This window comes from Nocardia vinacea NBRC 16497 (assembly GCF_000308835.1).
Taxonomy (GTDB): Bacteria; Actinomycetota; Actinomycetes; order Mycobacteriales; family Mycobacteriaceae; genus Nocardia; species Nocardia vinacea.
In genome coordinates, this window is the sequence record NZ_BAGN01000056.1 from 1 (window position 1) to 43895 (window position 43895).

The following is a 43895-nucleotide window of genomic DNA, read 5'->3' on the forward strand; positions in this document are numbered from 1 at the left end:
TCCCGTCGATCCACAGACCCAGCGCGAGGTATCGCCGCCGTCGGTGGTGAACGACGGCGGGAACCTGACCGCGAATCTGTCCTCGTGGGCCGCCTCCTGGAATGACCAGGAGTTCAACCAGGGAGCGCCGAAGCCGCCGGAGAAGCAGGGGGCCCAAGTCGCGGGGGCGCAGCAGGTGCAGAAGGTGTGGGACTGGGTCGGCCAGCAGTGGTTCGAACGGCCGAAATCCGATGCGGCCCAAGGCCCGCCTGCCACGGGCACCTACGACCCGGGGACTCGCAAATACACCCTGCAGTGGACGAGCTTGATCGTTGGCGGTCCGTTCAACGGTTTCACGGGCGTCTGGCACCTCGAAGGCGTCTTCGAACCCGACGCCGCGGCACCGGGAGCACCGCCCACACCAAACGCGCCGTCGACACCGGTTTCGCCGACCGCGCCCGCAGCATTGGTCTCGCCCGCCCCGCCGGGTTCAGCGGAATCGACTTCGCCTGTGGCGCCGACACATTAGATACGAACAGGAGCACGGTCCGATGACTTCTCGCAGCACGACCCGGCCTGCGGTCGCCACTGCCATCCGGGCGGTCGCCGCACTGACCGTAATCGGTAGCGCTGTCGCGGTGACCGCATTGACGGTGCGCGATGACGATGAGGTCGCCACGGTGGTGGTCCAGCAGGAACAGCCCGCCGCGGGCCGATCTGCGGCCACCCCTGCGCCGGCATCGGCGGTGCCGCCGACATCCGCCGCACCTGCTGCCGCGCCGGCAGCCGCCGGTGCCCCCGCGGTGGCGGTTCCACTCGGCGCGGCAGGCGTTCCCGCCGCGGTCGCGATCGGTCCCGCGGGCAATGCCCCGGCATCCGGCCCCGCGGCCACGGTCCCGCTCGGTGACACTCCCGGAGCCGGACCGGCAACGTCGATCCCACTGGGCGCGGGCAGTCCGTTCGCGGCCCCCGCCGTCAATACCCAACCCGCCTGCCCGCTCGGCTGGCCCGCGCCGAAACAACAGGGCGGCCTCGCCTCGCTCATCGGCCTCGCCCCCTTGGCCGGCCCGTTTTCCTCCGAAGCCTTCGCGCTCGGCTCGGTCTATCAGCCGATACTGCAATTGGTCGGCCCGGTCCTCGCCGAAATCGCACCGGTGATAGCGCAATACCAGCCACTCATCGATCCATTGATCACTCAGGTGCAGGGTGTGGAAGCCGTTGTGCTGCAAGCAATCCTGCCCTACTACGGCCCCTATCGCGATCAGCTCATCGCCGCCGAAGGCGACCTGGCCAAGGCACTCACCCCGATCCTGACCAATATCTACAACAGCGAAATCGCCTCCTGCTTCGTGGCCTGGCAGGGCCAGATCATCGAGCAGGCCAAAGGCGGCCCGATCGAGGTCGCCTCACTCGCGTATCCCGGCACGGTGGTGGAACTCGGCCCGGATCGCTGAGTTGGCATGGAGCAGTTAACGACTGCCGATGTACCGGCCATACTCGATACATGGGGATCCAAGATCGGTCGGGGGCGGCTTTACGGCGGCTGGTCGACGAAGGCATATTGACCGAAGACCAGCGCGATGCGGTCGCGAAGGCACTGGCGGCGGAGCGGACGAAGCCCGAGTCGCCGGGCAGGCTACTCGCCGAGATCGCCGCCTATATCGGCGCTGGTTCGATGTTGGGCGGGCTCGCCCTACTACTCGCGTCTTCCTGGGATGACCTGCAGCGGACCGGCCGCATCGTCATCTTCGGGCTGGTGTCGGTCGGTCTCGCTCTCGGTGGGATCGCGCTGGCCGGTGGCATCGCCGGATTGTTCACGCGCACAACGGTTGCGCGCACATCCCGCTCGCGGCTCGCCACGGTGCTCTTCGCGCTCGCATCCGTATCGGTCGCCGTGACGGTGGGGTCGGTCTTCGAGGGCGGCAACTCCGACAATGCCTTGGTCTACGCATGCAGCGCGGGTCTTGTGGTGGCCGTACTCGGTTACTCGGCCTTGCCATCGGTCATCGGCATCTTCGCCGCGGCCTGGTACAGCGTTGTGCTGGTCCTGGTGGTGCTCGACGAGGTCTTCGATGTCGAGGAGGCCTGGGTCGGCGTCGGTCTGCTCGCCCTCGGCGGGATCTGGTTCGCGCTCACCAGGTTCGGCTTGATCGTCGAAAACTGGTCGGGATATGTCGTCGCGATCCTCATCGCGGACGCGGGTGCGGTGACCGTCGACACGAGTCCGGGGCACTGGGGGTTCGTGCCGACCGCGCTGGTAGCCGTCGTTTGTTTTGTCCTGTATGCGACGCAACGTTGCACGGTCCTGGTGATCGGCGGCAGCGCGACGGTCGCGCTCGCCGTTGGCATGGCGGTCGCCACTCGGTTCGATGGCGAAGTCGGGGTAATGGTCGCGATCGTGATTGGTAGCGCGGTGATGCTCGCCGTCGGCGCACTGCTGCTCACCCGATCCTCGAAGCCCTCCGCCTGACGTGCGGTCCATCGCTGGACCCGCACGCTGGTGCGTACCAAGGGCTGAGCTGCATGAATTTCGCCCGCCGCATTGCGCCGTCGGTGACTGCCCACTGCTCACGGAGTCCTCCGCCTGACCGCAGCCGGTCCGGCTGATTGCTCGGTGGTTGCCGTGGGATGGGTCACACTGTCTATATTTACTTGGACATCCAACTATAGGATGTCTATAGATCGCGCGATGCGCGGCGTCCACTACAAGAACAGGACTGGCATGGTTCGCGAACTCACTCACTACATCGGCGGACAGCATGTCGCCGGGGCCTCGGGCAACTTCGCCGACGTCTTCGATCCGAATACCGGCCAGGTGCAGGCGCGGGTGCCGCTGGCGAGTAAGGCCGAGGTCGATGCCGTCATCGCGAATGCGGCCGAGGCGCAACAGGTGTGGGCCGCGTTCAACCCGCAGAAGCGGGCCAGGGTGCTGATGAAGTTCCTGACGCTCGTGCAGGACGAGATGGATTCCCTTGCGGCACTGCTGTCTGCCGAACACGGCAAGACCATCCCCGACGCCAAGGGCGATATCCAGCGCGGTATCGAGGTCATCGAATTCGCGGCGGGTATTCCGCATCTGCTCAAAGGTGAGTACACCGAGAGCGCGGGCACCGGCATCGACGTCTACTCGATGCGTCAGCCGCTCGGTGTGGTCGCGGGCATTACCCCGTTCAACTTCCCGGCCATGATCCCGCTGTGGAAGGCCGGTCCGGCGCTGGCGTGTGGAAATGCCTTCGTGCTCAAGCCATCCGAGCGCGATCCCTCGGTGCCGCTGCGGCTGGCCGAGTTGTTCCTGGAGGCGGGCCTGCCCGCGGGTGTGTTCAACGTGGTCAACGGCGATAAGGAAGCGGTCGACGCGATCCTGCATTCGCCGACCGTCAAGGCCGTCGGCTTCGTCGGTTCCACCCCGATCGCGCAGTACATCTACGAGACCGCGACCGCGAACGGCAAACGCGCACAGTGCTTCGGCGGCGCCAAGAACCACGCGATCGTGATGCCCGACGCCGACCTCGACGATGTCGCCGACCAGCTCATCGGCGCGGGCTACGGCTCGGCGGGCGAGCGCTGTATGGCCATCTCGGTCGCCGTTCCGGTCGGGCAGGAGACCGCGGATCGCCTGCGCGAGAAGCTGATCGAGCGGATCGCCAAGCTGAATGTCGGGCGGTCCGACGATGCGGGCGCTGATTTCGGCCCGCTGGTCACCAAGGATGCGCTCGGCCGGGTCGAGAATTACATCCAGATCGGCGTCGATGAGGGGGCCGAGCTGGTGATCGATGGCCGCGGTCTTGTGGTCGACGGCGGTGAAGGCGGGTACTTCACCGGCGCAACGCTTTTCGACAATGTCACCCGGGAAATGCGGATCTACACCGAAGAGATCTTCGGCCCGGTGCTGTCGATCGTGCGGGCCAAGGATTACGACGAAGCGCTCGCGTTGCCCAACGAGCACGAATACGGCAACGGCGTCGCGATCTTCACCCGCGACGGCGATACCGCACGGGATTTCGCCGCCCGCGTGCAGGTCGGCATGGTCGGCATCAACGTGCCGATTCCGGTGCCGATCGCGTACCACACCTTCGGCGGTTGGAAGCGTTCCGGTTTCGGCGATCTGAACCAGCACGGTCCGGATTCGATTCGCTTCTACACCAAGACCAAGACCGTTACCCAGCGCTGGCCTTCCGGGCTCAAGGACAGCAACCACTTCGTCATTCCGACGATGGACTGAATAGCCCACGGACGGGAGGTCGACGATCGTGTTCGCACTGAATGACGACGAGCGCGCCATTACCGAAATGGCGCGCGACTTCGCCGACGAATACCTCGCCCCGAACGCCCTGGAATGGGATGAGCAGAAGCACTTTCCAGTGGATGTGCTCCGCAAGGCGGGTTCGCTCGGCATGGGTGGTATCTATATCGGCGAGGATGTGGGCGGCTCCGGACTGCGCAGGCTCGATGCCGTGCGCATTTTCGAACAACTGGCCACCGGCTGCCCTGCCATCGCGGCGTATATCTCCATCCACAACATGGTTGCGTGGATGATCGACAACTACGGCAATGCCGAGCAGCGCAACCATTGGCTGCCCCGGCTGACCTCGATGGAATGGCTCGGCAGCTACGCGCTCACCGAGCCGGGCGTCGGATCGGATGCGGCGGCTCTGAGCACCAAGGCCGTTCGCGACGGTGACGACTACTTGCTCACCGGGGTAAAGCAATTCATCTCCGGCGCGGGCAGCACCGATGTATACGTCATCATGGCGCGCACCGGTGATGCGGGTGCGCACGGGATTTCGGCATTCATCGTTCCGGCCGATACCCCGGGAATTTCCTTCGGCGCCAACGAGAAGAAGATGGGTTGGAATGCCCAGCCCACTCGTCAGGTGATTCTCGACAACGCCAGGGTGCCCGCCGCCAATATGCTCGGCGTCGAGGGCAATGGCTTCCGCATTGCCATGAACGGGCTCAACGGCGGCCGACTCAATATCGCCGCCTGCTCGTTGGGCGGCGGCCAGGCGGCGCTCGAGAAATCCGTGGCGTACCTGGCCCAGCGCAAGGCATTCAACAGCCGACTGCTGGACAATCCGGCACTGCAATTCCAGCTCGCGGATATGCGTACCTCGCTGGAGGCGGCGCGGACCCTGCTGTGGCGGGCCGCCGCCGCACTGGATGCGGATGCCGACGACAAAGTCGAATTGTGCGCCATGGCAAAGCGATTCACGACCGACGCCGGATTCGAGGTCGCGAACAAGGCGCTGCAGATGCACGGCGGCTACGGATATCTGGCCGAATACGGCGTGGAAAAGATCGTCCGCGATCTGCGGGTGCACCAGATTCTGGAGGGCACCAACGAAATCATGCGGGTGGTCGTCGCCCGCTCGGTGGTAGGAGCAGCATGACGGAATCCGAAGTTCTCATCGATAAGCGCGACGGACTCGGTCTGATCACGCTGAACCGGCCCAAGGCCATCAACGCGCTGAATCATCCAATGGCCCTTGCCATTTCCGCCGCTCTGCAGGTATGGGCGAATGACGACGAGGTGCGCACCGTCGTCGTCACCGGCGCGGGGGAGCGCGGGCTCTGCGCGGGCGGCGATATCGTCGCCATCCACCGTGACGCGATCGCATTGAATGGTGGCTCCCCGGCCGGTGCCGCCAATGCGGATTCGGCCACCGGCGTGTTCTGGCGCGACGAGTACATCCTCAACGCCCTGATCGGCCGCTACCCGAAGCCGTATGTGGTGGTCATGGACGGCATCGTGATGGGCGGCGGCGTCGGTCTTTCCGGCCACGGCAGCCACCGGATCGTCACCGAGCGCTCCAAGATCGGCATGCCAGAGGTCGGCATCGGCTTCATTCCGGATGTCGGTGGCACCTACCTGCTCGCCCGCACGCCGGGTGAAATCGGCACGCACGTCGCACTGACCACCGCGCGGATGAGCGCCGGTGACGCCATTGCCGCGGGATTCGCCGATTACTACGTGGCCTCGGAACATATTCCGGCACTGCTGGAAACGCTGCGGACCGAGTCCGCCGAGATCGCCATCGCCAAATTCGCCACGGATGCACCGGAATCCGAGCTGGTCGCCCAGCAGGACTGGATCGATGCCTGCTACAGCGCCGATACCGTCGAGGAGATCGTCGATCGGTTGCGCACGCACGGCTCGCCGGAGGCTGCCAAGGCGGCGACCGAACTGCTCGCCAAATCGCCTGTGGCACTCAAGGTGACGTTGCGTTCGCTGCGTGCGGCCCGTGCCGCGAAGAGCCTCGAGGCGGTGCTGAACGAGGAGTACCGGGTGTCCATCGCCTCGCTGGCCTCGCACGACCTGGTCGAAGGCATCCGCGCGCAGGTGATCGATAAGGACCGCAACCCGCAGTGGTCGCCCGCGACGCTCGCCGACGTCACCGCCGGACAGGTCGACGCGTACTTCGTCGAATTGAGCGATAAGGAACTGGGTTTGGAGGCAAGCAAGTGACGAAGAAGATCGGTTTCCTCGGCCTCGGCCATATGGGCGGCCCGATGGCCGCGAATCTGGTCCAGGCCGGATATGACGTGCTCGCCTTCGATCCGGTCCCCGCCGCACAGGAGCAGGCACGCAAAGACGGTGCCACCGTGGTGGATTCGGCCGCCGCGGCCGCTGTCGGCCGCGATGTCGTGATCACCATGCTGCCCAATGGCAAGCTTGTCCTCGACGTCTACGCCGATCTGCTCTCCGCCGCGGATCCGGGCACCCTGTTCATCGACTGCTCCACCATCGATGTCGCCGACGCCAAGGCGGCGGCCGCCCGCGCTGTCGATGCGGGTCATCGCGCGCTGGACGCTCCGGTCTCCGGTGGTGTCGCGGGTGCCGCGGCGGGCACGCTGACCTTCATGGTCGGCGGCACCGAGGCCGACTTCGCCGATGCGCTCGACGTGCTCGAGGTGATGGGCGGCAAGGTTGTGCACTGCGGTGGCTCCGGCGTCGGCCAAGCCGCGAAGATCTGCAACAACATGCTGCTCGGCATCTCGATGATCGGCCTTTCCGAGGCCCTGGTGCTCGGCGAGAAACTGGGCCTGAGTCACCAGTCGTTCTTCGATGTGGTCTCGACCGCATCCGGTCAGAGTTGGGCGCTCACCAGCTACTGTCCGGTCCCCGGGCCCGTGCCGACCAGCCCGGCCAACAATGACTACCAGCCCGGTTTCGCCACCGCTTTGATGACGAAGGACCTGGGTCTGGCCGCGAACGCTCTGCGCGATAACGACGTCGACGGTCAGCTCGGCGTGCTGGCCGCCGAGATCTACACCCGGTTCAACCAGTCGCAGGCGGGTAAGGACTTCTCCGCTATCGTCACCGATATCCGTGACCGTTCCGATCAAGAGGGTGTCTAAGATGACCGCATCGCGAAGCGATTCCATGGGGGGTGGTGGCCGGGTGACGGGTGGGCCCGACTTCGAGACGATTCTGCTGGAGCGCAAGGGCCGGGTCGGCTGGATCACGCTGAACCGCCCGAAGGCGCTGAACGCGCTTAACGCGCAGGTCCTCGACGATGTCATCGCCGCGCTCGACGAACTCGAGCACGATGACGCGATCGGCGCCATCGTCATCACCGGTTCGGAGCGGGCCTTCGCGGCCGGTGCCGATATCAAGGAGATGCAGCCCAAGTCGTACATGGACATGTTCATGAACGACTACTTCGCCCGCTGGGACCGGCTGGCGCAGTTCCGCAAGCCCACCATCGCCGCCGTCGCCGGTTACGCCCTCGGCGGTGGCTGTGAGCTGGCCATGATCTGCGACATCCTGCTCGCCGCCGACAACGCGAAATTCGGTCAGCCCGAAATCAAGCTCGGCGTCATCCCGGGCATCGGCGGCTCACAGCGCCTGACCCGGGCCATCGGCAAGGCCAAGGCCATGGACCTGGTGCTCACCGGCCGCAATATGGATGCCGAGGAGGCCGAGCGCGCCGGCCTCGTATCCCGCATCGTGCCCGCCGCCGAACTGCTCGACACCGCACTCGAGGTGGCCGAAACCATCGCCTCGATGTCGCTGCCGGTCACCATGATCGCCAAGGAAGCCGTGAACCGCTCCTTCGAAACCACCCTCGCCGAGGGCCTGCGCTTCGAACGCCGAGTCTTCCACTCGCTCTTCGCAATCGACGATCAGAAGGAAGGTATGAGCGCCTTCGTCGAGAAGCGTCCGGCGAAGTTCACCAACCACTGACGGTATCCGAGCAAGCACCGTGCCCGGCCGAGTGAATCTCGGCCGGGCACAGGTGTATTCGGGCGCGGATGTATTCGATCAGCGGCGGCCACGTCGCCGGAACGACTGCGACAGATCCGCTGTGGCGAACGCGACCGGCGCACTGCCATCAACGCTGTACCGGTACAGCGCGGTCTGGTAGATGCCCGACAGCGCGGATACGACGACCCCGGTCGCCACGAGCCATGCAATGCCGAGCGCGATCACCGCCAGCCCGGCTACCGCACCCGTGCCGAGCATCAGGAATCCGATGAACATCACCAGAATGCCCGGCAGTGCGAACAGTAAGCCGAACAATCCGAGCCCGGCATTGCCGACCAGATTCTCCCCCCAGGTCCGCTTCAATGCCGCCGACGAATCCTTCACCGCCGCAACCACATTACGATCCTCCAGCACGATCTTGGGCAATACCAAGAACGTCACCACCTGCCATGCCGTCCCAGCGATAGCGGCCAAGATCATCCCGAGAAACGGAACCCGATCCTGCAGCCACCGCAATGCCTGCGACACCGTCGCCGAAATCGCCGCCCACACCAGAATCTGCGGCGACCGCGCCCCCGCCGCCCGCAGCCCCTCGGCCACACTGGGGTCCCCACCCTGCAACGCAACATTCGCCTGCGAGATCAACGCCGCATTGAAGAAAATCGTGATGAACGCAGAGACCAGATACATCAGTCCGAACAGCACATAGGTCATCGTCGACGACTTGTGCCAGGCATCATTGGCAATGATCGGCACAATGAATGTCGCGGCCACCAGGACACTCGCGACTGCCGACAACACCGGAAAAACCGCCAATTCTTTACGCGACTTCAGTACCGCAGCCGACGTCTTGAACATCTGCCACGAGGTTGCGAACGCCATACTTACCTCCGGAATCACCCGATCGATTGCGTCCACAATTCGTCAAGCCCCCTAAGAACCCCTTGCCAACTCCTTAAAGGGCGACCGTGACCGTCAGCGGTTCAGTTGAAGGACGTCGCCGGGATTCCCGCGACTTCGACGGGAGTCGGGGCGTTGACACCATCCGGTGGCTGGGCGGCGGTGTGGTCCATGACGAGCAGTCCGGCGATGGTCGCGCCCAACGCGATCGTAACCGCAACGGCGGCAACGAGTTTGCGGCGACCGGTGGTGGTCGGCACCAGTGAACCGGTCAGCGCTCCGCTGCGTAAGCGCGCCATGCGCACATCGCCGTCGGGACGCTCCGCGGCAAGCAATACCGCCCCGCGAGCCGAGACGTATTCGGGCTCCTCGTCGTAGATGACCGGGAGTTCGATCATTTCGGACAATTCTTCGCGGATATCGGGGTTGCGGGTGCAGCCGCCCAGCAAGATCAGAGCTTCCGGTTGGACGCCCGTTTCCTCGATGAGTTGGCGGACGAACGAGGTGGAGTGGTGGATGCCCGCGGCGCAGAGTTCGGCGAGGTCGCTGCGGGTGACCACGGCGCGTCCGCCGGAACTGGTGTCCTTGGCGGTGATTACCCGAGTGCTGCTCAGTTCTTCGCGGTGCCTGCGGCTGGTCAATTTGTCGGTGAGCACGCCGCCGCGGGCCAATTGCCAGCGCAGCAGTGCGTCGTAGCCGTCGCCGCCGAGTACGGTGCTGCGTTTGCTGGACAGGATGGTGTCGGTGCGGCAGTCGGCGTGGGTGATGGTCAGGCCGGAGCTGCCGAGGTCGTAGAGGATGACCGAGCCGGTGGTCGGCAGGCGGCCGGTGAAGCGCAGGTAGCGCAGCTGGGCCAGCGGTTCGTCGACGATGGTGAGCCGGGTGCGGCCCGCAGCAGTGCGGATGGCGTCGGTGTGCAGCGGGCAGCGGCAGGTCACGGCGGTTCTGGTGATGAGCTCGTCGCGTCGGTCGGCGGCCGCGCGCATCTGGCGGATCGCCTCGAAGACCGGTTCCTCGACCCCACCACCCGCCCGACGCGGCACCTGGCATCGATCGATCGGGGGAGATGCGGCTGATCGGAATGCGTCAGCATCGCGCGGGCGCCACCAGCGCCCGCCGATACCCCCAAGACCAGCACCATGGATTCCATGGTGGACCCTTTCGCCTCCGCTGCCAAGAAGACGGGGCGGGAAATTCGCTAGTTGGATGCCAGACCGTTACCGCGCGGTCGTCCGCGCAGTGTAAAGACCGACCGGTTCGGCTTTTTGGTTACTGCTCGTGCGCCGACCATCGGGCTGGTTCGTCGCCGGTGTCGAAGTCTCCTGCGGCATGGCGAAATTCCGCGAGCAACTGCAGCAGAGTATGCAGCCGATCCGGCGGAAGGCCGGGAATCGCGAAGACTTTCGCGTTGAGTTCCTCGGTCGCCTCGGCGACCAATTCCCTTCCGGCGGAGGTGATTTCGATCAGGGTGGCACGTCGATCGCTGGGGTGCGGCACCCGCTCGACGAGCTTGGCCGCTTCGAGTCGATCGACGGTATTCGTCACGCTGGTCGGGTGCACCTGCAGTCGTGCACTGGCCTTCGCCATGGGCAGTGCACCCGTCTTGCTGAAAGCAAGCAGCATGAGAAGTTCATATCGAGAGAATGTCAGGCCGGTCGGTTTCAGGGCCTCGTCCACCCGAGCCATCACGATTTGCTGGGCGCGAACCAGTGAGGTCACCGCCGCCATTCCGTCGGCGACATCGCCCCAGCCGTGGCCGACCCATTGACGATGGGCTTCCTCGATCGGATCAACCGGAAGTGGACGTGGCCGCGACATGACCTTGATCATTCCATGTTCCGCAGCCGCTCCGGCTCTTCTCCCGATCGGTGGGCACCGCAAAAGTTGCATTCCGACCGGTGGCCGAGGTTCGAGCGTCATCGGTTCAGATCACCCTGAGTGCAACCGTGGGCAATTCGATCGGTCGACGGCAGTATTCATGGCGAGGCGGGCGTGGCTGAGTGGTTGAGGCAACGGTCTGCAAAGCCGTTTACGCGGGTTCAATTCCCGCCGCTCGCTCCAAGTAAGGGTGCGCGCCATGGGCGCCCGGTCCGGTGACACGCCACCGCCGGGCCGGGTGTCCGTGGTTCAGGCCGCTTGGAAGGCCACAGCGTTGCCGAGCACCTCTAGATGGACGCGCTGGCCCGCGGCAGGCGCCGCGACGCTGGCACGGCGCACTCGCACCGGATCGACATCGCCGTCCAGCGCGATGGTGAGCATCACATCGGCCCCGCGGAACTGCGCATCGCGCACGACTCCGCTGTTCGGTTCACTCTCCGAAACCACCTGCGCCACAAGTTGTTCCGGACGAATCATGATCGTCGCCGGTCCCTTCGGCGCGGACTTCTGCACCGGAACCCGGCCGAGCGCGCATTTGGCCACATCGCCCTCGACCACCGCGTCGAGCAGCACACAATCGCCGAGGAATTTGGCGGTGAACAGATCGGTGGGCGCGGCGTAGACCTCTTCCGGCGTGCCGACCTGGGTGAATACCCCCTCGCGCATGACGGCGACCTGTTCGGCGAAGCAGAGCGCCTCTTCTTGGTCGTGAGTGACCAGGATGCTTGTCATGCCCGCCGCGCGCAGCGTCTCGGCCACGGCCTGCCTGGTAGTGGCCCGCAGTCCGGCATCGAGTGCGCTGAACGGCTCGTCCAGCAGCATCAACCGCGGTTTGCGGGCAAGAGCGCGCGCGAGTGCGACGCGCTGCTGCTGGCCGCCGGAGAGCTGATGGGGGCGTCGGTCGGCATAGGACGGATCGAGCGAGACCATCTCCAGTAGTTCGTTCACCCGATTCCGGCCGCTGCGCAGCCCGCAGAATCCGCTGCGCAGGCCGTAGGCGATATTCTGGCCGACGGTCAGATGCGGAAACAGCGCACCGTCTTGCGCGACGTAACCGACATTGCGTCGCTGTGGCGGCACCGAAAACCGGTCGCGGGTCACGGTTTCCGCGCCGATCGCGACCGAACCGGCATCCGGCGTCTCGAATCCTGCGATCACCCGCAGCAGCGTGGTCTTACCGCAACCCGACGAGCCGACGACCGCGGTCGAACTACCGTTCGGCACTTCGAGACTGATTCCGCCGAGTACGCGGTGCTGGCCGAATGTCTTCGAAACGTCCGCCACGACAAGCCGACTCATACTCCGGCCGCCTTCCTGGATTGGGTGAACAACAGATACGTCACCGGCACCGCCGCGACGATCATGATGAGCGCATACGGCGCGGCCGCGGCATAGTCCAATTCGCCCGACAGCGACCAGAATCGCATCGCCAGTGTGCGAGTTCCGCTGGGCGCCAAGAGCAATGTCGCGGTCAATTCGGTCGCGACCGCGACGAATACCAGCGCACCGGCGGATGCCGCGGCGGGCGCGGTCAACCGCAGCGTGACGCGCAGGAAGGTGACCGACCCCGACTGACCGAGCGAGCGCGACACTTCCTCCAGCCCGACCGGCACCTGCGCCAGCCCGGCGCGCACGCTGACCAGCGCCCGCGGCAGAAACATCAGTACATAGGCGGCCACGACCATGGTCACCGTCTGATAGAGCGGCGGCGCCCACCGAATGGTGACGGTCACCATTGCCAGCGCGATCACGATGCCGGGCAGCGAACTCGTAATGTAATTGGCGCCCTCCACCATTCGGGCGAAGGCCGATGTCGAGCGCACCGCGATCCAGGCTACCGGGAACGCGCACAGCGTGGTGAGCAGCGCGGCCATCGCCGCGAGGGCGATGGTCTGTCCGAGCGCCGTTCCGATCTCGGTGTAATCCCAGACCTGTGCACCGCCGATGCGCAGCCAGCGCACGATGGTCCACGTCGGCACGCCGATCGAGCCGACGACCACTGCGGTCAAGGCAACCAGAACCGGAATCGTGCTGGGCCCCAATGCAATCCGGGTAGACGCCCGAGGCGCACCGCTGCCGATCCTGGCGTAACGCGCCTTACCGCGCGCCCCCGCCTCGGCCGCGAGCAACACCAGACAGCACAGCACCAGCACGCCGGCCAGCATGCTGCCCGCCGGACCGGCGAAACTGGATTGATACTGCTCGAAGATCGCGGTCGTGAAGGTGTCGAACCGGATCATCACGAACGCGCCGTATTCGGCGAGTAGATGTAGGGAGATGAGCAGTCCGCCGCCGAGAATCGCCAATCGCAACTGCGGCAGGACGATTCGGGTGAAGACCGCGACCGGACCGGAACCCAGCGCACGCGCCGATTCCTCCACCGCCGGATCGAGACGGCGCAGTGTGGCCGCCGCGGGCAGATACACCAGCGGGAAATACGACATGGTGGAGATCACCACACCCGCCGACAGCCCGTGCATGGTCGGGAAGACACTGACCCAGCCGTAGCTGTTCACGAACGCGGGCACGGCGAGCGGTGCCGCGAATACCGGCCCCCACCACGCCGCGCCCGGTACATTCGTCCGCTCCACCACCCAGGCCAGCCCGACCCCCAGCACCACACAGATCGGGACGGTGATGATCACCAGCCCGACCGTATTGCGCAGCAGGTCACCGACTCTCGGGCGGAAAACCAATTCGGCCGCCTCGTGCAGACCGGTGGAGAAGACGGTGGACACGATGTAGCCGAGCGGCACGAACGTCGCCGCCACCAACAGCAGCGCGACGGTCGTGACGAGTGGCCCGGGTCTTCCGATCCGGGGTGCGGCGACAGCGGTCCGGACGGCCATGACTAGAGCAGACCCGCCTCGGTCATCAGCGCCGTCACCTTCTTGGCATCGAGCTTGCTCGGGTCGACGGCCGGCGCCTGCAGCGAGGCCAGCGGCGGCAGCGCCGGATTGGCCGCGACATCACTGGCGACCGGGTACTCCAACGAGGTGCCGTCGCGCAGGATCTCCTGTCCGGCCTTGGCGGTGATGAACTCCAGGAACTTCTGCGCCGACTCCTGCTTCTTGCTCGACTTCAGTACGCCGCCACCGGAAACCGAGACGAACGCGCCCGGATCCTGATTCTTGAAGTAGTGCAGCGCGGTGTGGCTGCTGCTCTCCTTGGTGTTGGCCTGGTCGCGGTACCAGTAGTAGTGGTAGATCACGCCGCCGTCGGGCTGACCGGAGTCGACCGCCTTCATGGTGGCGACATTGTTCGGGAATGCGGTGGCGTTGTCCTTCATGCCCTTGAGCCAGGCCTTGGTGGCGTCCTCACCCTTGAGCGCGAGCAGGGCCGCCACGATGGCCTGGAAGTCGGCGCCGGAAACGCCCGCGCCCCAGCGGCCCTTCCACTGCGGCTGCGCCAGATCGAGCAGCGATGCGGGCAGCTGATCGGCCGCGATCTTGTCTTTGTTGTAGACGAAAACCGTTGAGCGGGCGGCGATTCCGGTCCACTTCCCGGTGGACGGGCGGAACTGCGCGGGCACCTGGTCCAGGGTCTTCTTATCGACATCGGCGAATAATCCGGCGTTCTCTACCAGGGCCATGGCGGGAGAGTTCTCGGTGAGGAAGACATCGGCGGGTGAGGCCGCGCCCTCGGCGACCAGCTGGTTGCCCAGTGCGGTGTCACCGCCCTGGCGCAGCGTGACCTTGATGCCGGTCTCCTTGGTGAACGCGTCCACCCATTCCTTGGTCAGGGATTCATGCTGGGCGTTGTAGACGGTGATCTCGTTCTTGTCGTCCGAGGAATTCGAACAGGCCGTCACGCCGAGCGCCGCGACAGCGACGGCCAGCGCTGCGGAGATCGCTTTCCATCTGATCGACATGTTCGAGTCCTTCCGACGCGTGCAAAGGTTTCACTTCATATGATGAGGCTTACCTAAGCAAGATACCGCGTCCGAAGTGCGGCGATGGTATCGGTACGGCTGCGGCGGACGCGAGTCTGCGGGCCGATCAGGACAGGCCCGAGAAGTCCCGCAGCACAACATGATTGCGGTCGGTGAAGGTGCCGAGCGTGTAATCCGGCAGCAGACCGAAGTATTCGCCACGGGTGGTCGCGCTCCAGCGGCGGGCGGCCGCGGTGCGGGTCTTGTAGAAGTTGATCATGTACCCGCCCTCGTACAGGCGCAGCAGGCTGTAGCCGCCCGGATACTCCTTGACCGCGGCCACTTCCAGGAATTCCACCGCGGCGGCGGAGTCGGGGCGGGTGCGACGGTTGCGGTGGGTATGGCCACTGTGCTGCAGGAATACGCCGGGGGCGCGTTCGTAGAGCGTCTGGAGTCCGATGCTGTCGGGGCGGTTGAGGACGAAACCCGGTCCGGCGGTATTGGTCAGACCGGATTCGATGGTCACCGGGTGGTGTCCGAAGACCAGCGTCGGGCGGTCCGGATCTTCGCGAAGCAGTTCGCCGAGCCGGTCGAATTGCGGGCGTTCGATGCTGCCGCCAGAACCGTCGAGTTCGCTGGTATCCAGACCGAGCAGCCGCAGGCCGCCCAACTCGTGCTCGATCAGTTGCCGGTGCGGATTGAATTGCTCTGCCCAGCAATCGTAATGATCCGCGGGTGCGGGGATGCAGCCCTGATATTGCGAGTCCATGTGCGGACGGTCGTGATTGCCGCGTACGGCGAGGTAGTCGCGACCCTGCGCGCCCCATGAGTCCAGGTGCCTGCGAACCGAGCGCGATTCCTCCGGCTTCGCCTCGGCGGTGAGATCGCCCGCGATGAGCAGGAGGTCTGCGGCGCGGTCGGGGCGGCGCAGATCATCGAGCATGGCCGCGAGCATCACCTCCGGGTAGGGCGGCAGGCCGGCCTCCTGCCGGAAACCCGGCGGCAGATCGGCGACGGCGAGACCGCTGACCTGCTCGCCGTAGTGCACGTCATTGGCGAGTGCGACGGTGCGCAGCGGACGACCGGACGGCGGTGTCAGGGTGGTGAATTCGCCGGTGGATTCCGGACTTCCGGGGGCGCGGGTGGTCAGTGACAGGGCGGGTGTGGCGCGGACGCCACTCGACCATGCCTCGAATCGATAGGGTCGGCCTGGTTCGAGACCGTCGATCTCCGCATAGTGGAACGGGGTGGGCTCGTCCTCGGCATAGACGGTGGTCAGCGATGAACCGGCCGGGCCAAGGCGCACTTCGGCGTCCGTGTCGACCGGCAGCAGTCGGCCGCTCGGATCCGGGGCCACCGTCGTCCAGGTCAGAATCACCGATCGATCGGTGACCGTGACGACCTCCAGATCGGTCGCGAAGAGCGGATTCGGTTGGGCCCGAACTGAACCCGGGTCTGCGAGGCTCGCGAGCGCGGCCAGCCCGATGGCGCTGAGGAAGGTCCGGCGCGACGGTCCACAGCAGCTCATCCGACGAGATTACGTCAGTTCTTACCCGACTCCGCCGAGCAGATCTTCCACTTCCCGTCTTCCTTCTGCAGGTGTTCGGTGGTGCCCGTATCGGTATCCGGGGTCTCACCCGGGAGGGTCAGCGTGAGTTTGCCGGTGATCCGGGCCGTCGCACGGTCACCGGTGATGACGATGTCATCGATCTTGTCGATATTGACCTCGACCTTGGCGGTATCGAATTGCTTCTTCTGCTCATCGGTCAGCGTGTCGAACTCGGCGCGGTCGGCCGCGCACGTCTTCGCCGCCGCGGCGGCGAAACCATCCGACCCGAGTGTGTCGTAGAAGTCGCGGATGGCCACCTCGATCTTCTTCTCGTCCGAGGCGAGCGGCGTCTTGCCCTGCACGGTCAGCACCACGCCCGCGGCGACCGCACCCGCGATGACGAGCACCAGCACCAACAGGCCGATGATCAGCCCGGTCCTGCGCTTCTTCGGCGGCGGATACCCCGGCTGTTGATAACCGCCCGGTGGCGGATACCCCTGCTGCGGTCCATATCCCTGACCGCCAGGCGGCGGATAACCCCCTTGCTGCGGATACCCCGCCCCACCCTGCTGCGGATACCCATACGGCTGCTGTGGCTGCCCCTGCGGCCCTCCGAACGGCGGTTGCCCACCCGGCGGATATGTCATCGTCCCGTCCTCCCGCTCACCCCATCTGCGTGTGAGATTACGGCAACTCGGCTGCCCGCGAAGGCAACACAGGTCCGGCAGCAGAGCTATCTCGCCCAGATCGCCAGGCAGGCAATGTCACGATGAAGCGGGCGCCGCCATCAGCGCTGTCGCCGACGCGGATCCGGCCCGCGTGGCGGTTCACGACGTCGGCGACTATGGCGAGGCCGAGTCCGGCCCCGCCTTCGTCGCGGCTGCGAGCATCGTCGAGCCGAACGAATCGTTGGAAGATCCGGTCCCGGTCGGCAGCGGGCACACCACGGCCGTCATCGGCGACCTCGAGCACGACCAAGTGGTCTACGGTCCGTTCCAGGCTCACCCGCACGGTGGTGGCCGCGTGGCGCTGCGCGTTGTCGACGAGATTGCCGAGGACCCGGGCGAGTTGGGTTCGACTGCCCGCGACCGCCACGCTGTCGTCCGGTATCACGGCCTCGACAGGTAGGCGGTCTCCGATTCGGCGAGCCAGCTCATCGTGGATCAGCGCGGCCAGCTCGACCCGTTCCGAACGGGGCTGTTCGCCCGCGTCGAGACGAGCGAGGAGCAACAGATCGGCGGCAAGGTGTTCGAGCCGTATGGTGTCTCCGATCACCCCGTCCAGCTCGAGTAGCCGCGGGTGGGCTCGGGCGACTTCGAGCTGAGCGCGCAGGCTGGCGATCGGACTGCGCAGTTCGTGCGCGGCGTCGGCGATGAAGCGGCGCTGCCGTTCCGCGGATTCTTCGAGTGCTGCGAGCGTGGCGTTCGTAGTGGCTGCCAGCCGGGCGATTTCGTCGCGTGCGGCGGGTTCCGGCACCCGGCGGGACAGGTCGCCACCCATGATTTCGGCGAGCTCGGACCGGATCGCTTCCACCGGGCGCAGGGCACGCCGGGTTACCAGCCACGTCACCACTGCCACCACGAGGAGCAGCACCGGCAGGCCTGTCAGCATGGCTTTGCGAACATCGGCAACCGCATTATGGGCGGAGTCGAGGGAAGCGCCCGCGTAGACCGTGACCGGTTGCCCGCCGACAGTGGTGGTTCCGATGGCGGCCACCCGGAATACCTGGTTCATGATCTCGTCGTCGCCCACCGGGAGCCGCACGTCACGAAACGTGGCGACGGCCGTTGTTCCGGCAGTGGAAACAAGCTCGGTCTGGTCATCGTCATCGTCATCGTCGTCGTCGGTCGAGGTCGGGGTGAAGTCGGCCATGGGTCGACTCTGCAAGTCGTCATCGGCTGCCAAGACCCGCCGGTCGGCCGAAACCACTTGTACCGGTTGGCTATCCGAGTCGGGCAGTTTCAGCTGCGGGAAGTCGGTGCCGATCGCGATCTGGGTGACGACGTCGCGAGCGGTGACCTCCGCTTGCAGGCTCGCGCTGTTGACCAGGTTGTGTCGCAGGACCTCGAGCACGATCAGTCCGGCGACCACGAGCGCTACCGCGACGACGGCCGTGGCCAGCGCCGTGGTCCGGGCTCGCACCGACTTCCACCACCGCAGCCGCGGCCGATCAGCCACGATCTGCCGCCAGCCGGTATCCCACGCCCCGAACGGTGGTGATCGATCGCCGCCCGAACGGAGCGTCGATCTTGCGGCGCAGCGCGCTGATGTAGACCTCGACGATATTCGGGTCACCGTCGTAGCTGAAGTCCCAAACATGCTGCAGGATATCGGCTTTCGACACGACCCGGCCCGCACGGACCGCCAGGTGTTCCAGGACGGCGAATTCCTTCGCGGTCAGCATCACCTCGTGCGTGTCGCGCATGCACGTGTGCGTGTTCGGATCCACCATCAGGTCGCCGACTCGCAACACCAGGGCGCCGCCGCGAGTTCTGCGGCGACACAGGGCGCGGATACGGGCGAGCAACACCACATAGGAGAACGGTTTGCGGAGATAATCGTCGGCGCCGGTGTCCAGGCCCTCCGCCTCGTCGTATTCGCCGTCCTTCGCGGTGAGCATCAGCACCGGCGTCTCGTCATCCGCAGCGCGCAGTGCGGCACAGACCTGGTAGCCGTTCATGCCGGGCAGCATGATGTCCAAAATGATCAGGTCGTAGTCGGTGGTGGTGGCGAGATGCAGACCCTCGGTGCCGTCATGGACGACGTCCACGGCGAAACCCTCGGCCGCCAATCCCTTTGCCAGAGTTAGGGCCAGACGCTTCTCGTCCTCCACGATCAGCAGACGCATCCGCTCAGCCTGCCAGACAGTTCCTGAAGCGGTCTTCAGGAGGCTTCAGGCCACCTTCAGCTGCTCTTGCCAGAGTGGTCATCGGAGTCAAGATCGCCGCTGCCACAGGAGGTTTCACCATGTCATCCGTCATCCGCCGCGCGTTTGCCAGCTTACGATGGATCATCGTGGGCGCCGCCGTTACCGGCGCCACCGTCGCCGGCCTCGCCCTCGCCACCAGCACCGTCGGACACAAGGACCGCACCGTCGCCGTCAATTTGTCGGACACCGACTTGGTGCTCCTCGCGGGCCCGCAGATCAGCAGGCAGCAGGCCATCGACGAGGCGGTGAAGGCCGTGCCGGGAGGCGCCGTGGATTCCGCCGAGATCGACACCGAGCGAGGAGCGTCGGTGTGGGAGGTCGAACTCACAACCCCTGATGGCATCGAGCACGAGGTGACCATCGATGCGAACACCGGCAAGGTACTCGGCACCGTCGAGCACGACTGACCGCGGTACGCCCGATTGGATTTCGGCTGCCATGTCTTCGCCGCCGTGCCGCGGCGCGCGAAGACGCAGGGCACCGCGACCTTCCGGTCACACTCGCGATGCACTGGGGAAAGAAACGGCCCTGTACCAGGTTCATTTTCATTTAAAGCTGGGCAATCCGGGAAGCGGGCTCGATTAGGCTTTACCTCTCTCAGAAACTGGTTTCGATGAGGAACTCGGACAAGATGCCAGGCACTGATACGACTGTTGCCGTTTCGCTGTGACCTTCGCCAGGCGACGACCGAGTGAACCGCCACCGCCGTCACGGCCGCCGGCCGGGCAATCGAGGAGGAGGTTGATCATGTCGCTAGCAGCCAACAAGGCCCTGATCCGCCAGTTCTATCACGAGATAGACGCCGGGAATATCGATGCCATGGACGAACTCGTCGCAGCGGACTACCTCGACCACTCGCCTCCTCCCTTTCCTGGCATAGGTCCGGGTCGGGAGGGGCTCAAGCAGGCGTTCCGTATGTTCTGGGATGCCACACCGGGGCGGCACGAGATCGAGGATCAGATCGCCGAGGGCGATCGGGTCGTCACCCGGATCACCGCCTACGGTCGCCACGTCGGAGACCTGCCGGGGATTCCGGCAACCGGACACGAGTTGACGATGACCGGTACCACGATCCACCGGATCGAGGACGGAAAGATCGCCGAGAAGTGGTCCGATAAGGATGTGCTCGGGCTGTTACAGCAGCTGGGAGTGCTGCCGCCTTTGAAGGGACCGTGACCGATACCCCATTCGCAGAATGATGTGCCGCGGGATCAGGATGCGGCAAAGACATTGGGTGAGGTTGTGTCATCGCGTGCCTTCCAGCCAACGCGGAGGAACGAAAAGGGCTCCGACCGTACGCTGCTGGTCGGAGCCCTTTTCAGTGCGTGCCCTCGGCAGGATTCGAACCTGCGGCCTTCTGCTCCGGAGGCAGACGCTCTATCCCCTGAGCTACGAGGGCGGGATAGTTGCGAACGGTGCCGGTGACGGCGGCCGTTCGGGCGGGGCCAAGCGTATCGCATTGCGGGGCGTCCGCCAAAAAGTGTGTCGGGCCGGGGAGTTTCGGTTCCCCGGCCCGATGCGACGGATCAGTTCTGCGGCAGTGGTTTCGCGTTGCGGGCGGTCAGCATCGTGGTTATGAGTTGTGCTTCGCCCTGCTGGGTGGTCGCCATGGCGGCCGCGAGTGAGCGCACCGCGGTGGTTTCGGCGTGCTGGGCGGCGTATTCGGTCATCGAGAGTCCACCCTGATGGTGGCGCAGCATCAGCTGCAGGAACATCGTATCCAGCGTGGGACCGGTGGCCTGGCGCAGCGCGGTCACCTCCGCGGTGGTCGCCATGCCCGGCATGGAAGCCGATGGGCCGGACATTGCGTGGTCGGTGGTGGCACCGGAATGCGAATGGCCCGACTGTTCGGTCATCCAGCCCATGTAGCCGTCCACATTCTGGTTCGGTTTACCCCACATCTGCAGCCAGCCCTGCATCCGGCCGATCTGTTCCTGCTGGGTGGTCAGAATGTCGTAGGCCAGCCTGCGCACATCGTTGTCGGTGGAACCGATGAGCGCGATACCGGCCATTTCGACGGCCTGCGCGTGGTGGGCCGACATGTCCTGGCTGAATCCGATATCGACCGCGCCGGGATCGGGTTCGCTATTGCCGTCCAGCGGCAGCCGGGCCAGCACGCCGACCGCGAAGCCGATCAGCAGGATGCCGATCGCACCGAGCACCAGCAGCGGAGTGCGCTGCCGGCGCGCCTGCGCGGCGAAACCCGTGGAATCGCTCGCCACGTCCGGCTCGATTTCGGTATCCACGGGCATTACTGACCTTCCGTCGGCTGGGTCGGAATTCCGGTGGGCACGCCGGGGATATTCGGCACGCCCGGAATGCTCGGCATACCGGGCAGACCACCCGCGGCGCCGCCGAGTTCGGTCTGGTCCTGCGACAGGCCCTTACCGTCCATCGGCACCGCATCCGGTCCGGGCGGCGTCGGGTCGTACGGCGTCGGGTTGTTCGCGTCGAACGCGGGGTTCGAGCAGCTCGCGCCCACCTCGGGGTAGGCGTATTGGTTCGCGCGCAAGGCGGTGATGAACTGGTTGACCCGCTTGTCGTCGGCGCTGTCCAGCTTCAGCTGATGTCCCCAGGACTGCAGCGATATCGCCGAGGTCAGTCCGGGGAACGGCGACATCAACGTGAACGGCTTACCTTCGACCTTCTGCTTCAGCGTGTCGATGCCCGCCGCGTCGACCTTGTCGGGGTTGTAGGCGATCCACACCGCACCGTGCTCGAGCGAATGCACCGCGTTCTCGACCCGGACCGGCTTGCTGTAGACCACGCCCATGCAGTTCGCCCAGACCTGATCGTGCGGACCGCCGAACGGCGGGGTCTGGTCGTACGCGACGCGCTGGGTACCCGAGACGTGCAGTCCAGCCGGGTAGTCCTTCTTGGTCACCCCGGCGATCTGATCCGACGGATCCTTCTTCTGCGCACTCGGCGTGAATTTCTCGAGTTCGGCCTTGTCTCGATACTTCGGTACCAGGCTGAACGCGAGCGCACCGATCAATGCGATGATCACCACGGCGGCTCCGATGACCAACCAGGGGATCTGGCGCTTCTTCAACGGGCCCTTGCCCATCGGAACCTTGCCGCCGCCTTTTTTCCGCGACGGTGCGACCTTCCCTGCGGCCCGGACGGCCTTGGCCGATTTGGCGCTCGTGCTGCTCGGCATAGCTCGCTGTGCTCTTTCCACGTATTGATCCACGGTGCTGGGTGGTTGCGGAGGGCTCCGCCGAGGTGCCCACTCGAGGCGTACACCTGCCCAGACCATAGGATAGAGACTCGTGACTCCAGCTGACCTTGCAGATCTCCTTCGCGCGACCGCGGCGAAGGTGCTTGTCGAACGTGGACTGGACCCTGCGGTCCTGCCCGACGAGGTCAACGTGGAGCGCCCCCGTAATCCGGAACATGGCGACTATGCCACGAATGTGGCCATGCAGGTAGGTAAGAAGGCCGGAACGAATCCGCGCGAGTTGGCGACCTGGCTGGCCGAGGCACTGGCCACCACGGACACCATCGATACCGCCGAGGTCGCCGGTCCCGGCTTCCTCAACATCCGGCTCGCCGCCTCCGCGCAGGGCGCGATCCTGCAACAGGTATTGACCGCGGGCGCGGCCTACGGCACTTCGGACACCCTGAAGGGCACCCGGATCAATCTGGAATTCGTGTCGGCCAATCCGACCGGTCCGGTGCATCTCGGCGGCACCCGCTGGGCCTCCGTCGGCGATGCGCTCGGCCGCATTCTGGCCGCGCAGGGCGCCGACGTGACCCGCGAGTACTACTTCAACGACCACGGCGCGCAGATCGACCGCTTCGCCAAATCCCTGGTTGCCGCCGCTACCGGCGCACCGACCCCGGAGAACGGTTACGCGGGCGAATATATCGGCGATATCGCCGCCCAGATCGTGGCCGTGCACCCCGAGGCGGCGACCCTGCCGGAAAACGAGCAGCTCGAACTTTTCCGTGCCGAGGGCGTCGAGTTGATGTTCGCCCATATCAAGGAATCGCTGCACGAATTCGGCACCGATTTCGACGTGTACTTCAACGAGAGTTCGCTATTCGAATCCGGTGCGGTCGAACAGGCCGTCACCAAGCTCAAGGATTCCGGCGACCTCTATGAAAAGGACGGGGCCTGGTGGATCGCCAGCTCCGAATACGGTGACGATCAGGACCGCGTCGTTCTCAAGAGCGATGGCAATGCCGCATATATCGCCGGTGATATCGCCTATTTCCAGAACAAACGCTCGCGCGGCTTCGATCTGTGCATCTACATGCTCGGTGCGGACCATCACGGCTATATCGGCCGTTTGAAGGCCGCTGCGGCCGCCTTCGGCGATGATCCGGCCACCGTCGAGGTGCTCATCGGGCAGATGGTGAATCTCGTCAAAGACGGTGTGGCCGTGCGAATGTCCAAGCGTGCGGGCACCGTGGTGACCCTCGACGATCTGGTCGAGGCGATCGGCGTCGACGCCTCCCGGTACTCGCTGGTGCGCAGCTCGGTGAACTCGAGCATCGATATCGACTTGAACCTGTGGACCAGCCAGAGCAACGAGAACCCGGTCTACTACGTGCAATACGCGCACGCGAGGACCGCGTCCATCGCGCGCAACGCGGCCGAATTCGAATACGACACGGTGACACCGGATTTCGGTCTGCTCACCGCCGATGAAGAGGGTGAACTCATCCGCACCATCGGCGAATACCCGCGCGCCGTCACCAGCGCCGCGAGCCTGCGTGAACCGCACCGCGTCGCACGGTATCTGGAGGAACTGGCCGGTGCCTACCACCGGTTCCAGACCAATAAGAATCTGCGCGTACTGCCCCTCGGCGACGAACCCGTCACGCCGACCAATGCCGCCAGGCTGGCCCTGGCCAATGCCACCCGTCAGGTGCTGAGCAACGGCCTCGGGCTGCTCGGCGTTAGTGCACCGGAGCGTATGTGATGAGTGCCCACCCTGCCGGTCCACGGCACGCCGAAATCCCACACGCTCCAAGTCTCGCGGAGCGTCCGCGCGATCCCGGGCAGATGATCGATCTACCCGCGAATGTGTGGCCGCGCAACGCTTCTCGCGATGCCGACGGTGTCGTACAGCTGGCCGGTGTGCCGGTGCACGAGCTCGCCGAGCAGTTCGGCACCCCGCTGTTCGTGGTCGACGAGGACGACTTCCGTTCCCGCTGCCGCGATATGGTCGCCGCCTTCGGCCCGGACACGCGAGTTCACTACGCCTCCAAGGCATTCCTGTGCGGTGAGATCGCCCGTTGGATTCGCGACGAGGGCCTTTCCCTCGATGTCTGCTCCGGCGGCGAACTGGCCGTCGCGCTGCACGCGGGCTTTCCCGCGAACCGAATCGCATTGCACGGCAACAACAAATCGGTCGCCGAGCTGGCGGCCGCCGTCGAGGCGGGTGTCGGGCATGTGGTGGTCGACTCGCTGATCGAGATCGAGCGCCTGGAGGCCATCGCGGGCCGCGCCGGAGTCGTACAGGATGTGCTCGTCCGCGTCACCGTCGGTGTGGAAGCCCATACCCACGAATACATTTCGACCGCACACGAGGATCAGAAGTTCGGCTTCTCGATCGCGGGCGGGGATGCCATGGAGGCACTCGCCCGCGTCTTCGAGGCCGATAATCTCCGACTGGTAGGTCTGCACAGCCACATCGGTTCGCAGATCTTCGAAATCGATGGTTTCGAGATCGCTGCGCGCCGCATGCTCGGCCTGCTTCGCGAGGCCATCGACAAATTCGGCATCGAGCGCACCGCGCAGATCGCCACACTGGATCTCGGTGGCGGACTTGGCATTTCGTACCTGCCCAATGACGATCCGCCGCCGCTCGACGAATTCGCCGCGAGCCTGCGCAAGCTGGTCGCCACCGAGGCGAGCCGCGCCGGACTGCCCGAGCCGAAGATCGCCGTCGAACCCGGCCGCGCCATCGCCGGACCGGGCACGGTCACCCTCTACGAGGTCGGCACCATCAAGGACGTCTCGCTCGACGGCGGGCTGCGCAGGCGCTATGTCAGCGTCGACGGCGGCATGAGCGACAATATCCGCCCCGCGCTGTATCAGGCCGACTACGACTGCCGCCTGGTTTCGCGCTCCTCGGACGCTGCGCCGGTGGTCGCCCGGGTCGTCGGAAAGCATTGCGAGAGTGGGGATATCGTCATCCGCGATACATGGATGCCCGCCGATGTCGGCCCCGGCGATCTGGTCGCCGTCGCCGCGACCGGCGCGTACTGCTACTCGATGTCCAGCCGGTACAACCAGCTGACTCGGCCGGCGGTCGTCGCGGTGCGGAACGGTGTGCCGCGACTCATTCTGCGCCGGGAAACGGTGGCGGATCTGCTCAGCCTGGAGGTGGAATCATGACGGACGCAGCGAAGTTCGGCGTATGGGGAACCGATCGTCCGATCGGGGTCGCGGTCCTCGGGATGGGCAATGTCGGCACCGAGGTGGTGCGCATTCTGCGCGACCACACCGATGATCTGCGCGCGCGCGTCGGTGCGCCGGTGGTGCTGCGCGGCGTCGCCGTGCGCAATCTGGACGCCAACCGCGGCATCCCGGCCGAACTGCTGACCACCGATGCCGACGCGCTGGTCGCCCGCGACGATGTCGATCTGGTGGTCGAGGTCATCGGCGGCATCGATCCGGCCCGCCGTCTCATTCTGGCCGCGCTCAACGCGGGCAAATCCGTGGTGACCGCCAATAAGGCCCTGCTGGCCGACTACACCGGCGAACTCGCTGCCGCCGCCGAGCGCAATCGCGCCGACCTGTATTTCGAGGCCGCCGTCGCGGGTGCGATCCCGGTGGTGCGCCCGCTGATCCAGTCACTGTCCGGTGACCGGGTGAACAAGGTCGTCGGCATCGTCAACGGCACCACCAACTTCATCCTCTCCGCGATGGACGAGACCGGCGCCGATTACGAGATCACCCTCAAAGAGGCCACCCGCCTCGGCTACGCGGAGGCCGATCCGACCGCCGACGTCGAGGGTTACGACGCCGCCGCCAAGGCCGCGATTCTGGCCTCGCTGGCCTTCCATACCCGGGTTACCGCGGCCGATGTGTACCGCGAGGGCATTTCCAAGATCACTGCCGAGGATCTCGAGACCGCCTCCGCACTGGACTGCACGGTCAAACTGCTCGCCATCTGCGAGCGGGTCGCCGCGGGTCCGGGCGAACCGAGCCCGGAAGAGGGTGGCAAGGAGCGCGTCTCGGTGCGCGTCTACCCGGCCCTGATTCCGCGCAAGCACCCCTTGGCCGCGGTCACCGGCGCATTCAACGCGGTGGTCGTCGAGGCGGAGAACGCCGGGCGGCTGATGTTCTACGGTCAGGGCGCGGGCGGTGCCCCGACGGCGTCGGCGGTACTCGGCGATCTGGTGATGGCGGCGCGCAATAAGTTCTTCGGTGGCCGCGCTCCGGGCGAGTCGGTTTATGCTGAGCTACCGATCGCACCGATGGGCGATACGCCCACGCGCTACCACGTGAACCTGCAGGTCGCGGATCGACCCGGGGTGCTGGCCAAGGTGGCGGGCGAATTCGCCAACCACGAGGTGAGCATCTCGACGGTCCGTCAGGAAGGACACGGCGAGGGTGCGCGCCTGGTCGTGGTCACCCACCACGCTTCGGAGTCGGCGCTCGCGGACACCGTCGCCGCCCTGGCGGAAATGGAATCCGTCACATCCGTGACCAGCGTTCTGAGATTGGAAGGCACCAACGAATGACAACTGCATCGCGTAGCGATTCCGCGAGGGATGGCGGTCGGGCGCCAGGTGGGCATAGGACTGGCGTCGCACCGCAGGCAGGAGTGCATTCCCGGTGGCCCGGCCTGATCGCCGCCTACCGTGATCGGCTGGCCGGTGCCGCCGACTGGGAGCCGGTCACCCTGTACGAGGGCGGCACCCCGCTGGTGCCCGCACCGCATCTGTCCCAGCTGACCGGTTGTGATGTCTATCTCAAGGTGGAGGGCCTGAACCCGACTGGGTCCTTCAAGGACCGCGGCATGACCATGGCCATCACCGACGCGAAGTACCGCGGGCAGAAGGCGGTGCTGTGCGCGTCCACCGGCAACACCTCGGCATCGGCCGCCGCCTACGCGACCCGGGCCGGGATGAGCTGTGCGGTGCTGATTCCGCAGGGCAAAATCGCCATGGGCAAGCTGGCCCAGGCCGTCATGCTCGGCGCGAAGATCATCCAGGTCGACGGCAATTTCGACGACTGTCTCGAGCTGGCGCGCAAGGTCACCGCGGAATTCCCGACCGTCGGTCTGGTGAATTCGGTGAATCCGGCCCGTATCGAGGGGCAGAAGACCGCCTCGTTCGAGATTTGCGATGTGCTCGGCAAGGCGCCCGACGTGCACGCCCTCCCGGTGGGCAATGCGGGCAATATCACCGCCTACTGGCGCGGTTACCGCGAGTACTACGCCGACGGCATCACCACCGGCCTGCCGCGCATGCTCGGTGTGCAGGCCGCGGGCGCCGCCCCGCTGGTCAACGGTGCCCCGGTCAAGGATCCGGAGACCATCGCCACCGCCATCCGGATCGGCGCGCCCGCGTCCTGGAACGGCGCGGTGGAGGCCAAGGAGCAGTCCGGTGGCGCCTTCCGCGCCGCCACCGACGAGGAGATCCTGGAGGCGTACCGACTGGTCGCCGCGACCGAGGGTGTTTTCGTCGAGCCCGCCTCGGCGGCCAGCATCGCCGGCCTGCTCGCCGCGCGCAAAGAAGGTTGGCTGGATTCCGGGCTGACCGTCGTGTGCACGGTGACCGGCAACGGCCTCAAGGATCCGGACAACGCGCTCGCGGGAATGCCGCAGGTACAGGCGATTCCGGTTGACCCGATCGCGGTCGCCCACGAACTCGAGCTGGCCTGAGTGAATTCGCGCGAAAGCCAACTGATGACCAGGACGCTGCCCGCCGGTCTGTCCGTGACCGCGCGGGTGCCCGCGTCCAGTGCCAATCTCGGCCCCGGATTCGATTCGCTCGGTATGGCTTTGGGCATCTACGACGAGATCGAGGTGCGCACTACCGATTCCGGCCTTAACATCCGGGTGGAAGGCGAGGGTGCCGACGATGTGCCATGGGGCCCTTCACATCTCGTGGTGCGCGCGATCGAGCGCGGCCTGGAGGCGGCGGGCGTCTGGGCTGATGGCCTCGATGTGGTGTGCCGCAACGTAATTCCGCATTCGCGGGGTCTCGGTTCGTCGGCCTCGGCGGTGGTCGGCGGGCTTGCCGCGGGCTGCGGTCTCGCCGCGAAATTGGATCCGGCACTGGCCATCGGCAGTGACCAATTGGTTCAGCTCGCATCGGAATTCGAAGGTCATCCGGACAATGCCGCGGCCAGCGTGCTCGGCGGAATCGTGGTGTCCTGGACCGAAACCGCCGCGGACGCCACCAACGACGGTGCCGTGGCGCTCGATCACGGCCGCGTCTACCGTGCGGTGCGCCTCGATCCGCATCCCACGCTGCGTCCGGTGGTGCTGATTCCCGAAGAGCGCTCCTCGACCGCGCATACCCGCGGCCTGTTGCCCGAGGTCGTGCCGCATGGTGATGCCGCGTTCAATGTCAGCCGCGCCGCGCTGGCGGTCGTCGCCCTGACGCAACGTACCGACCTGCTCCTGCCTGCGACGGCCGATCGTCTGCATCAGACCCAGCGCGCGCCCGCACTGCCGCTGACCACCGAATGGATCGCCCGGCTGCGTGCGGCCGGGATCGCGGCAACGGTGTCCGGCGCGGGTCCGACCGTACTGGCCTTGGGTACCAGCGAATTCCCCGCCGAACTCCGTGAACTCGCGGCCATAGACGGGCTCCGCGTGGTCGAACCGGGACTCGCGGAAGGCGTCCAGGTCGACTGACGGCGCGTCTGCCTTGCCGAGGTTCCAGGTTGCCAGCTATCCTGAGCACGTCCGTACATCGTGCGCATCAGACGCCGGTGCTTCATCAGGGCAATCGCTCCAGCAGGCTCCAGGCTCGAGCCTCCAGGCCATGGGGGTGCTGCGTAGCTGCGCAACTGGAATGATCTCTCCCACCTTTCGGGAACTGGTGGCGAAGCCGCCGGTCCGGCGGGGCAGGTGATACGGCAAAAAGCGCCGGTCCGAGCTTTGTGCTCGGCCCTCGCATCCGAGTCCGGCAGAACGCACGGACTGCGGGACGAAACCCTCGAATCAGCACACGGCAATCGAGGGAAGGAAAGGATTTCCGTGACAGATACGGACCTGCTCGCGACACCCGGGGTGGATTCCAACCCGACAGGGGACCGCGAAAGTGACTCCGGACAGATTTCGAAGATGAGCGAACAAACCGACGTCGCACGATCGGGGCTGACTGGAATGCTGTTGCCGCAATTGCGCGCGCTCGCGGGGGAGCTCGGTATCCGAGGCACCTCTGGAATGCGCAAGGGCGATTTGATCGCCGCCATCAAGGAAAATCAGGCCGGAAAGTCGGCGAAGGCGGAAAAGTCCGCGCGTGGCGAGGTGAAGTCCGATGCGGACGCCGCCAAGGCGGCGCCGGCGAAGGCCGAGCAGGGGACCCTCGACGTGGCGCCCGCCGCTTCTGCCCCGGCGAAGGAGGCTCCGGCTCCGGCGAAGGAAGTCAAGGACGCTCCGGCGAAACAGGCTGTCGCGAAGGAGGCCGTCGCCGAATCCGCAGCGCCGAAGGTCGCCGAGAAGTCTGCCGAGTCGAAGTCCGATCAGGCCCAGGCCGAGGCCGCGCCGACGGAGACCGCCGAGGATTCCGGTCGCGAGGGCGGTCAGCGCGGTCGCGGCAGGCAGCGTCGCGGTCGCGACCAGGCGCGCGCTGGTGGCGATACCGCCGCGGGCGAGGCCCGTGCTGACGAGCCCAAGCAGGAGCAGGAGCAGGGCGAACGCCGCCGCGAGCGCAATCAGGGCGGCGACCGCAACCAGAACGGCAGTGCCAATGGCGGCCGCGGCGGCGAGGGCGGCGGCCGCGGCGAGGCCAACCGTGGCGGTGACGAGGACGAGGGCGGTCGCGGACGGCGGGGACGCCGGTTCCGGGAACGTCGTCGTGGTCGCGACCGCGAGGGTGGCACCGGTGGCGGTGAGGCCCGCGAGCTCGAGATCCGCGAGGACGATGTCCTGCAGCCGGTCGCGGGCATCCTCGACGTGCTGGACAACTACGCCTTCGTGCGCACCTCCGGCTACCTGGCCGGACCGAATGACGTCTACGTCTCGATGAACCTGGTCCGCAAGAACGGCCTGCGCCGCGGTGACGCGATCACCGGTGCGGTGCGCGCCCCGCGCGACGGTGAGCAGAGCAACCAGCGCCAGAAGTTCGATCCGCTGGTGCGGCTGGATACGGTCAACGGCGGTGAGGTCGACGCGGCCAAGCGGCGACCCGAATTCGCCAAGCTCACCCCGCTGTACCCGAACCAGCGCCTGCGTCTGGAAACTCAGCCGAACAAGCTGACCACGCGTGTCATCGACCTGATCATGCCGATCGGCAAGGGCCAGCGTGCCCTGATCGTCTCCCCGCCCAAGGCCGGTAAGACGACGATCATGCAGGACATCGCGAACGCCATCGCCATCAACAACCCGGAGGTCTACCTCATGGTTGTGCTGGTCGACGAGCGTCCGGAAGAGGTCACCGATATGCAGCGTTCGGTGAAGGGTGAGGTCATCGCCTCGACCTTCGACCGTCCGCCGTCAGATCACACCTCGGTCGCCGAACTGGCCATCGAGCGCGCCAAGCGCCTGGTGGAAATGGGCAAAGACGTTGTGGTGTTGCTCGACTCGATCACCCGATTGGGCCGTGCGTACAACAACTCCTCGCCCGCCTCGGGCCGCATCCTCTCCGGTGGTGTCGACTCGACCGCGCTGTACCCGCCCAAGCGGTTCCTCGGCGCGGCACGCAATATCGAGAACGGCGGCTCGCTTACCATCATCGCGACCGCCATGGTCGAGACCGGCTCCACCGGTGACACGGTGATCTTCGAGGAGTTCAAGGGCACCGGTAACGCCGAGCTCAAGCTGGACCGCAAGATCGCGGAACGGCGCGTGTTCCCGGCCGTCGATGTGAACCCGTCCGGTACTCGTAAGGACGAGCTACTGCTCAGCCCCGACGAGGCGGCGGTGCTGCACAAGCTGCGCCGCGTACTGTCCGGCCTGGACTCGCACCAGGCGATCGATCTGCTGATCGACCGTCTGAAGAAGTCCAAGAACAACCTCGAGTTCCTGATGCAGGTCAGCAAGACCGCACCGGGTGCGCTCGACGAGTGAATGAACGGGGGCTCCGCTCAGGCGGAGTCCCCGTACATTTTGCGCACACGCCATTACTGATTTCGGGGTACGTCCAGAGCTGAAGCCCGCTACCTGCCGCCGGTCCGCGACGGGACTCTCCACGTACACGACGTCCGGCACAAGGCTCGGGGCGGCGGGGGAGCGCCCTTTCGGCGTTCTGGGGCTGAAGAAGGTCAGACCGATGCCTGCCGCGCCCGCGATCATGAAGGCCAGGATGATCGCCGTCGTGGCCGCCGGGCTCCCGGTGCTCGCGGCGGTATCGTATTGTGCGGCAGTGGGTTTCGCGTAGGTGTAGGTGGTTTCCGGACTATCCGGAACGGCAAACCAGCCGACCGCGACAGCGAGAATCAACGAAACGAAGACCGCCAATGCAATGCGGCTGTTCACAGGGTTCTCCTTTCTGTCTCGGCACGCCGATGTGCATCAGGCCTCAAACTCTATGAACAGTTGTGTTCGTATCCACGAGTAGCGGACTACCCGAATTAAGGGTTCCGTAAGAACACGATCTCCGCGTGCCAGTAGTTCAATTGGCAATGAGACTTGGGGACTACCTAGGGCGGGGAACAAACCGGGGGCCGGGGGTGTTTTGGGAGCGTAACGGCTGTTCTGGCATACTGAGCGGTCGTTGCGCCTGCTCCGACGAGCAGGCCTCCCGCCTAAGTCGGCTCCGGTTCACGTCCTCGCTATCTGCGCGGGCGACCCGGCGGCCAATATCGAGAGGACACCCATGAAGGCAGGAATTCACCCGGCGTATGTCGAGACCACGGTCGTCTGTGGTTGCGGCAACACCTTCCAGACTCGCAGCACCAAGGAGTCGGGACACATCACCGTCGAGGTCTGCTCGCAGTGCCACCCGTTCTACACCGGCAAGCAGAAGATCCTCGACACCGGTGGTCGTGTGGCCCGCTTCGAGGCGCGCTACGGCAAGCGTGCCGGCAAGAAGGCCGACGCAAACTAGCTTCCTCGCCGACGCCCGGTCCTGCACTGCAGGCCGGGCGTCGGCGCTTTTGTGTGGCCAGTACGGATAAAGAGAGGAAGCACCGTGACGCAACCGTCCGCGATCGATGACATTCTGGCCGAGCACGCGGGCCTGGAGACGCAGCTCGCCGATCCGGCGCTGCACAACGATCCGGGTGCCGCGCGCCGGGTCGGCAAGCGGTTCGCCGAGCTGGCCCCGATCATGGCCACCTACAACAAACTGAAGTCCGCGCGCGATGATCTCGCCGCCGCGCAGGAACTCGCGGCCGATGACGCATCTTTCGCCGCCGAGGTGCCGGGCTTGGAACAACAGGTCACCGAGTTGGAGCAGATCCTCGCGGATCTACTCGCTCCGCGTGACCCGCACGACGGCGACGATGTGGTGCTCGAGGTGAAATCCGGCGAGGGCGGCGAGGAATCGGCGCTGTTCGCCTCGGATCTGGCCCGCATGTACGTCCGCTATGCCGAGCGGCATGGCTGGAAGGTCGAGATTCTCGATGTGAACATCTCCGACCTGGGCGGCTACAAGGACGCGACCATCTCCATCAAGAGCCGTGACGCCGCGCGCGACGGTGTCTGGTCCCGCTTCAAATTCGAGGGCGGCGTGCACCGTGTCCAGCGGGTTCCGGTGACCGAATCGCAGGGCCGCATCCACACCTCGGCGGCCGGTGTGCTGATCTACCCGGAGCCCGACGAGGTCGAAGAGGTGCAGATCGACGAATCGGATCTGCGCATCGATGTCTACCGCTCCTCCGGCAAGGGCGGCCAGGGCGTCAACACCACCGACTCCGCGGTCCGCATCACCCACCTGCCCTCGGGCATTGTGGTGACCTGCCAGAACGAGCGCTCCCAGCTGCAGAACAAGGCCCGCGCCATGCAGGTGCTCGCGGCTCGCCTGCAGGCGCTCGCCGAGGAACAGGCCGATCAGGAAGCCGCGGCCGGTCGCGCCAGCCAGATCCGCACCGTGGACCGCTCCGAGCGCATCCGCACCTACAACTTCCCGGAAAACCGCATCACCGATCACCGCATCGGCTTCAAGGCGCATAACCTCGACGCTGTGCTCGATGGTGATATGGACGCACTCCTGAACGCCCTCGGCAAGGCGGATCGCGAAGCCCGAATGGCCGCGGAGTAATCGAGTCCTGCCCCCTGGATCCTCGATCCGCGGCCCGCGATGCGAGTCTTCGAGCACCTACGACCGGCAAAGAAGAGGCGGACCAGCCCATGACGCGAGTGGCCTTGCGCCCCGCCATCAACCAGGCGGTGGAAGCTCTGCGGGCAGCGGGTGTGCACAGTCCGCAGGCCGACGCTGAGCATCTGGCCGCCCACTTGCTCGGTGTCGAGCGGACCAGGCTAGCGCTCACCCCGCTGGTCGCGCCGGAACTCCTCGAGGAATATCGCGCCCTGGTGGGCCGGCGCGCGCAGCGTATTCCGCTGCAGCACCTGACCGGCACCGCGGCGATCGGCGAAATCGAGCTCGCGGTCGGCCCCGGCGTCTTCGTGCCGCGTCCCGAGACCGAGCTGCTGTTCGCCTGGGCATTGGCGCAATTGGAGGCGCTGCCGCACGATCACACACCGGTGGTCGTCGATCTGTGCACCGGTTCCGGTGCGCTGGCACTTGCCATTGCCCAGGCCCGCCCGGATGCGGACGTGCACGCGATCGAAATCGATCCCGCCGCCCTGCAATGGGCGCGCCGCAATGCCGATCTGCGCATTGCCGAGGGCGACACCCCGATCACCCTGTACGCCGACGATGTCACCGATCCGAATCTGCTCACCGAACTGAACGGTGAGGTCGATCTCGTCGTCGCCAATCCGCCGTACATTCCCGAAGGCGCCGAACTCGATCCCGAGGTCGCCGATCACGATCCGCATCTGGCCCTCTTCGGCGGTCCGGACGGGCTGGACGTCATCCGTCGGATGATCCCCACCATCACCCGCCTGCTTCGTCCCAGCGGCTCCTGCGCCATCGAGCACGACGACACCAACGGCTCCGATCTCGCCGCTCTGCTGGCCGAGCAGGGTGATTTCACCGACATCGTCGAGCACCCAGACCTCGCGGGTAAGCCCCGTTTCGTCGCCGCGACCCGGAGCTGAGCCGGCCCGCGTTCCCATGCCGGCTCCCAGTGTGACCAACTCGTCGAGGCGAGTCGCAATGGTTGTTCTCGGGTGCTCGCAGAGCGTCCATTCGACTCGCCGCGCGATCACCGGAGGCAACCAACCCCCGCCGATGGTGGCATGGAGTGGCACGCGTGACAGGATGGTGGCCGTGAGTACCGTCTACGACTGCGCGGATCCCGACTCGCGCGCCGCCGGACTGACCGCGGCCACCAGTGCCCTGAAATCCGGCCGGCTGGTCGTACTGCCGACCGATACCTTGTACGGCCTGGCCGCCGACGCGTTCGATTCCACTGCGGTGAGCGATCTGCTCGCCGCCAAGCGGCGCGGTCGCGATATGCCGGTACCGGTGCTGGTCGGCTCCTGGCACACCATCGACGGTCTGGTGTTCTCGGTGCGGCCGCAGGCCCGCGAGCTGATCCGGGCATTCTGGCCCGGTGGGCTGAGTCTTGTTGTGCAGCAGGCGCCTTCGCTCGCCTGGGACCTCGGTGACACCCGAGGCACGGTCATGCTGCGGATGCCGCTGCACCCGGTCGCGCTGGAACTGCTGCGCGAGGTCGGACCGCTTGCGGTCTCCAGCGCCAATGTCTCCGGACAGCCTCCCGCCAAGACCGCCGCCGAGGCGCGCGATCAGCTCGGCGATCTGGTCGGCGTCTATCTCGACGGTGGCCCGGCCGAACACGCGATCGCGTCCACCATCGTCGACCTCACCGCCGATCAGCCGCGGATCCTGCGCGCGGGCGCGGTACCGGTCGGCGATATCGCAGATGTGCTCGGAATGTCCCCGGAGGCGCTGACCAGCGTCGCGACGCGGTGACCTCGGGACGCAGTGATCGTATGGCGGATCAGATAAACGGATGATCGGTTCGGGTGCGGTAGTTCCTTTGCGCGAGCTGCTGCTCGTGCTTCTCATCTCGGGCACGGTGACCTTCCTGGCCACCGGCGGAATTCGGGTACTCGCAATCGCCTTCGGCGCGGTGGCGGTGCCGCGCGAGCGCGATGTGCACGTCAAACCGATTCCGCGAATGGGCGGCGTCGGCATGTACGTCGGGGTGGTCGCGGCGGTGCTGTTCGCGCATCAATTGCCCGCGCTGCGAAGGGGTTTCGATTACGCGCCGGATATTCCGGCGGTGCTGGTGGCGGCCACCCTCATCGTGCTCGTCGGCATCGTCGACGACCGCTGGGGCCTGGACGCGCTGACCAAATTCGCGGGCCAGGTCACCGCCGCCGGTGTGATGGCGGTGATGGGCCTGAGCTGGTACGTCATCTACAACCCGTTCAACGACACGACAGTGGTGCTGGACGCACTGCAGGGCGGCCTGGTCACGGTCGGAATCACGGTGACGCTGGTCAACGCGATGAATTTCGTCGACGGACTCGACGGTCTCGCGGCCGGGTTGGGCCTGATCTGCGCGGGTGCGGTCTTCGTATTCACTGTCGGCCTGCTCTACAGCCAGGGCGGTTCGGTCGACACATATCCGCCTGCCCTGCTCGCCGCCGCGCTCGCGGGTGCCTGCATGGGATTTCTGCCACACAATTTTTCGCCCGCCCGGATATTCATGGGTGATTCGGGTTCGATGTTGATCGGGCTGATGTTGGCTGCGGTGTCGACGGGCGCCTCGGGGCGCATCAATTTGGCAGGCTACGGACCTCGCGACATCGTCGGTCTGCTTTCGCCGCTGCTGCTCGTCGGTGCGGTGATGTTCATTCCGGTATTGGATCTGCTGTTGGCGATCGTGCGCCGGGTTCGGGCCGGTGTGAGTTTCTCGACACCGGACAAAATGCACTTGCATCACCGGCTGTTGCAGATCGGACATTCGCACCGTCGCGTTGTGCTGGTGATCTATTTATGGGTCGGCGTGCTCGCCTTCGGCGCCGTCGGCACTTCGCTGATCCATGATCGCCGGATCGTGGTGTTGATGATGGCGGGCGGGCTGGTTTTCGCGCTGGTGGTGACCGCCATACCGGGCCTGCGGCGCAAGGAGCCCGCGGATTCGTAAAGCAAGCTCCAGGTAAAGTTTGGGTAGTGAGTGAGCGAAGCGAGCGAACCATCAACACAGCGTCCAGAGGAACGACGGAGCCGAGCGTCAGCGAGGCGCAGTCGTGAGTCTCACTAACCCTGTCCCCGGTCCCGATGCTCCGCTGAAGGCGGCGCTGCGCTACGGCGTGATCGGTTTGGGCGTGTTGGTGGTGGTTTCGGTGGCCATCGCCTCGGCTGTCGCGGGCCTGTCCGGACTCTGGGGCGCACTGCTCGGCGCGGCCATCGGCGGCGGCTTCATTCTCACCACCGCGGCCGTCGTATTGTTCGGCGCGAAGCTGCCGGCGAGCACGGCGGGCCTGGTCATGCTGGTGAGTTGGGTGGGCAAGCTGCTGGTCGCGATGATCGTGATCGCGGTGCTGCAGCGGTTCGATTTCTACGACCGGATGGCACTGTTCCTCACCGTGGTCGGGTCCTTGCTCATCGTGCTCGGCGCGGAGACGTATGGCGTTCTGCGCCAGAAGGTTCCGTATGTAAACGTACCGACCGGTGAGTCCGATTTGCCCTCTACGCAGCAATAATCGCCCCCACCTACACGCTGTCGTAGATAACTTGGTAAAGTGTTGGTAAGCAAGCGACCAAGCAAGGGGGGATCACCGAGATCCCGCTGAGTGGCAGCTATGCTTACTGCCGTACCGGGCTCCGAGGGGTTCCGGTTCTGCATGTCGACGAATGTCGCCGACACTACGTACAGACGCCCATGCGGGTTGCCGCACAGCTGCTGACGAATTTTCGAGCCGACCTGAGTCGACCCAATTGATCGTCAATGTCCGATCGAACCGCGGGAATGACCGTACCCGCGGCCCGAACACGGGAGAGAACGCTGAGCGTCACCACTTTGGCGGGCGAGTTCCACGCGCCATCGCTGTCCGACTTCTTCCCTCCAGCAGTGCTGTTCGAGGGTACGCCGTTCGAACTCGACCGTTTGATGCTGATCCGGCTGCTGATGACCGCCGTGCTGGTGCTCGTCATGGTGCTGGCATTCCGCAATCCTCGCATCGTCCCGCGTGGTCTGCAGAACATCGCCGAAACCGGTTTGGTCTTCGTCAAGGATCAGATTGCCGAAGAGGTGCTCGGTAAGGAATCCGGTCGCAAGTACCTCCCGTTGATCGCGACGATCTTCTTCACGGTTCTCTTTCTCAACTTCTCCGGCATCATTCCGGGGCTGAACATTTCGTCGAACGCCCGAATCGGCATGCCGCTGGTGCTGGCCCTCATCGCGTACCTCGCGTTCAACTTCGTGGGTATCAAGAAGTACGGGTTCGTCACCTACATGCGCAGCAGCATCGTCGTTCCGAATGTTCCGCCCGCATTGCACGTGTTGCTGATTCCGATCGAGTTCGTCTCGACGTTCATCCTGCGTCCGTTCACGCTGACCGTCCGACTCATGGCGAATATGCTGGCCGGCCACATCATGCTGGTGCTGTTCTTCAGCGCCACCTGGTTCTTCCTGTTCGACGCCGCGGCCTGGATGAAGGTGTTCTCGCCGTTCTCGCTGCTGGCCGGACTCGGGTTCACGCTGTTCGAAATGCTGGTCATCTTCCTGCAGGCCTACGTTTTCGCGCTGCTGACCGCCGTTTACATCGGACTCGCACAACACGCCGATTCGCACTGACCGAACAACTACCGGATATCTGCTACACCACGCCGACCGGCGGGTGAGCAAAAGAAAGGGAATGGAAGACTCATGAGCCTCGCGTACCTGGCCCAGGAAGCCGCGACCACGTCGGAGAAGTTCAAGGGCTTCGGCGCCATCGGCTACGGCCTGGCCGCCATCGGCCCGGGCATCGGCGTAGGCATCGTCGTCGGTAAGGCCATCGAGGGTATTGCCCGTCAGCCCGAGCTGCAGGGCACCATCCGCACCAACATGTTCCTCGGTATCGCGTTCACCGAGGCCCTCGCCCTGATCGGCCTTGTGGCCGGCTTCATCTTCTGAGATTGCTATGAGCACGCTTTCTTTGCTCGCGGCGGAGACAGGGGAGGACATCAATCCCCTTATCCCCGAGACCTACGACATCGTCTGGTCGGTGGTCTGCATTGCGATCATCGGCGTCATTTTCTACAAGTACGTCATCCCGCGCCTCATCAAGGTGTTGGATGAACGTGCGGACAAGATCGAGGGTGGAATCCAGCGGGCCGAGGCCGCGCAGGAAGAAGCCCAGCTGACGCTGCAGCAGTACCAGCAGCAGTTGGCCGACGCCCGGCTCGAGGCGGCGCGCATCCGTGAGGACGCACGCACCCAGGGCCAGCAGATCCTCGCGCAGATGCGCGCGGAAGCACAGGCCGAAAGCGACCGCATCGTCGCTGCCGGTCACAGCCAGCTGGAAGCACAGCGCCAGCAGATCCTGACCGAGCTGCGCGCCGAAGTCGGCAAAACTGCCGTCGATTTGGCCGAAAAGATTATCGGGCAGTCGGTTTCGGACGAAGCTAAGCAAGCGGCATCGATCGACCGGTTCCTGTCCGAACTCGATCAGTCGGATGCCGGCATCGGGGTCGGAAGGTAGCGACGCGAAAGTGAGAAGCATGTACGCAGCGAGCCGCGAGGCAAGCTCCCGGGCACGGGAGGCACTTCGGGCCGCTCTGACCGGAAGCGACAGTGTTGCGGCCACAACGGGGTCGGAACTGTTCGCCGTTGTCGCCGTGCTGGATGACCAGCGTTCGCTGCGTGTTGCGCTCGCGGACGTGTCGGTGCCCGGCTCGGTGCGCGCCGAACTCAGCGAGCGGGTCTTCAGCGGCAAGGTCAGCCCCGCCACCCTGGCGGTGCTGACCACCGCGGTGGCCCAGAACTGGTCGCGCACCGCCGATTTGGTCGACACCCTGGTGTTGCTCGGCCAGGAGGCGTTGCTGGAGTCCGCCGCCGACAGCGGACGACTCGGGGCGGTCGAGGACGAATTGTTCCGGCTCGGCCGGATCATCGGCGACAATCCCGAACTGGAGCAGGCACTTTCGGATCGTGCGAAGCCCGCAGCGGCCAAGCGCGAACTGATCGACCGGCTGCTCGCGGGCAAGACCGAGACCATCACCCAGACCCTGGCGGATCAGGTGGTCACCCGGTCGACGAATATCGGCGGCGCGTTCGGCGAGCTGTCCGATCTCGCGGCCGCGCGGCGCGATCAGATCGTCGCGCATGTGCGTGCCGCGGTCGCGCTGACCGACCAGCAGCGCGACCATCTCGGGGCGTCGTTGCAGCGCATCTACGGCAAGCCGGTCACGGTGCACGTGCAGGTCGATCCGAGTCTGCTGACCGGCGTCGTGGTGCAGGTCGGCGACGACCTGATCGACGGCAGCGCCACCGGCCGCTTGGAACGGCTGCGTCGGGCTCTGGCCTGACGACCCACCTCCCCCGACATCCAGACCAGACAGCGAGAGCAGGAAGACTATGGCGGAGCTGACGATCTCCACCGATGAGATCCGTAGCGCGATCGAGAGCTACACCCAGAGCTACACCCCGGAAACCTCCATCGAAGAAGTCGGTGTTGTCACCGACTGCAGCGACGGCATCGCGCACGTCAGTGGCCTGCCCTCGGCGATGGCCAATGAATTGCTCGAGTTCCCGGGTGGCGTGCTCGGCGTCGCGCTGAACCTCGAGGACCGCGCGATCGGCGCGGTCATCCTCGGTGAGTTCGCGGAAATCGAAGAGGGCCAGCAGGTTCGCCGCACCGGCGACGTGCTCTCGGTCCCCGTCGGTGACAAGTTCCTCGGCCGCGTGGTCAACCCGCTCGGCCAGCCGATCGACGGCCTCGGCGAGATCGAGGCCGAAGAGCAGCGCGTGCTCGAGCTGCAGGCCGCGACCGTGCTGCAGCGTCAGCCGGTCGAGGAGCCGCTGGCCACCGGCATCACCGCCATCGACGCCCTGACCGCCATCGGTCGTGGTCAGCGTCAGCTGATCATCGGCGACCGCAAGACCGGTAAGACCGCGGTCTGCATCGACGCGATCCTGGCGCAGAAGGCGAACTGGGAGACCGGCGACCCGAACAAGCAGGTTCGCTGCATCTACGTCGCGATCGGCCAGAAGGGTTCCACCATCGCGGGCGTGAAGACCGCGCTGGAATCGCACGGTGCGATGGAGTACACCACCATCGTCGCGGCCCCCGCCTCGGACTCGGCCGGCTTCAAATGGCTTGCGCCCTACACCGGTTCGGCGATCGGCCAGCACTGGATGTACCAGGGCAAGCACGTCCTGATCGTGTTCGACGACCTGACCAAGCAGGCCGAGGCCTACCGCGCCATCTCGCTGCTGCTGCGTCGTCCGCCGGGCCGCGAGGCGTACCCGGGTGACGTCTTCTACCTGCACTCGCGTCTGCTGGAGCGTTGCGCGAAGCTGTCCGACGAGATGGGCGCCGGCTCGATGACGGGTCTGCCGATCATCGAGACCAAGGCCAATGACATCTCGGCGTTCATCCCGACCAACGTCATCTCCATCACCGACGGCCAGGTCTTCCTCGAGTCCGACCTGTTCAACAAGGGTGTCCGTCCGGCGATCAACGTCGGTACCTCGGTTTCCCGTGTCGGTGGCGCCGCCCAGACCAAGGGCATGAAGAAGGTCGCCGGTTCGCTGCGTCTGGAAATGGCGCAGTACCGCGAGCTGGAGGCGTTCTCCGCCTTCGCCTCCGACCTCGACGCCGCGTCGCTGGCACAGCTGGAGCGCGGTGCCCGCTGGGTCGAGCTGCTCAAGCAGGATCAGTACTCGCCGGTTCCGGTCGAGGACCAGATCGTCTCGATCTTCCTGGTCGACGCCGGCTACTTCGACTCGGTTCCGGTCGCCGACATCCGTCGCTTCAACGTGGAACTGCTCGAGGATCTGCACCGTAGTGCGGCCGACGCCTTCAAGTCGATCGAGGGCGGCAAGGTCCTCGACAACGAGAACGGCGATGCCATCAAGGCGGCCACCGACAAGTTCAAGCAGGGCTTCCTCGCTTCCGACGGCTCGCGCGTCGTGAACGAGGCTGCCGCCGGTGAGCTCGACCACGAAGAGGTCGAATCGCTGTCGGTGACCCGCAAGCACGTCGAGAAGTAATCGAGCCGCTGATGCGCTATTCGATTCTGAAGGGAGTGTGAACCGCTGATGGCAAGCTTGCGTGAATTGCGCTCCCGCATTCGTGGTGTGAGTTCGATCAAGAAGATCACCAAGGCCCAGGAGCTGATCGCGACCTCGCGAATCTCCAAGGCCCAGGCCAGGGTTGCGGCCGCGAAGCCGTTCGCCGAGGAGATCACCAAGGTCCTCGGTGAACTGGCGAGTGCGTCGACGAGTCTGTCGCACCCGCTGCTGACCGAGCGGGCCAACCCCCGCCGCGCCGCCGTCCTGGTGATCACCAGTGACAGCGGTATGTGCGGTGGCTACAACTCCAACGTGCTCAAGCGCGCCGAGGAGCTCATGGTCACCCTGCGCGGTGAGGGCAAGGAGCCGGTGCTGTACGTGATGGGCAACAAGGGCCTCACGTACTACACCTTCCGGAATCGGCCGGTGGTCAACGCGTGGACCGGGTTCTCCCAGCAGCCGAAGTACAACGATGCCACGGCCGCGTGCCACCACCTGGTGGACGCGTTCATGGCGGGCTCCGAGGCTGAGGTTCCGGCCCCGAACGGGGTGGGCAATATCGAGGGCGTCGACGAGTTGCACATCGTGTACACCCGTTTCGTCTCGATGCTGACCCAGACCCCTGAGGTTCGTCGCCTGGCGCCGATCCAGGTCAGCTATGTCGACGAAGACTACGACATGGGTGAGGACAGCTTCACCGACTCGCCGACCGCGGAACTCACCGCGCAGTACGAGTTCGAGCCCGATGCCGATGTGCTGCTGGCGGCGTTGCTGCCCAAGTACATCAACACGCGCATCTACTCATCGTTGCTCGAGGCAGCGGCATCCGAGTCCGCGGCTCGGCGCACCGCAATGAAGGCAGCCACCGACAACGCCAACGAACTGGCCAATGTGCTTACCCGGCAGGCGAATTCGGTGCGGCAGGCCCAGATCACGCAGGAAATCAGCGAAATCGTCGGCGGCGTGAACGCGCTGGCTTCGAGCTCGGACCGCGACTAAAGGCGCAGGAAGAGAAAAATGACCGCAGCAGTCACACAAGAGAGCCGGACCGGCGCGAAAACAGGTCGCGTCGTCCGCGTCATCGGCCCCGTCGTGGACGTCGAGTTCCCGCGGGGTTCCATCCCTGAGCTGTTCAACGCTCTGCACGCCGAGATCACCCTGACCTCGGTTGCCAAGACCCTGACCCTCGAGGTCGCCCAGCACCTCGGTGACAACATCGTGCGCACCATCTCGATGCAGCCCACCGACGGTCTGGTCCGTGGCGCCACTGTCACCGACACCGGAAAGCCGATCTCGGTGCCCGTCGGTGACATCACCAAGGGCCACGTGTTCAACGCCCTCGGCGACTGCCTCGACACCCCGGGCCTCGGCCGCGACGGCGAGCAGTGGGGCATCCACCGCAAGCCTCCGTCATTCGACCAGCTCGAGGGTAAGACCGAGATCCTGGAGACGGGCATCAAGGTCATCGACCTGCTGACCCCGTACGTGAAGGGCGGCAAGATCGGTCTGTTCGGTGGTGCCGGTGTCGGCAAGACCGTGCTGATCCAGGAGATGATCACCCGTATCGCGCGGGAGTTCTCCGGCACCTCGGTGTTCGCGGGCGTCGGTGAGCGCACCCGTGAGGGCACCGACCTGCACCTGGAAATGGAAGAGATGGGCGTCCTCCAGGACACCGCCCTCGTCTTCGGCCAGATGGACGAGCCGCCGGGCACCCGTATGCGTGTCGCGCTCTCGGCCCTGACCATGGCCGAGTACTTCCGCGACGTGCAGCACCAGGACGTGCTGCTGTTCATCGACAACATCTTCCGGTTCACCCAGGCCGGTTCCGAGGTGTCGACCCTGCTCGGCCGCATGCCTTCGGCCGTCGGTTACCAGCCCACGCTGGCCGACGAGATGGGTGAGCTGCAGGAGCGCATCACCTCGACCCGTGGTCGGTCCATCACCTCGCTGCAGGCCATCTACGTGCCCGCCGACGACTACACCGACCCGGCCCCGGCGACCACCTTCGCCCACCTCGATGCGACGACCGAGCTCTCCCGCCCGATCTCGCAGAAGGGCATCTACCCGGCCGTCGACCCGCTGACCTCGACCTCCCGCATCCTGGAGGCCTCGATCGTCGGTGCGGAGCACTTCCGGGTCGCCAACGAAGTGAAGCGGATCCTGCAGAAGTACAAGGAA

Annotated in this window: 40 protein-coding genes, 2 tRNA genes and 1 pseudogene; 30 read left to right on the forward strand and 13 right to left on the reverse strand. The window is 65.6% G+C overall.

What is annotated here, in order from left to right; translation table 11 throughout:
• From ON44_RS06630 to ON44_RS06665, 8 genes and pseudogenes are all read left to right on the forward strand, one after another.
• Positions 1 to 508: pseudogene (locus tag ON44_RS06630) on the forward strand (hypothetical protein); the annotation flags it as partial.
• Positions 509 to 530: 22 nt separating this feature from the next.
• Entirely contained in the window at positions 531 to 1433 is a 903-nt protein-coding gene (locus ON44_RS06635; protein ID WP_040687072.1) for a hypothetical protein, read from the forward strand.
• Between the two features lie 50 nt (positions 1434 to 1483).
• Entirely contained in the window at positions 1484 to 2449 is a 966-nt protein-coding gene (locus tag ON44_RS06640; protein ID WP_040687074.1) for a DUF2157 domain-containing protein, read from the forward strand.
• Positions 2450 to 2701: 252 nt separating this feature from the next.
• Positions 2702 to 4201, forward strand: a complete 1500-nt coding sequence (locus ON44_RS06645; protein WP_040687122.1) for a CoA-acylating methylmalonate-semialdehyde dehydrogenase — start codon at positions 2702 to 2704, stop codon at positions 4199 to 4201.
• A gap of 28 nt (positions 4202 to 4229) precedes the next feature.
• On the forward strand, positions 4230 to 5369 hold the full coding sequence (locus ON44_RS06650; RefSeq protein ID WP_040687075.1) for an acyl-CoA dehydrogenase family protein: 1140 nt from the start codon (positions 4230 to 4232) through the stop codon (positions 5367 to 5369).
• Positions 5366 to 6445: an enoyl-CoA hydratase/isomerase family protein gene (locus tag ON44_RS06655; RefSeq protein WP_040687076.1), complete on the forward strand. Its 1080-nt coding sequence runs from the start codon at positions 5366 to 5368 to the stop codon at positions 6443 to 6445. The genes ON44_RS06650 and ON44_RS06655 overlap by 4 nt, the downstream gene beginning before the upstream one ends.
• Positions 6442 to 7338, forward strand: coding sequence for a 3-hydroxyisobutyrate dehydrogenase (mmsB, locus tag ON44_RS06660; RefSeq protein ID WP_040687077.1), 897 nt, complete (start codon positions 6442 to 6444; stop codon positions 7336 to 7338). Before ON44_RS06655 ends, mmsB begins: the two co-directional genes overlap by 4 nt.
• 1 nt (position 7339) lies before the next feature.
• Entirely contained in the window at positions 7340 to 8167 is an 828-nt protein-coding gene (locus tag ON44_RS06665) for an enoyl-CoA hydratase (protein ID WP_281005030.1), read from the forward strand.
• Positions 8168 to 8245: 78 nt separating this feature from the next.
• On the opposite strand, the gene ON44_RS06670 is transcribed toward ON44_RS06665, so the two are convergent.
• The 3 genes from ON44_RS06670 to ON44_RS06680 form a co-directional block, all read right to left on the reverse strand.
• Entirely contained in the window at positions 8246 to 9070 is an 825-nt protein-coding gene (locus tag ON44_RS06670; protein ID WP_040687079.1) for a DUF6159 family protein, read from the reverse strand.
• A 101-nt stretch (positions 9071 to 9171) separates the two neighbouring features.
• Positions 9172 to 10131: an Hsp70 family protein gene (locus ON44_RS06675; RefSeq protein WP_245567031.1), complete on the reverse strand. Its 960-nt coding sequence runs from the start codon at positions 10129 to 10131 to the stop codon at positions 9172 to 9174.
• Positions 10132 to 10357: 226 nt separating this feature from the next.
• Positions 10358 to 10906: a MarR family winged helix-turn-helix transcriptional regulator gene (locus ON44_RS06680; protein WP_040687125.1), complete on the reverse strand. Its 549-nt coding sequence runs from the start codon at positions 10904 to 10906 to the stop codon at positions 10358 to 10360.
• Positions 10907 to 11074: 168 nt separating this feature from the next.
• Here ON44_RS06680 and ON44_RS06685 point away from each other — a divergent pair.
• Positions 11075 to 11149 (forward strand) — tRNA-Cys (locus tag ON44_RS06685).
• A gap of 66 nt (positions 11150 to 11215) precedes the next feature.
• Here the strand turns inward: ON44_RS06685 and ON44_RS06690 are convergent.
• The 7 genes from ON44_RS06690 to ON44_RS06720 form a co-directional block, all read right to left on the reverse strand.
• Positions 11216 to 12265 (reverse strand): ABC transporter ATP-binding protein, encoded by a 1050-nt coding sequence (locus ON44_RS06690; protein ID WP_040687081.1) that lies wholly within the window; start codon positions 12263 to 12265, stop codon positions 11216 to 11218.
• Complete coding sequence (locus ON44_RS06695) at positions 12262 to 13815, reverse strand: ABC transporter permease (RefSeq protein ID WP_040687083.1); 1554 nt, start codon at positions 13813 to 13815, stop codon at positions 12262 to 12264. Before ON44_RS06695 ends, ON44_RS06690 begins: the two co-directional genes overlap by 4 nt.
• 2 nt (positions 13816 to 13817) lie before the next feature.
• Positions 13818 to 14837: an iron ABC transporter substrate-binding protein gene (locus ON44_RS06700; RefSeq protein WP_040687084.1), complete on the reverse strand. Its 1020-nt coding sequence runs from the start codon at positions 14835 to 14837 to the stop codon at positions 13818 to 13820.
• Between the two features lie 127 nt (positions 14838 to 14964).
• Positions 14965 to 16365 (reverse strand): metallophosphoesterase, encoded by a 1401-nt coding sequence (locus ON44_RS06705; protein WP_040687086.1) that lies wholly within the window; start codon positions 16363 to 16365, stop codon positions 14965 to 14967.
• 14 nt (positions 16366 to 16379) lie between these two features.
• Positions 16380 to 17033: an Rv0361 family membrane protein gene (locus tag ON44_RS06710; RefSeq protein ID WP_040687089.1), complete on the reverse strand. Its 654-nt coding sequence runs from the start codon at positions 17031 to 17033 to the stop codon at positions 16380 to 16382.
• 37 nt (positions 17034 to 17070) lie between these two features.
• Positions 17071 to 18564, reverse strand: coding sequence for a sensor histidine kinase (locus ON44_RS06715; protein WP_063721516.1), 1494 nt, complete (start codon positions 18562 to 18564; stop codon positions 17071 to 17073).
• The gene (locus ON44_RS06720; RefSeq protein ID WP_040687091.1) at positions 18557 to 19234 is read right to left on the reverse strand and encodes a response regulator transcription factor; all 678 of its coding nucleotides are present in this window, start codon (positions 19232 to 19234) and stop codon (positions 18557 to 18559) included. The genes ON44_RS06715 and ON44_RS06720 overlap by 8 nt, the downstream gene beginning before the upstream one ends.
• Before the next feature lie 167 nt (positions 19235 to 19401).
• Between ON44_RS06720 and ON44_RS48035 the strand changes: the two genes are divergently transcribed.
• Positions 19402 to 19722, forward strand: a complete 321-nt coding sequence (locus ON44_RS48035; protein WP_157187066.1) for a PepSY domain-containing protein — start codon at positions 19402 to 19404, stop codon at positions 19720 to 19722.
• Positions 19723 to 20062: 340 nt separating this feature from the next.
• Positions 20063 to 20491 carry an ester cyclase gene (locus tag ON44_RS06730; protein ID WP_040687093.1) on the forward strand — a complete coding sequence of 143 codons (429 nt, stop codon included), beginning with the start codon at positions 20063 to 20065 and terminating at the stop codon, positions 20489 to 20491.
• 150 nt (positions 20492 to 20641) lie between these two features.
• Here ON44_RS06730 and ON44_RS06735 read toward each other — a convergent pair.
• The 3 genes from ON44_RS06735 to ON44_RS06745 form a co-directional block, all read right to left on the reverse strand.
• Positions 20642 to 20714 (reverse strand) — tRNA-Arg (locus ON44_RS06735).
• Positions 20715 to 20841: 127 nt separating this feature from the next.
• Entirely contained in the window at positions 20842 to 21567 is a 726-nt protein-coding gene (locus tag ON44_RS06740) for a DUF305 domain-containing protein (protein ID WP_040687095.1), read from the reverse strand.
• On the reverse strand, positions 21567 to 22475 hold the full coding sequence (locus tag ON44_RS06745) for a thioredoxin-like domain-containing protein (RefSeq protein WP_040687097.1): 909 nt from the start codon (positions 22473 to 22475) through the stop codon (positions 21567 to 21569). Before ON44_RS06745 ends, ON44_RS06740 begins: the two co-directional genes overlap by 1 nt.
• 112 nt (positions 22476 to 22587) lie before the next feature.
• Here ON44_RS06745 and argS point away from each other — a divergent pair, with 112 nt between their 5' ends.
• The 19 genes from argS to atpD all read left to right on the forward strand — a co-directional run.
• Positions 22588 to 24246 carry an arginine--tRNA ligase gene (gene argS, locus ON44_RS06750; RefSeq protein ID WP_040687099.1) on the forward strand — a complete coding sequence of 553 codons (1659 nt, stop codon included), beginning with the start codon at positions 22588 to 22590 and terminating at the stop codon, positions 24244 to 24246.
• Positions 24246 to 25667, forward strand: coding sequence for a diaminopimelate decarboxylase (lysA, locus tag ON44_RS06755; protein WP_040687101.1), 1422 nt, complete (start codon positions 24246 to 24248; stop codon positions 25665 to 25667). The genes argS and lysA overlap by 1 nt, the downstream gene beginning before the upstream one ends.
• On the forward strand, positions 25664 to 27019 hold the full coding sequence (locus tag ON44_RS06760) for a homoserine dehydrogenase (RefSeq protein WP_051181644.1): 1356 nt from the start codon (positions 25664 to 25666) through the stop codon (positions 27017 to 27019). Before lysA ends, ON44_RS06760 begins: the two co-directional genes overlap by 4 nt.
• 83 nt (positions 27020 to 27102) lie before the next feature.
• Positions 27103 to 28164: a threonine synthase gene (thrC, locus tag ON44_RS06765; protein WP_040687102.1), complete on the forward strand. Its 1062-nt coding sequence runs from the start codon at positions 27103 to 27105 to the stop codon at positions 28162 to 28164.
• Positions 28165 to 28188: 24 nt separating this feature from the next.
• Entirely contained in the window at positions 28189 to 29145 is a 957-nt protein-coding gene (thrB, locus tag ON44_RS06770) for a homoserine kinase (protein ID WP_040687132.1), read from the forward strand.
• Positions 29146 to 29490: 345 nt separating this feature from the next.
• Positions 29491 to 31524, forward strand: coding sequence for a transcription termination factor Rho (rho, locus tag ON44_RS06775; protein WP_040687103.1), 2034 nt, complete (start codon positions 29491 to 29493; stop codon positions 31522 to 31524).
• Between the two features lie 748 nt (positions 31525 to 32272).
• Entirely contained in the window at positions 32273 to 32503 is a 231-nt protein-coding gene (rpmE, locus tag ON44_RS06780) for a 50S ribosomal protein L31 (protein ID WP_040687104.1), read from the forward strand.
• Between the two features lie 84 nt (positions 32504 to 32587).
• On the forward strand, positions 32588 to 33658 hold the full coding sequence (gene prfA / locus ON44_RS06785; RefSeq protein ID WP_040687105.1) for a peptide chain release factor 1: 1071 nt from the start codon (positions 32588 to 32590) through the stop codon (positions 33656 to 33658).
• 89 nt (positions 33659 to 33747) lie between these two features.
• Positions 33748 to 34620: a peptide chain release factor N(5)-glutamine methyltransferase gene (prmC, locus tag ON44_RS06790; protein ID WP_040687106.1), complete on the forward strand. Its 873-nt coding sequence runs from the start codon at positions 33748 to 33750 to the stop codon at positions 34618 to 34620.
• Positions 34621 to 34792: 172 nt separating this feature from the next.
• Positions 34793 to 35458: an L-threonylcarbamoyladenylate synthase gene (locus ON44_RS06795; protein WP_040687133.1), complete on the forward strand. Its 666-nt coding sequence runs from the start codon at positions 34793 to 34795 to the stop codon at positions 35456 to 35458.
• A 40-nt stretch (positions 35459 to 35498) separates the two neighbouring features.
• On the forward strand, positions 35499 to 36641 hold the full coding sequence (locus tag ON44_RS06800) for a glycosyltransferase family 4 protein (protein ID WP_040687108.1): 1143 nt from the start codon (positions 35499 to 35501) through the stop codon (positions 36639 to 36641).
• 103 nt (positions 36642 to 36744) lie between these two features.
• A complete protein-coding gene (locus ON44_RS06805; protein ID WP_040687110.1) occupies positions 36745 to 37200 on the forward strand; it encodes a Cg1360 family ATP-synthase-associated protein in 456 nt (151 codons plus the stop codon).
• Positions 37201 to 37466: 266 nt separating this feature from the next.
• Entirely contained in the window at positions 37467 to 38294 is an 828-nt protein-coding gene (gene atpB / locus ON44_RS06810) for a F0F1 ATP synthase subunit A (RefSeq protein WP_174415005.1), read from the forward strand.
• A gap of 72 nt (positions 38295 to 38366) precedes the next feature.
• Entirely contained in the window at positions 38367 to 38615 is a 249-nt protein-coding gene (locus ON44_RS06815; protein ID WP_040687112.1) for an ATP synthase F0 subunit C, read from the forward strand.
• A gap of 7 nt (positions 38616 to 38622) precedes the next feature.
• Positions 38623 to 39183 (forward strand): F0F1 ATP synthase subunit B, encoded by a 561-nt coding sequence (locus ON44_RS06820; protein ID WP_040687114.1) that lies wholly within the window; start codon positions 38623 to 38625, stop codon positions 39181 to 39183.
• A 19-nt stretch (positions 39184 to 39202) separates the two neighbouring features.
• Complete coding sequence (locus tag ON44_RS06825; protein WP_040687116.1) at positions 39203 to 40009, forward strand: F0F1 ATP synthase subunit delta; 807 nt, start codon at positions 39203 to 39205, stop codon at positions 40007 to 40009.
• Positions 40010 to 40058: 49 nt separating this feature from the next.
• Positions 40059 to 41696 (forward strand): F0F1 ATP synthase subunit alpha, encoded by a 1638-nt coding sequence (gene atpA, locus ON44_RS06830; protein ID WP_040687118.1) that lies wholly within the window; start codon positions 40059 to 40061, stop codon positions 41694 to 41696.
• A gap of 48 nt (positions 41697 to 41744) precedes the next feature.
• A complete protein-coding gene (locus ON44_RS06835; protein WP_040687119.1) occupies positions 41745 to 42716 on the forward strand; it encodes a F0F1 ATP synthase subunit gamma in 972 nt (323 codons plus the stop codon).
• Between the two features lie 18 nt (positions 42717 to 42734).
• On the forward strand, positions 42735 to 43895 hold a 1161-nt coding region (atpD, locus tag ON44_RS06840), incomplete at its 3' end, for a F0F1 ATP synthase subunit beta (RefSeq protein ID WP_040687120.1).

Coding starts and splice junctions, on each gene's coding strand:
- ON44_RS06640 (WP_040687074.1), top strand. CDS start 1,484: ATGGGGATCCAAGATCGGTCGGGGGCGGCTTTACGGCGGCTGGTCGAC.
- ON44_RS06695 (WP_040687083.1), bottom strand. CDS start 13,815: ATGGCCGTCCGGACCGCTGTCGCCGCACCCCGGATCGGAAGACCCGGG.
- ON44_RS06710 (WP_040687089.1), bottom strand. CDS start 17,033: ATGACATATCCGCCGGGTGGGCAACCGCCGTTCGGAGGGCCGCAGGGG.
- ON44_RS06705 (WP_040687086.1), bottom strand. CDS start 16,365: ATGAGCTGCTGTGGACCGTCGCGCCGGACCTTCCTCAGCGCCATCGGG.
- ON44_RS06760 (WP_051181644.1), top strand. CDS start 25,664: ATGACGGACGCAGCGAAGTTCGGCGTATGGGGAACCGATCGTCCGATC.
- ON44_RS06720 (WP_040687091.1), bottom strand. CDS start 19,234: ATGCGTCTGCTGATCGTGGAGGACGAGAAGCGTCTGGCCCTAACTCTG.
- ON44_RS06740 (WP_040687095.1), bottom strand. CDS start 21,567: ATGCCCGTGGATACCGAAATCGAGCCGGACGTGGCGAGCGATTCCACG.
- rpmE (WP_040687104.1), top strand. CDS start 32,273: ATGAAGGCAGGAATTCACCCGGCGTATGTCGAGACCACGGTCGTCTGT.
- ON44_RS06635 (WP_040687072.1), top strand. CDS start 531: ATGACTTCTCGCAGCACGACCCGGCCTGCGGTCGCCACTGCCATCCGG.
- ON44_RS06815 (WP_040687112.1), top strand. CDS start 38,367: ATGAGCCTCGCGTACCTGGCCCAGGAAGCCGCGACCACGTCGGAGAAG.
- ON44_RS06645 (WP_040687122.1), top strand. CDS start 2,702: ATGGTTCGCGAACTCACTCACTACATCGGCGGACAGCATGTCGCCGGG.
- atpB (WP_174415005.1), top strand. CDS start 37,467: ATGACCGTACCCGCGGCCCGAACACGGGAGAGAACGCTGAGCGTCACC.
- prmC (WP_040687106.1), top strand. CDS start 33,748: ATGACGCGAGTGGCCTTGCGCCCCGCCATCAACCAGGCGGTGGAAGCT.
- ON44_RS06745 (WP_040687097.1), bottom strand. CDS start 22,475: ATGCCGAGCAGCACGAGCGCCAAATCGGCCAAGGCCGTCCGGGCCGCA.
- ON44_RS06800 (WP_040687108.1), top strand. CDS start 35,499: ATGATCGGTTCGGGTGCGGTAGTTCCTTTGCGCGAGCTGCTGCTCGTG.
- ON44_RS06820 (WP_040687114.1), top strand. CDS start 38,623: ATGAGCACGCTTTCTTTGCTCGCGGCGGAGACAGGGGAGGACATCAAT.
- atpA (WP_040687118.1), top strand. CDS start 40,059: ATGGCGGAGCTGACGATCTCCACCGATGAGATCCGTAGCGCGATCGAG.
- ON44_RS06730 (WP_040687093.1), top strand. CDS start 20,063: ATGTCGCTAGCAGCCAACAAGGCCCTGATCCGCCAGTTCTATCACGAG.
- ON44_RS06665 (WP_281005030.1), top strand. CDS start 7,340: ATGACCGCATCGCGAAGCGATTCCATGGGGGGTGGTGGCCGGGTGACG.
- lysA (WP_040687101.1), top strand. CDS start 24,246: ATGAGTGCCCACCCTGCCGGTCCACGGCACGCCGAAATCCCACACGCT.
- ON44_RS06680 (WP_040687125.1), bottom strand. CDS start 10,906: ATGTCGCGGCCACGTCCACTTCCGGTTGATCCGATCGAGGAAGCCCAT.
- thrB (WP_040687132.1), top strand. CDS start 28,189: ATGACCAGGACGCTGCCCGCCGGTCTGTCCGTGACCGCGCGGGTGCCC.
- ON44_RS06825 (WP_040687116.1), top strand. CDS start 39,203: ATGTACGCAGCGAGCCGCGAGGCAAGCTCCCGGGCACGGGAGGCACTT.
- ON44_RS06835 (WP_040687119.1), top strand. CDS start 41,745: ATGGCAAGCTTGCGTGAATTGCGCTCCCGCATTCGTGGTGTGAGTTCG.
- ON44_RS06690 (WP_040687081.1), bottom strand. CDS start 12,265: ATGAGTCGGCTTGTCGTGGCGGACGTTTCGAAGACATTCGGCCAGCAC.
- ON44_RS06655 (WP_040687076.1), top strand. CDS start 5,366: ATGACGGAATCCGAAGTTCTCATCGATAAGCGCGACGGACTCGGTCTG.
- ON44_RS06670 (WP_040687079.1), bottom strand. CDS start 9,070: ATGGCGTTCGCAACCTCGTGGCAGATGTTCAAGACGTCGGCTGCGGTA.
- ON44_RS06700 (WP_040687084.1), bottom strand. CDS start 14,837: ATGTCGATCAGATGGAAAGCGATCTCCGCAGCGCTGGCCGTCGCTGTC.